This window comes from Silanimonas sp., assembly GCF_044377035.1.
Classification (GTDB): domain Bacteria; phylum Pseudomonadota; class Gammaproteobacteria; order Xanthomonadales; family Xanthomonadaceae; genus Silanimonas.
The window spans coordinates 56612-114282 of sequence record NZ_JBILJW010000004.1; the positions used below are offsets into that span (position 1 = coordinate 56612).

Annotated in this window: 42 protein-coding genes and 1 riboswitch (2 of these 43 running past the window's edge); of the genes, 20 read left to right on the forward strand and 22 right to left on the reverse strand. The window is 69.6% G+C overall.

Annotated features, from left to right (window positions below):
- Together ACIQ6S_RS03195 and ACIQ6S_RS03200 are read left to right on the forward strand one after the other, a co-directional pair.
- Nucleotides 1-523, forward strand: partial view of an O-antigen ligase family protein gene (locus ACIQ6S_RS03195; protein ID WP_397607096.1) — the final stretch only. 722 nt of this gene lie to the left of the window's left edge; 523 of the gene's 1245 nt are visible here — the last part of the coding sequence; the start codon falls outside the window, past its left edge; its stop codon occupies nt 521-523.
- Nucleotides 520-1416 carry a lysophospholipid acyltransferase family protein gene (locus ACIQ6S_RS03200; protein WP_397607097.1) on the forward strand — a complete coding sequence of 299 codons (897 nt, stop codon included), beginning with the start codon at nt 520-522 and terminating at the stop codon, nt 1414-1416. The genes ACIQ6S_RS03195 and ACIQ6S_RS03200 overlap by 4 nt, the downstream gene beginning before the upstream one ends.
- Here ACIQ6S_RS03200 and lpxL read toward each other — a convergent pair.
- The gene (lpxL, locus tag ACIQ6S_RS03205; RefSeq protein ID WP_397607098.1) at nt 1404-2342 is read right to left on the reverse strand and encodes an LpxL/LpxP family Kdo(2)-lipid IV(A) lauroyl/palmitoleoyl acyltransferase; all 939 of its coding nucleotides are present in this window, start codon (nt 2340-2342) and stop codon (nt 1404-1406) included. The genes ACIQ6S_RS03200 and lpxL overlap by 13 nt on opposite strands.
- A gap of 38 nt (nt 2343-2380) precedes the next feature.
- Here lpxL and waaA point away from each other — a divergent pair, with 38 nt between their 5' ends.
- A complete protein-coding gene (gene waaA / locus ACIQ6S_RS03210) occupies nt 2381-3685 on the forward strand; it encodes a lipid IV(A) 3-deoxy-D-manno-octulosonic acid transferase (protein WP_397607099.1) in 1305 nt (434 codons plus the stop codon).
- A gap of 56 nt (nt 3686-3741) precedes the next feature.
- Here waaA and ACIQ6S_RS03215 read toward each other — a convergent pair whose 3' ends face one another.
- The 3 genes from ACIQ6S_RS03215 to ACIQ6S_RS03225 all read right to left on the reverse strand — a co-directional run bounded on the left by ACIQ6S_RS03215 (nt 3742) and on the right by ACIQ6S_RS03225 (nt 6612).
- Complete coding sequence (locus tag ACIQ6S_RS03215) at nt 3742-5169, reverse strand: TolC family outer membrane protein (RefSeq protein ID WP_397607100.1); 1428 nt, start codon at nt 5167-5169, stop codon at nt 3742-3744.
- 22 nt (nt 5170-5191) lie between these two features.
- A complete protein-coding gene (locus ACIQ6S_RS03220; RefSeq protein ID WP_397607101.1) occupies nt 5192-5845 on the reverse strand; it encodes a protein-L-isoaspartate O-methyltransferase in 654 nt (217 codons plus the stop codon).
- 116 nt (nt 5846-5961) lie between these two features.
- The gene (locus ACIQ6S_RS03225) at nt 5962-6612 is read right to left on the reverse strand and encodes a TetR/AcrR family transcriptional regulator (protein ID WP_397607102.1); all 651 of its coding nucleotides are present in this window, start codon (nt 6610-6612) and stop codon (nt 5962-5964) included.
- A gap of 122 nt (nt 6613-6734) precedes the next feature.
- Between ACIQ6S_RS03225 and ACIQ6S_RS03230 the strand changes: the two genes are divergently transcribed.
- From ACIQ6S_RS03230 to ACIQ6S_RS03255, 6 genes are all read left to right on the forward strand, one after another.
- Entirely contained in the window at nt 6735-7892 is a 1158-nt protein-coding gene (locus ACIQ6S_RS03230) for an efflux RND transporter periplasmic adaptor subunit (protein ID WP_397607103.1), read from the forward strand.
- A gap of 6 nt (nt 7893-7898) precedes the next feature.
- Nucleotides 7899-11060: an efflux RND transporter permease subunit gene (locus ACIQ6S_RS03235; protein WP_397607104.1), complete on the forward strand. Its 3162-nt coding sequence runs from the start codon at nt 7899-7901 to the stop codon at nt 11058-11060.
- Nucleotides 11061-11202: 142 nt separating this feature from the next.
- Nucleotides 11203-11296, forward strand: a riboswitch (TPP riboswitch).
- Nucleotides 11297-11367: 71 nt separating this feature from the next.
- Nucleotides 11368-13248: a phosphomethylpyrimidine synthase ThiC gene (gene thiC, locus ACIQ6S_RS03240; RefSeq protein ID WP_397607105.1), complete on the forward strand. Its 1881-nt coding sequence runs from the start codon at nt 11368-11370 to the stop codon at nt 13246-13248.
- Nucleotides 13249-13250: 2 nt separating this feature from the next.
- Nucleotides 13251-13700 carry a DUF1810 domain-containing protein gene (locus tag ACIQ6S_RS03245; protein ID WP_397607106.1) on the forward strand — a complete coding sequence of 150 codons (450 nt, stop codon included), beginning with the start codon at nt 13251-13253 and terminating at the stop codon, nt 13698-13700.
- A 127-nt stretch (nt 13701-13827) separates the two neighbouring features.
- On the forward strand, nt 13828-14433 hold the full coding sequence (locus tag ACIQ6S_RS03250) for a DUF4136 domain-containing protein (RefSeq protein ID WP_397607107.1): 606 nt from the start codon (nt 13828-13830) through the stop codon (nt 14431-14433).
- A gap of 22 nt (nt 14434-14455) precedes the next feature.
- On the forward strand, nt 14456-15040 hold the full coding sequence (locus ACIQ6S_RS03255) for a DUF4136 domain-containing protein (RefSeq protein WP_397607108.1): 585 nt from the start codon (nt 14456-14458) through the stop codon (nt 15038-15040).
- 3 nt (nt 15041-15043) lie between these two features.
- Here ACIQ6S_RS03255 and ACIQ6S_RS03260 read toward each other — a convergent pair whose 3' ends face one another.
- Both ACIQ6S_RS03260 and ACIQ6S_RS03265 read right to left on the reverse strand, forming a co-directional pair.
- Nucleotides 15044-16270 carry a saccharopine dehydrogenase family protein gene (locus ACIQ6S_RS03260; protein ID WP_397607109.1) on the reverse strand — a complete coding sequence of 409 codons (1227 nt, stop codon included), beginning with the start codon at nt 16268-16270 and terminating at the stop codon, nt 15044-15046.
- Entirely contained in the window at nt 16267-17031 is a 765-nt protein-coding gene (locus tag ACIQ6S_RS03265; RefSeq protein WP_397607110.1) for a helix-turn-helix domain-containing protein, read from the reverse strand. Before ACIQ6S_RS03265 ends, ACIQ6S_RS03260 begins: the two co-directional genes overlap by 4 nt.
- Nucleotides 17032-17126: 95 nt before the next feature.
- On the opposite strand from ACIQ6S_RS03265, the gene ACIQ6S_RS03270 reads away from it, so the two are divergent.
- A complete protein-coding gene (locus ACIQ6S_RS03270; protein ID WP_397607111.1) occupies nt 17127-17504 on the forward strand; it encodes a hypothetical protein in 378 nt (125 codons plus the stop codon).
- Between the two features lie 234 nt (nt 17505-17738).
- Nucleotides 17739-20870: an FG-GAP-like repeat-containing protein gene (locus tag ACIQ6S_RS03275; RefSeq protein WP_397607112.1), complete on the forward strand. Its 3132-nt coding sequence runs from the start codon at nt 17739-17741 to the stop codon at nt 20868-20870.
- Nucleotides 20871-20913: 43 nt separating this feature from the next.
- Here ACIQ6S_RS03275 and malQ read toward each other — a convergent pair whose 3' ends face one another.
- From malQ to pulA, 5 genes are all read right to left on the reverse strand, one after another.
- The gene (gene malQ, locus ACIQ6S_RS03280) at nt 20914-22434 is read right to left on the reverse strand and encodes a 4-alpha-glucanotransferase (RefSeq protein WP_397607113.1); all 1521 of its coding nucleotides are present in this window, start codon (nt 22432-22434) and stop codon (nt 20914-20916) included.
- Nucleotides 22434-24569: a glycogen debranching protein GlgX gene (gene glgX / locus ACIQ6S_RS03285; RefSeq protein ID WP_397607114.1), complete on the reverse strand. Its 2136-nt coding sequence runs from the start codon at nt 24567-24569 to the stop codon at nt 22434-22436. Before glgX ends, malQ begins: the two co-directional genes overlap by 1 nt.
- On the reverse strand, nt 24566-26800 hold the full coding sequence (glgB, locus tag ACIQ6S_RS03290; RefSeq protein ID WP_397607115.1) for a 1,4-alpha-glucan branching protein GlgB: 2235 nt from the start codon (nt 26798-26800) through the stop codon (nt 24566-24568). The genes glgX and glgB overlap by 4 nt, the downstream gene beginning before the upstream one ends.
- A complete protein-coding gene (locus ACIQ6S_RS03295; protein WP_397607116.1) occupies nt 26793-29288 on the reverse strand; it encodes a glycogen/starch/alpha-glucan phosphorylase in 2496 nt (831 codons plus the stop codon). Before ACIQ6S_RS03295 ends, glgB begins: the two co-directional genes overlap by 8 nt.
- Before the next feature lie 80 nt (nt 29289-29368).
- The gene (gene pulA, locus ACIQ6S_RS03300) at nt 29369-32098 is read right to left on the reverse strand and encodes a pullulanase-type alpha-1,6-glucosidase (RefSeq protein ID WP_397607117.1); all 2730 of its coding nucleotides are present in this window, start codon (nt 32096-32098) and stop codon (nt 29369-29371) included.
- A 144-nt stretch (nt 32099-32242) separates the two neighbouring features.
- On the opposite strand from pulA, the gene ACIQ6S_RS03305 reads away from it, so the two are divergent.
- The 3 genes from ACIQ6S_RS03305 (at nt 32243) to ACIQ6S_RS03315 (ending at nt 38260) form a co-directional block, all read left to right on the forward strand.
- Nucleotides 32243-34600 (forward strand): amylo-alpha-1,6-glucosidase, encoded by a 2358-nt coding sequence (locus ACIQ6S_RS03305; RefSeq protein WP_397607118.1) that lies wholly within the window; start codon nt 32243-32245, stop codon nt 34598-34600.
- The gene (locus ACIQ6S_RS03310) at nt 34597-36972 is read left to right on the forward strand and encodes a glycoside hydrolase family 31 protein (RefSeq protein ID WP_397607119.1); all 2376 of its coding nucleotides are present in this window, start codon (nt 34597-34599) and stop codon (nt 36970-36972) included. Before ACIQ6S_RS03305 ends, ACIQ6S_RS03310 begins: the two co-directional genes overlap by 4 nt.
- A gap of 121 nt (nt 36973-37093) precedes the next feature.
- Nucleotides 37094-38260, forward strand: a complete 1167-nt coding sequence (locus ACIQ6S_RS03315; protein ID WP_397607120.1) for an HD-GYP domain-containing protein — start codon at nt 37094-37096, stop codon at nt 38258-38260.
- Here ACIQ6S_RS03315 and ACIQ6S_RS03320 read toward each other — a convergent pair.
- Nucleotides 38241-39218, reverse strand: a complete 978-nt coding sequence (locus tag ACIQ6S_RS03320; RefSeq protein ID WP_397607121.1) for an alpha/beta hydrolase — start codon at nt 39216-39218, stop codon at nt 38241-38243. The genes ACIQ6S_RS03315 and ACIQ6S_RS03320 overlap by 20 nt on opposite strands.
- Nucleotides 39219-39357: 139 nt before the next feature.
- On the opposite strand from ACIQ6S_RS03320, the gene ACIQ6S_RS03325 reads away from it, so the two are divergent.
- Complete coding sequence (locus ACIQ6S_RS03325; RefSeq protein ID WP_397607122.1) at nt 39358-40872, forward strand: tryptophan halogenase family protein; 1515 nt, start codon at nt 39358-39360, stop codon at nt 40870-40872.
- Nucleotides 40872-41630, forward strand: a complete 759-nt coding sequence (locus ACIQ6S_RS03330) for a DUF6445 family protein (RefSeq protein WP_397607123.1) — start codon at nt 40872-40874, stop codon at nt 41628-41630. Before ACIQ6S_RS03325 ends, ACIQ6S_RS03330 begins: the two co-directional genes overlap by 1 nt.
- Here ACIQ6S_RS03330 and ACIQ6S_RS03335 read toward each other — a convergent pair.
- Entirely contained in the window at nt 41605-44262 is a 2658-nt protein-coding gene (locus tag ACIQ6S_RS03335) for an alpha-amylase family glycosyl hydrolase (RefSeq protein ID WP_397607124.1), read from the reverse strand. The genes ACIQ6S_RS03330 and ACIQ6S_RS03335 overlap by 26 nt on opposite strands.
- 197 nt (nt 44263-44459) lie before the next feature.
- On the opposite strand from ACIQ6S_RS03335, the gene ACIQ6S_RS03340 reads away from it, so the two are divergent.
- From ACIQ6S_RS03340 to ACIQ6S_RS03350, 3 genes are all read left to right on the forward strand, one after another.
- Nucleotides 44460-47108 carry a TonB-dependent receptor gene (locus ACIQ6S_RS03340; protein ID WP_397607125.1) on the forward strand — a complete coding sequence of 883 codons (2649 nt, stop codon included), beginning with the start codon at nt 44460-44462 and terminating at the stop codon, nt 47106-47108.
- A 257-nt stretch (nt 47109-47365) separates the two neighbouring features.
- Complete coding sequence (locus ACIQ6S_RS03345) at nt 47366-48706, forward strand: MFS transporter (RefSeq protein WP_397607126.1); 1341 nt, start codon at nt 47366-47368, stop codon at nt 48704-48706.
- Nucleotides 48699-50027, forward strand: a complete 1329-nt coding sequence (locus ACIQ6S_RS03350) for a serine hydrolase (protein ID WP_397607127.1) — start codon at nt 48699-48701, stop codon at nt 50025-50027. The genes ACIQ6S_RS03345 and ACIQ6S_RS03350 overlap by 8 nt, the downstream gene beginning before the upstream one ends.
- 34 nt (nt 50028-50061) lie before the next feature.
- Here the strand turns inward: ACIQ6S_RS03350 and ACIQ6S_RS03355 are convergent, their stop codons facing one another.
- Nucleotides 50062-50664, reverse strand: a complete 603-nt coding sequence (locus ACIQ6S_RS03355; RefSeq protein ID WP_397573780.1) for a thioredoxin family protein — start codon at nt 50662-50664, stop codon at nt 50062-50064.
- 31 nt (nt 50665-50695) lie between these two features.
- Nucleotides 50696-51568, reverse strand: coding sequence for a protein-disulfide reductase DsbD domain-containing protein (locus ACIQ6S_RS03360; protein ID WP_397607128.1), 873 nt, complete (start codon nt 51566-51568; stop codon nt 50696-50698).
- Nucleotides 51569-51749: 181 nt separating this feature from the next.
- On the opposite strand from ACIQ6S_RS03360, the gene ACIQ6S_RS03365 reads away from it, so the two are divergent.
- A complete protein-coding gene (locus ACIQ6S_RS03365) occupies nt 51750-52253 on the forward strand; it encodes a fasciclin domain-containing protein (protein ID WP_397607129.1) in 504 nt (167 codons plus the stop codon).
- A gap of 7 nt (nt 52254-52260) precedes the next feature.
- On the opposite strand, the gene ACIQ6S_RS03370 is transcribed toward ACIQ6S_RS03365, so the two are convergent.
- From ACIQ6S_RS03370 to arsS, 7 genes are all read right to left on the reverse strand, one after another.
- The gene (locus tag ACIQ6S_RS03370; protein ID WP_397607130.1) at nt 52261-53376 is read right to left on the reverse strand and encodes an HDOD domain-containing protein; all 1116 of its coding nucleotides are present in this window, start codon (nt 53374-53376) and stop codon (nt 52261-52263) included.
- Nucleotides 53373-54449 carry an HDOD domain-containing protein gene (locus tag ACIQ6S_RS03375; RefSeq protein WP_397607131.1) on the reverse strand — a complete coding sequence of 359 codons (1077 nt, stop codon included), beginning with the start codon at nt 54447-54449 and terminating at the stop codon, nt 53373-53375. The genes ACIQ6S_RS03370 and ACIQ6S_RS03375 overlap by 4 nt, the downstream gene beginning before the upstream one ends.
- A 154-nt stretch (nt 54450-54603) precedes the next feature.
- On the reverse strand, nt 54604-55158 hold the full coding sequence (ppa, locus tag ACIQ6S_RS03380; RefSeq protein ID WP_397607132.1) for an inorganic diphosphatase: 555 nt from the start codon (nt 55156-55158) through the stop codon (nt 54604-54606).
- A 74-nt stretch (nt 55159-55232) separates the two neighbouring features.
- Nucleotides 55233-55604 carry a hypothetical protein gene (locus ACIQ6S_RS03385; protein WP_397607133.1) on the reverse strand — a complete coding sequence of 124 codons (372 nt, stop codon included), beginning with the start codon at nt 55602-55604 and terminating at the stop codon, nt 55233-55235.
- Complete coding sequence (locus ACIQ6S_RS03390; RefSeq protein WP_297866055.1) at nt 55597-56109, reverse strand: RNA polymerase sigma factor; 513 nt, start codon at nt 56107-56109, stop codon at nt 55597-55599. Before ACIQ6S_RS03390 ends, ACIQ6S_RS03385 begins: the two co-directional genes overlap by 8 nt.
- Nucleotides 56110-56116: 7 nt before the next feature.
- Nucleotides 56117-56815, reverse strand: coding sequence for a hypothetical protein (locus ACIQ6S_RS03395; RefSeq protein WP_397607134.1), 699 nt, complete (start codon nt 56813-56815; stop codon nt 56117-56119).
- 97 nt (nt 56816-56912) lie between these two features.
- Nucleotides 56913-57671 carry the 3' portion of an arsenosugar biosynthesis radical SAM (seleno)protein ArsS gene (arsS, locus tag ACIQ6S_RS03400; protein ID WP_397607135.1) on the reverse strand. It continues 198 nt past the right edge of the window, so the window shows 759 of its 957 coding nt (coding positions 199-957); its start codon lies off the right edge, out of view; the stop codon is at nt 56913-56915.

Sequence of the window (57671 nt, forward strand, 5' to 3'; positions counted from 1 at the left end):
CGCCAGCACCAGCGATTTCCTCGGGCCGCGCGTCGAGCGCACGCTCGAAGCGCTGGAGATGAAGGAGGAGGGCGTCGATTTCGCGCTGTCGGGCCGCCTGGTGCTGTGGCAGACGACGGGACGGATCATCCTCGACCACCCGCTCACCGGCGTCGGCACCGACAATTTCCAGCGGGCCTACAAGGCGTACGCGGCACCCGACGACCAGTTCGTGGAATGGGGTCGCGCCGGCGCCTTCCACGCCCACCAGATCGTGCTGGAAGTGCTGGCGGAAACCGGCATCGTCGGCCTGATGCTGTGGTTGGCGGCCGTGGCGATCGCCCTGCGCGCCTGGCGTTTCGCCGAGCCCGCAGTGCGCGAGCGTGCGTCGGCACCCGCACTCGCGCTGTTGGTGACGGTCTTCCCGCTCAACACGCACCTCGCGTTCTATTCGACCTTCTGGGGCGGCGTCACCCTGCTGCTCGCCGCGCTCTATGCCGGTGCGCTGATGCGCCGCGACGCCGGCGACCCCGCCGCGGCATGAGTGCGCCGCGCTGCTTCGGCTGGCGCGCGATCGGTGCCGTCGCCGCCCTCCTCGCGCGCCTACCGCAGCGGACCACGCTGCTGCTCGGCCGCGCGCTGTCGTGGCTGCTGCGTCCGCTGCTGGGGCGGCGCTGGCGCGTGGCCCGGGTGAACCTTGCGCTGTGCTTCGCCGCCGAGTCCGCCGCCGAACGCGAACAGCGTTTGCGTGCCCACCAGCGCTCCCTCGCCGTGGCCCTGCTCGAACTGCTGCGGGCGTGGTTCGCGCCCTCGCCCACGCTGGCGGGCTTGGCGGACGTCGAGGGCCTGCAGCCGCTGCGCGACGCGGCGGCGAAGGGGCAGGGCGTCCTGCTGCTGACCGGCCACCTGATGCACACCGAGCTGGCCACGCGCTTCGTCGCCGAAGCCCTGGGCGCACCGGTGGGCGGCGTGGTGCGGCGCTACCGCCGCCACCCCTGCCTCGAACGCCTGCTCGACGCGGCGCGCACCCGGCGCCTCGGACCGACGGTCGGCAAGTTCGACGCGCGCGGCATGGCCCGGCACCTGCGCAACGGCGGCCGACTGGTGTATTCCGCCGACCAGGATTTCCGCGAGGGCCACGCCTTCGTGCCGTTCTTCGGCGTGCCGGCCGCCACCTTCGTCGGCACGCCGCAGCTGGCGCGCGCCGGGCGCGCCGTCGTGCGTTTCCTGTCGATGGTGCGTGGTCCCGACGGCCGCTACCGCGTGCGCATTTCCGACCCTGGCCTCGATGATCGACTCGACGATCCGGCGGGCTTCGCGGCGCAGTACATGGCGGTCTTGGAAGCGGCGGTTCGCCAGGCCCCGGACCAATACCTGTGGGTCCATCGCCGTTTCAAGACGCGCCCACCGGGCGAGGGTTCGCCCTACGCGCGGTAGGCGTCGCCGCGGTCGCCTTCGGGCTGGGTCTTGAAGCGCTGGTGCAGCCACAGGTATTGCGACGGCGCGCGTCGAATCATCGCCTCGAGGGCCGCCATCACCCGCGCGGTGTCGGCGGTGGCGTCCTTCGACGGGAAATCGGCCAGCGGTGCCTGCACTTCCAGGCGGTAACTGCCGTCGGCGAGGCGTTCGTGGAAGAACGGGCACACGGCCGCGCCCGAGAGTCGCGCGAGCTGGTGCGTCGAGGTGAGGCTCCAGGCCGGCCGTCCGAAGAAGGGCACGAACACGCTGTCGCCGCGGCGGCTCTCCTGATCGGGCGCGAACCACAGGATGCCGCCGCTCTTCAGGTGCTTCAGCGCCGGGCGCAGTTCGTCGCGCGCGAACATCGCGCAGGCGTAGCGCAGCCGACCCGCTTTCACCGCCCACTCCATCGCCGCGTCGCCGTGCGGCCGGTACATGCCTGCCACCGGCACGTGCCGGCAGAGCAGCCGGGCGCAGAGTTCGAGGTGCACGAAGTGCGCCGACACCAGCAGCACCCCGCGGCCCTGCGCGCGCAGCGCCTCGAGGTGCTCGAGGCCCTCCACGGTGTAGCGCGGCGAGCCCTCGGAAACGCGGCCCCACCACGCGCGCAGGAATTCGAACAGGCCGAGCCCCGTCTGCGCGAGGTTCTCGTGCGCCAGCGCCTCGCGCGCGGCGGCATCGAGGCCGGGGAAACACAGGGCGAGATTGGCTTCGACCACGCGCCGGCGCGCCGGCAGGAGGCGCCACAGCACGGGGCCGAGCGCGCGGCCCACGCGGCGTTGGAACCACGTCGGCGTCCGTGCCGCGCACCATCCGAGCGCGACGCCCAGCCACGGCCCCCAATGGCGCGGATGACCGAGGCGCAGCGTCCGGGGTGTCGGCGGGGAAGGGGCGGGATCACTCATGCGCAGATTGTAAGCGCGCCCCTGCTACCCTTCCGCGCATGTCCATGAGCCTTGGCCGGCGCCTGCTGCTGGCGTTCTATTCCGCCCTGCTGTGGCTGCTGGTGCCGGTCACGCTCTACCACCTCGTGTGGCGGGGTCTGCGCCAGCGCGAGTACCTGCTGCGCTGGAGCGAGCGCTATGCGCAGCTCGACGCGTTGCCCGACCTGCCGCCGGGCGCCCTGTGGGTGCACGCGGTCTCGGTGGGCGAGGTGAACGCGGCGATTCCCCTCATCAACGCGCTCCGCGAGCGGCATCCCGGGCGCCCGCTGCTCATCACGACGATCACGCCCACCGGCTCGGCGCGCGTGCGCTCGCTGTGGGGCGACGACGTGCACCACGTCTACCTGCCCTACGACCTGCGCGGCATGGTGCGTCGCTTCCTCGATCGGGTGCGCCCCGCGCTCGCCGTCGTCATCGAGACCGAACTCTGGCCCAACCTGTTCGTCGCCTGTGCGCGGGCCGAAGTGCCCGTGGTGATCGCCAATGCGCGCCTGTCGGAGCGCTCCTTGCGCGGCTACCGCTGGATGGCCCCCCTGATCCGCCTCGCGTTGTCCGGCGTGCGCCGCGTCGCCGCGCAGTCGGAGGCCGACGCCGCGCGTTTCCGCGTGCTGGCCGGCGATGGCGCCCGCATCGAGGTGACCGGCAACCTGAAGTTCGACCAGCCCCTGCCGAGGGCTTCGCTCGACGAGGCGGTCGGTTGGCGCAAGGCCGGAGGCGGGCGCCCCATCTGGGTGGCGGCCAGCACCCACGCCGACGAAGAGGCGGCGGTGCTCGACGCCCACCAGCGTCTCCGCGAAACGCATCCGGACGCGTTGCTGCTGTGGGCGCCCCGGCACCCCGAGCGCTTCGACGCCGTCGCGAACCGCGTGCGCGGCGCCGGGCTCGACCTGCGTCGGCGCAGCGTCGAGCGCGCCCCGGACGCCCGATGCGCGGTCTTCCTGATCGACAGCCTCGGCGAACTGCCGGGTTTCCTCGCGGCCGGCGACGTCGCCTTCGTGGGCGGCAGCCTCTGCGACATCGGTGGCCACAACCTGCTTGAACCGGCGGCGCTCGGCGTGCCGGTCTTGAGCGGCCCGCACACCTTCAACTTCGCGGAGATCACCGCGTTGCTGAAGGAGGTCGGTGCGCTGGAGATCGTCGGCGATGCGGCGCAGCTCGCCGCGGCGGTCCAGTGGCTGGTCGAGCATCCGGAGAAGGCGCGGGCCCGCGGTCGCGCGGGCCGGCAGCGCATCGATCGCGAGCGCGGCGCCCTGCAGCGCACCCTGGCGGTCATCGACGAGGTCGCGGGCTTCCCGCAGCCCTGAACGCACGAAGGCGGCCTTGCGGCCGCCTCCGTCGATCCCGAATCGGGCCCGGGCGTTTACTTCGTCGCGTCGAGCGAAGCCTCGGCGTCGGTGTTGAGCAGGCGGTTGACCGCCTCGATGTCGTCCGGCGTCAGGCTGCCCGCGGCCTGCTTCAGCGACAGCTCGTTGACGAGGAAGTTGTGCCGCGCCTGGGCGAACTGCGTCTGCGCGGCGAACAGGGTCTGCTGCGCCAGCAGCACGTCGACGACGGTGCGGGTGCCGACCTCGAGGCCGGCTTCGCCGGCTTCCAGCGCGGCCTTGGCCGAGACCACCGCCAGGCGGCGGGCTTCGACTTCGGCGGCACCGGCCGCGAGCGAGCGGTAGGCGTTGCGCGTCTGGCGGGTGATGCCACGGCGCTCCTGCTCGAGCTGCTCGGCGACCGCGTCGCGGTTGGCGAGGGCCGAGCGCACGCCGGCGTGCACGGCGCCACCGCTGTAGATCGGCACGGTCAGGGTGATGCCGACGTTGTGGCCGTCGCTGAGGTTGTCCGAGGGGAAAGTCACGCTGCTCGCCGGGGTAGTCGTGGTGTTCCTGCCCCAGGTGGCCGAATCGCTATAGCCGCTCGAGAGAGTCAGCGTCGGCAGGTGGCCGGCGCGCGCGGTCGAGACGTTGGCTTCGGCGGCGTCGAGGGCCAGCGCCGCGGCCTGAAGCGCCGGGTTTTCGGCCATGGCCTTGTCCACCCAGGCCTGCAGGCCCTCGGTGTCGTCGAGCTTCGGCTGGTAATCGGTGCCGAGGCCCATCAGCGAGCCCGTCGGCTCGCCGGTGATCTCGGCCAGCGCTTCGCGGGCGTCGTCGAGGCGCGTTGCCGCGCTGATGGCGTTGGCGCGGGCGCCGTCGTAGCTGGCGCGGGCCTCGTGCACGTCGGTGATCGGCGCGAGGCCGACCTCGAGGCGCGTCTCGGCCTGGTCGAGCTGGCGCTTCGCCGCGGCTTCCTGCGCGCGGGCCGACGCCAGCGACTCGATGGCCGTCAGCACGTCGAAGTAAGCGCGGGCCACGCGGACGCCGAGCGCCTGCTCGGCGGCAACGCGCTGTGCCTCGGCCTGCGCGGCCTGGGCCCTGGCGGCCTTCAGGCGGGTGTAGTCGGCGCGGTCGTAGATCGACTGGCTGAGGTTTAGTCCGTAGCGACGATCGCGCGTGTCGGACGCGCTGACGTTCGGGCCGAAACCGACCGCGTCCGGATCAGTCTGCGTTGGTGCTGGGAACGCGCCGAATGAGGTGTTCTCGCTATCGCTGTCCGTCAGGCTGGCCGAGGCACTGATCTGCGGCAGCAGCGCAGCGCGGGACTGCGAGACACCGGCCTGGGCGGCGGCGGCGCGCGCCTCCGCGGCGGCCAGCTGCGGGTCGCTCTTGCGCGCCAACTCGTAGGCCTGCAACAGGTCGGCGGCGCTGGCCGGCACGGCGAGGCCGGCGGCGAGCAGGGCAAGGGCGAGGGGACGCAGGCGCATGGGGCTTCCTTCGGTCAAACGATCAGAGGGTGAAGCGCGCTTCCGGTGCGAAGCCGCGCAGATAAGGGATATCGGTTTCGAACAGGCTTTCGATGCGCGGGCCGGCATCGTCATTGCGGAGGCAGATCGCCTCCTGCACCGGCGAAGCGCCGCGCACGAGGACGAGGCGGCCGCCCGGCTTCAGCCAGCGCGCGAAACGCTCGGGCACCTCGGCCACGGCGCCGCCCACGAGGATCGCGTCGAAGCGGAGCGCGGTGTCCCAGGTGCTGGCGTCGCCCTGCTCGAGGCGCACGTTCGCCACCTCGAGGGCCTGCAGGCGACGCTGCGCCTCGGCGACGAAATCGGCGTGTTGTTCGATCGCCTGCACCGAGCGCGCGAGGCGGGCAAGGCAGGCGGTGAGGAAGCCGCTGCCGGCACCGATCTCGAGCACTTCGTCGGTGGGCGCGATGTCCAGCGCCTGCAGCAGGCGGCCTTCGATCACCGGCTTGAGCATGAACTCGCCGTGGCCGAGCGGCAGGGCGAGGTCGGCGAAAGCCAGCTTGCGGTGCGTGGCCGGCACGAAGTCCTCGCGCTTCACGTCGCCGAGCACGTCGAGCACGCGGCGGTCCAGCACCTCCCAGGGGCGGACCTGCTGCTCGACCATCGCGTGGCGGGCCTGATTGAAGTCGATGGGCATGGTGGGACGTCCTTGGGAGCAGGGCCGCATAGTGTAAGGGCGTGGCCCCGCTGACGACGGCTACAGTGCCGGAGCGGGGCGTGCCAGGGCAGTGACGAAGGTCACCGCGACGGAGGTCATGGTCGGTCCGCCCCGGCGGGGGCGTGGGCGCGCAGAAACAGCGCGACGCACTGGTCGACGTGGGCGGTCCGGGCCGCGGCCTCCGGCGGCGGCTCGATGCCGAGCAGGCAGCGGAAGTGGTGGATGCCCTTCAGCAGCACGAAGAACTGGCTGGCGGCGACCTTCGGGTCGTCGAGCCGCAGCTGGCCGCGCTGCTTGGCCAGCGCGAGGAAGCCCTCCATCTCCTCCAGCGCGCGCTTCGGGCCGGCCTTGAAGTAGAGCTGGGCGAGGGTCGTCGACTGGCTGGCTTGGGCCGCCATCATCCGCATCAGTTGCACCGCGTCCTCGGCGAAGACGAGGTCGACGAAGCCGGTGCCGATCTGCCGCAGGGCCTCGCCCACGGGCAGGTCCTCGGGCCATTCGAACAGGCCGTGGGGCAGCTGGTCGGCGCAGCGCACCTCGACGGCGGCCGTGAACAGGCCTTCCTTGTCGCCGAAGTGGCTGTAGATCGTCAGCTTGGACACGCCGGCGGCCTGCGCGATGGCTTCGAGGCTCACCGCTTCGAAGCCGTGCTGGCAGAACAGCTGCCCGGCGGCCTCCACCAGGGCGGCGCGCTTCTCGGGGTCTTTGGGGCGCCCGGGGGTGCCGGGGCGGGCCTTCGTCGTCACAAGAAATTTATTGAACTCTGGAGTATGCGAAATATACCATACCGACGAGTTCATGAATCGTGGTCACCCTGATGCCCGCCCGTCGCCGCTTCCCCCTGACGTCCCGCGCTGCCCTGCGGCTGATGCCCCTGCTCCTTGCTGCCGGCCTGCTGAGCGCCTGCGGCAATGGCGACACCGGCGCACCGCCGGCCCGCCCCGTGCTGGTGCAGCAGCCGACGCCGGCTGCCGGCGCCGTGCAGGCCTTCGCCGGTGAAATCCGTGCCCGCCACGAGACGCCCCTGGCCTTCCGGGTCGGCGGCAAGGTCGCGAAGCGGCTGGTCGATGTCGGGGATCGCGTGGTCGCCGGCCAGCCCTTGGCCGAGCTGGACGCGCAGGACCTCCGCCTCAGCCGCGACGCGGCGCAGGCCCAGTTGACCGCCGCCGAGGCCGATGCCCGGCTCGCGGCGGCCGAATTCGAGCGCATCGACGTGATGTTCCAGCGCCAGCTGGTGAGCCGCTCCCTGTTCGACGCCCGCAAGAACGGCGTCGAGGCCGCCAACTCGCGCGTCGCCCAAGCGCGTGCCCAGTTGGACGTCGCCGGCAACCAGGCGGCCTACGGCGTGCTCCGCGCCAACGCGTCGGGCGTGATCGCCGTGCGCAACATCGAGGCCGGGCAGGTGGTCGCGGCCGGGCAGACCGCCTTCGGTATTGCCGAGGACGGTGAGCGTGAAGTCGCCATCGCCCTGCCGGAAGCCGACGTGGCGCGCTTCAAGGACGGGCAGGGCGTGCTGGTCGAGCTGTGGGCGGCACCGGGGCAGCGCGTGCCCGGCACCATCCGCGAGATCGCCCCCGCCGCCGACCCGCAGGCCCGCACCTATGCCACCCGCGTCGCACTGGCCTTGCCCGAGGGCGTTCGCGTCGAACTCGGCCAGAGCGCCCGCGTCTATGCGGCCAATGCCGCGGCCCCGGCCCTGAGCGTGCCGCTCTCGGCGCTGGTGCAGGCCGATGGGCAGGCGGCGGTTTGGGTGCTCGACGCCAACGGCCAGCGCGTGAAGCGCGTGCCCGTGCAGGCCGGTGCCTACACCGAGACCGATGTGCCCGTCTCCGGTGGCCTCGAGCCCGATGACTGGGTGGTGATCACCGGCGTGCACCTGCTGCGCGAGAACGATGCCGTGAAGCCGGTGGATCGCGAGAACCGCCCGGTGCGCGTCGAAGCGCAGGAGGCGCCCGCCGTCGCCGAGGACGCCAGCGCCGCGCTCGACGCCGGTGCCGATCGCCTCAACGCCGAAATCGCCGGATAAGCCGCGATGTCGTCGTCCTTCAACCTCTCCGCCTGGGCGCTGAAGAACCGCGTCCTCGTGCTCTACGCGATGATCGTGCTCGCGATCGTCGGCGTCTTCAGCTACCAGCGCCTGGGGCAATCCGAGGATCCGCCGTTCACCTTCAAGGTGATGGTCGTCCGCACGATGTGGCCGGGCGCCACGGCGGAGGAGGTGGCCGCACAGGTCACCGACCGCATCGAGAAGAAGCTGATGGAGACCGGGCAGTACGAGCGCATCACCTCGTACTCGCGCGCCGGTGAATCTCTGGTGCTGTTCATGGCCAAGGATTCGATGCTGTCGGCCGAATTGCCGCAGCTCTGGTACACGGCGCGCAAGAAGGTCGGCGACATCCGCCACACGCTGCCGGCCGGCGTCGTTGGCCCCTTCTTCAACGACGAGTTCGGCGACACCTTCGGCAACATCTATGCGCTGCAGGCCGACGGCCTCGACTACGCGACGCTGAAGGACTACGCCGAGCGCATCGAGCTGGAACTGCACCGCGTGCCGGACGTCGCCAAGGTCGAGCTGATCGGCTTGCAGGACGAGCGCATCTGGATCGAGCTCTCGAACACCAAGCTGGCCACCCTCGGCGTGCCGCTCGATGCCGTCCAGCGTGCGATCGACGAGCAGAACGCCATGGTCGGCGCCAGCTTCTTCGAGACCCCGAGCGACCGCGTGAAGCTGCGTGTGTCCGGCGCCTTCGATTCCGTAGAGGCGATCCGCCAGTTCCCGATCCGGGTGGGCGACCGAACCTTCCGCCTGCAGGACGTGGCCGACGTGAAGCGCGGTTTCGTCGATCCGGCGGCGCCGCGCATGCGCTTCATGGGCCAGGACGCGATCGGCATCGGCGTGTCGATGCGCAAGGGTGGCGACATCATCCAGCTGGGCGAGCAGCTCGAAACGGAGTTCGCGCGCATCCAGCAGACCCTGCCCGCCGGAATGACGCTCTCGAAGGTGAGCGACCAGCCCGCCGCGGTGCGCGATTCGGTCGGCGAGTTCGTGCGCGTGCTGGCCGAGGCCGTGCTGATCGTGCTGCTGGTCAGCTTCCTCAGCCTCGGCTGGCGCTCGGGCCTGGTCGTGGCGCTGTCGATCCCGCTGGTGCTGGCGATGACCTTCGCCGCGATGTACTTCCTCGGCATCGGCCTGCACAAGATCTCGCTGGGCGCGCTGATCCTCGCACTCGGCCTGCTGGTCGACGACGCGATCATCGCGATCGAGATGATGCAGGTGAAGATGGAGCAGGGCTTCGGGCGCCTCGAGGCCGCGGCCTACGCTTGGCAGAGCACGGCCTTCCCGATGCTCACCGGCACGCTGATCACGGCCGCCGGCTTCCTGCCGATCGCCACGGCTGCTTCGAGCACCGGCGAGTACACCCGCTCGATCTTCCAGGTGGTCGTGCTGGCCCTGATCCTGAGCTGGATCGTCGCGGTGGTTTTCATCCCCTACCTCGGCGACAAGCTGCTTCCCCACCGCGAGCAGATGCTCGCCAGCCACGGCGGCGGCTTCATCGGCGCCTTGCGCACCTCGCTGGCGAAGCGCCTTCCGCCGTCGATTGCCACCTGGGTCGCGCCGGACACCGCGCACCACGAAAACCCCTACGACACGCCGTTCTACTCGCGTTTCCGCGCGCTGGTGGCATGGTGCGTCCGCCATCGCAAGACGGTGATCCTCGTCACCGTGCTGGCCTTCGTGGGCTCGCTGGCGATGTTCCGCTTCATCCCGCAGCAGTTCTTCCCGTCGTCGACGCGGTTGGAGCTGATGGTCGACCTCGAGCTCGCCGAGGGTAGCTCGCTGGCGGCGACGGAAGCGGTCGCCAAACGCCTCGAGGCGAAGCTCGACGGCCACCCGGACATCGTCAACTACGTGGCTTACGTCGGCACCGGCTCGCCGCGCTTCTATCTCCCGCTCGACCAGAAGCTGCCGCAGGCGAACTTCGCGCAGTTCGTGCTGATCACGCCGGACATCGAAAAGCGCGAGACGGTGAAAGCCTGGTTGCAGGGCGTGCTCGACACCGAGTTCGCCGACCTGCAAGGCCGCGTGACGCGCCTCGAGAACGGCCCGCCGGTCGGTTTCCCGGTGCAGTTCCGCGTGTCGGGCGAGCACCCGGACGAGGTTCTGCGCATCGCCAACGCGGTCAAGGCGCAGGTGCTCGCGAACCCGCACTCGCGCAACGTCAACCTCGACTGGGACGAGCCGAGCAAGGTCGTTCGGCTCGAGATCGACCAGGACCGCGCGCGCGCCCTCGGCGTGAGTTCGGCGCAGGTCGCGGCCTTCCTGCAGGGATCGCTCTCCGGCACCCCGGTGAGCACGTACCGCGAGGGCAACGAGCTGATCGAGATCCTGCTCCGTGGCCCCGAGGAGGAGCGCTCGCGCCTCTCGTTGCTCGGTTCGCTGGCGGTGCCGACGTCCAGTGGCAAGTCCGTGCCGCTCTCGCAGATCGCGCGCATCGACTACGGCTTTGAGCCCGGCATCGTCTGGCGCCGCAACCGCTTGCCGACCGTGACCATCCGTGCGGACGTCGAAGGCGGGGTCACGCCGCCGACGGTGACGAACCAGATCCTCCCGGCGCTCGAGCCGATCCGTGCCGAGCTTCCGCCCGGCTATCGCTTGGAAACCGGGGGCGCGGTCGAGGAATCGGCGCGCGGTGGCGCGTCGGTGGCCGCGGGCATGCCGCTGTTCCTGTTCGCCGTGATCACCCTGCTGATGCTGCAGCTGCGCAGCTTCTCGCGCATGGCGATGGTGCTGATGACCGCGCCGCTGGGGTTGATCGGCGTTGTCTGGTTCCTGCTGATCCCGCAGGTGCCGTTCGGCTTCGTGGCCATGCTCGGCACGATCGCGCTCTCGGGAATGATCATGCGCAACTCGGTGATCCTCGTGGACCAGATCGAGCACGACATCGCCGAAGGCCACGCGCCCTTCCAGGCGGTCGTCGACGCGACGGTGCGGCGCTTCCGCCCCATCGTGCTGACGGCGCTCGCCGCCGTGCTGGCGATGATCCCGCTGTCGCGCAGCGTGTTCTTCGGGCCGATGGCCGTCGCGATCATGGGCGGCCTGATCGTCGCCACGGCACTCACCCTGCTGTTCCTGCCGGCCCTCTACGCGGCGTGGTTCCGCATCAAGGCGCCGGAGACGGCGCCGCGTTACTGAGTTCGGCCGGGGCGTTCGCCCGGGCCCCCGATTCGCCGCCGGGTCGTCCGCGAACCGGCTCCCTCCCCCGCCTCTTGCGGCGGCCCGGCGGCGATCCCTCCTGGTCTTCATGGCGCCCGCGCCGCATTCGCGGTCTAATGCGCGCCGGAAGCAGGGGTGCCCGTGTTCGGGCTGAGAAAGACCCTTCGAACCTGATGCGGGTGACGCCGCCGTAGGGAGACTTCGACCGCGCACCGAGCGCTCCTGCCTGCATTTTCTGCCCGCACGTTTCGAGTGGGCATTCGCATTCGCACGCAGGATCATCGCCATGAACGCCGTCGCCAAAGAGCTGCTCGACAAGACCCAGCAACTGTCTTCCGAAGTCACGCGCCCCATTCCCGGCTCGACCAAGATCTACATCGAAGGCTCGCGCCCCGACTTGCGTGTGCCGATGCGCGAGATCGCGCTGAGCCCCACGCCGCGCACGGTGGGCTTCGAGAAGAACGCACCGTTGGCCGTGTACGACACCTCGGGGCCGTACACCGACCCGGGCGCGAACATCGATTTGGCTCGCGGGCTTGAGGCGCTGCGCGCGCGCTGGATCGAAGAGCGGGGCGACACCGAGGTGCTTTCCGGGCTCTCTTCGGCCTTTGGTCGCGTGCGCGAGGGCGATGCGAAGCTGGACGCGCTGCGCTTCCCGAACCGCGCGCTGCCGCGCCGCGCGAAGAACGGCGCCAATGTCACGCAGATGCACTACGCCCGCCGCGGCATCATCACGCCGGAGATGGAGTACATCGCCATCCGCGAGAACCAGAAGCTGGAGTCGATCCGCGAGGCGCACCTGCTGAAGCAGCACCCGGGCGAGAGCTTCGGCGCGAACTTGCCGAAGCTGATGACGCCGGAATTCGTGCGCGAGGAAGTGGCCCGCGGCCGCGCCATCATCCCGGCCAACATCAACCACCCGGAACTCGAGCCGATGATCATCGGCCGCAACTTCCTGGTGAAGATCAACGCAAACATTGGTAACTCGGCGGTGAGTTCCGGTATCGCTGAGGAAGTGGAAAAGCTGGTGTGGTCGATCCGCTGGGGTGGCGACACGGTGATGGACCTCAGCACCGGCAAGCACATCCACGAAACGCGCGAGTGGATCCTTCGCAACAGCCCGGTGCCGATCGGCACGGTGCCGATCTACCAGGCGCTGGAGAAGGTCGATGGCAAGGCCGAGGAGCTCACGTGGGAGCTGTTCCGCGACACGCTGATCGAGCAGGCCGAGCAGGGCGTGGACTACTTCACCATCCACGCCGGCGTGCTTCTGCGCTACGTGCCGCTCACTGCGAAGCGCGTTACCGGCATCGTCTCGCGTGGCGGCTCGATCATGGCCAAGTGGTGCCTGGCGCACCACAAGGAGAATTTCCTCTACACGCACTTCGAGGAAATCTGCGAAATCATGAAGGCCTACGACGTGAGCTTCTCGCTCGGCGACGGCCTGCGCCCCGGCTCGATCGCCGACGCGAATGACGCTGCGCAGTTCGGCGAGCTGGAGACGCTGGGCGAGCTGACGAAGATCGCGTGGAAGCACGACGTCCAGACCATGATCGAAGGCCCCGGCCACGTGCCGATGCAGCTGATCAAGGAGAACATGGACAAGCAGCTTCGCGAGTGCGGCGAGGCGCCGTTCTACACGCTGGGCCCGCTGACCACCGACATCGCGCCGGGCTACGACCACATCACGAGTGCCATCGGTGCGGCGATGATCGGCTGGTACGGCACGGCCATGCTCTGCTACGTGACGCCGAAGGAGCACCTCGGCCTGCCGAACCGCGAGGACGTGCGCGAAGGCATCATGGCCTACAAGATCGCGGCGCATGCGGCCGACCTCGCCAAGGGCCATCCCGGTGCGCAGGCGCGCGACAACGCGCTATCGAAGGCGCGCTTCGAGTTCCGCTGGGAAGACCAGTTCAACCTCGGCCTCGATCCGGAGAAGGCGCGCTCGTACCACGACGAGACCCTGCCGAAGGACGCGCACAAGGTGGCGCACTTCTGCTCGATGTGCGGCCCGCATTTCTGCTCGATGAAGATCACCCAGGACGTGCGCGACTACGCCGCTGAGAAGGGTGTGGCGGAGGAAACCGAAGCCCTCGAGAAAGGTATGGCCGAGAAGTCGGCCGAGTTCCGTGCGCAGGGCGCGCAGGTGTACCGCAAGGATTGAGCGTGGCCACGGCCGCGGACCCGTTCGACCTCGCTCGCTTCATCGCGGCGCAGGCACCGGTGTGGTTGGATGTGGTCGACGAGTTGAGGTCGGGGCGCAAGACGGGCCACTGGATGTGGTTCGTCTTTCCCCAGTTGCGCGGATTGGGTTCTAGCGCGATGGCTGAACGCTTTGGGCTCTCGGGTCTGGACGAGGCTGAGGCGTACCTCGCCCATGCCGTGCTGGGGCCGCGCCTTCGCGAGGCCGTCGCCCTCGTGGCCGCGCATCGCGACGATGCCCCGGACCTCATCTTCGGCGAGACGGACGCGATGAAGCTGTGCTCCTGCCTCACGCTGTTTGCTGCGGCGGCGCCGGGTGAGCCGTGTTTCATGGGCCTGCTCCGCAGGGCATTCGCAGGACGGCCCGATCCGCGGACACTGGATCGTCTCGCCGCGGACGACGACGCGCCCTGAGCTCTCGACTTGCCTGAACCGTTGACGACGGCCGGATCGTCCTGTGGCTGTCAGAGGCCTCGGCGACAGTCCATCGACCGGCGGCGGGGGTAGGATCGGGCCATCGCGTCCCGCTCCGAGGCCTGCCATGTTCCGCTTCCGCACGCTGTTCCGCACTGCCGCGCTGGCACTCGCCGCGCTCTGGCTCGTCGCCTGTGCCACCGGCCCCCGCGTGACCACCGAAGCAGATCCCGAAGCCGATTTCTCGCGCTACCGCAGTTTCGCCTTCTATGAGCCCCTGGCGATCGAAACCCGCGGCTACACGACGCTGCTGAGCGCGCGCCTGAAGGACGAGGCGCGTCGGCAGATGGAGTCGCGCGGCTACGTCTACGACGAGGCCGCGCCCGACCTGCGCGTGAACATCAACGCCTTCGTCGAGGAGAAAACCGACGTCGTGTCGGTGCCGACGACCGGCTATGCCACCTACTACAGCTATCGCGCCCGCGCCTTCGTCACGGTGCCGGTGTGGCACGAGCGCGCGCAGGTGATGCAGTACACCGAAGGCACCGTCAACGTCGATCTCGTCGACGCGCGGGCGAAGCAGCTGGTGTGGGAGGGCGTGGCCGTGGGCAGCGCGGCCGGCCCCACCCCGGCCGAGCGTCGCGAGCGTGCCGTGTTGTCGATCGCGAAGATTTTCGAAGCCTTCCCGCATCGCGCGGGCGGCGCGCCCGCCACGCCGGCGACGACCCCCTAAACGCCTTCCACCGGAGCCCCCCATGCGCCTGCGTCCTTCGATCTTCGCCGCCCCACTGCTTGCGGCCGTCGTCGCCGTGTCGCTGCCCGGTTGCGCGTCGACCCCCATCGCCATGGCCGAGCAGGCCCCGGGCGCCGACGTGCGCCAGTACGCGACATTCGCGTTCTTCGAACCACTAGCGATGGAGCGGGAGGGCTACGGCACGATGGCCGGCGAACGTGCCCGGGCGGTGCTTCGTCGCGAGATGGAGTCGCGGGGCTATCGCCTTGATCCCGACCAGCCGGCGCTGCGCATCAACGTGATCGCCGCAGCGCGTGAGGGGGACGGCGGATCGTCGTTCAGCCTCGGGCTGGGTGTCGGCGTCGGGGGCGGCAACACGCGAGGCGGCCTCGGCGTGGGTATTCCGCTCGGCGGCAGCGGATCGCGCGAGCGTTCGCGTCTTCCCGGGGCGATCGCGGTCGACATCGTCGATGCCGAAGCGAAACGCGTGGTCTGGACCGGCAGCGTGGACCTGCCGCGCGTCGGCCGCGATGGCGAACGCGAGGCCCTCGAAGCCTCGCTGGTCCGCGTGATGGCGGCGCTGCCGTCGCGATCGTCGACGCCCTGAGCCTCAGCGTCCCTCGACGGGCGCGAAGGTGAGGCCAGCGCGCTGGCGCAGGCGTTCAACAAGGCGCATCCCCATCGCCGCCGCCGGCGTCCACGCGCCGCCCGGCGTCGCCTGGCGGTCGACGTCCTGCACCAGGCACAGCGCGGCCTCGCTGATCATCTTGCAGGTCGAGCCGTAACCGGGATCGCGGTCGCCGGTGACCTTCGTGGTGAGCTTGCGGCCATCGGCGGTTTCGCCGAAGAACAGCACCTCGTAGCGGCCTTTTTCGCGCTGCTGTTTGTTCGGGCCCTCACCCGGCTTGGGCAGCGCGAAGCGCCGCAGCAGGGCGCGCGTGGGCGCGAAGGCCAGCAGCATGGTTTGAAGTTTGGAATTGCGTGCCATCGACTTGGCGCGCTTCTCGCCCGCTTTTCCTTCGCCAGTGAGCATGCGTTCGCTGTACACGAAGGCCTCGCCCCACGGATGGCCCAGCAGGGCGTGGCTGCGATGCACGTTCTTGGTGTTGATCGGCGCCATCACGAACGGTGCGGTCCATGCATTGGCCAGGTCGTCGAAGGCCGCGATGTTGTCGTTCGGCTGGCGCGGGCCCTTGAAGCCCGGCACCAATGCGAAGGGATCGCCCAAGGTGCGAATCAAGCTGCGGTCGCGGCCGATGGCTTCCATCGTGGCCAACATGCTGGCCACGGTGCCGCCCGAGAACGTGCCCTTCATGACGCTGACCCGGCCGTGCACGCGCGTGAGCGACATGCCGAATTTCTGCTTCGCCTCGTGCTGGGCATGCAGCACGCCGAGGTCGAACGGGATCGAATCGAAGCCACATGAGAACACGATGCGCGCGCCGCTGGCTTTGGCGGGTGACTCCAGCTCGGGAATCATCTTGGCCATCCAGCCCGGCTCGCCACACAGATCGACGTAATCGGTGCCGGCATGGGCGCAGGCGCGGATCAGCGGTTCACCGAATTGCTGGTAAGGCCCGACGGTGGTGATGACCACCTTCGTGCGCTTGACGAGTGCCGCGAGCGCGGCTTCGTCAGCGGCGTCGGCGACCAGCAAGGGCAGATCGCCCGGCAGGCCCAGCTCATCGCGAACCTGCGCGAGCTTGGCCGCGCTGCGACCCGCCATGGCCCAGCGCACCGACGCCGTGGCGCCGTAGGTGTTGTGCAGATACTCCGCCACCAGGCGGCCAGTGAAGCCGGTGGCACCAAAAACGATGAGGTCGAATTCTCTGTTCATGGGCTGGATGGTCGCACGTCGATGACCGTCCACGTGAGGTCGATCGCGCTGAGGTTGGAGGGCGGCATGCCAAACATCGCCTTGAAGGTGTCGCTGAAATGCGCGCCACTGGAAAAGCCCGCGGTGTGGGCGGCGTCGGTGAGCGAGGCGCCGGCAACGATCTCGCGAACCGCAGAACCCACGCGTTGCCAAAGGCGCCAGCGACGCCACGGCAGGCCGGTGCTCTCGGTGAAGAGGCGTTGGAATTGCGAGACCGACAGCCCGGCTTGCGCCGCATGCTCGCTGACGCGATGCGTGAGGCCGGGGTCTGAGCGCAGACGGGCCAGCGAGGCTTCGATCCTCCGATCCATGCGGGGCGCTTCGATTCCCAAGCACGCCCTCAGGGCGATGAAGTCGGCGCGTTGTGCACGGGGCTGTGCATGCAGGCGGCGAAGCACATTCAGCGCCTTTTCCTCATCAGCGATGCCGATGGCACAGGCTCTGGGTCCCGGCGTGCCCGAGGCGGCAAGCTTTTTCCACGATTGATCGCCGGCATCGAGGTAAAGAAAGGCCAGGGTCGAGGCGGGCGTGTGCAGGCGATGCCATTGGCCGGCCGGAATCACCGCACTGCGCACACGTCGTCCGGTTCCCGGAGGACCATCCAAGTGTTCCGCCACTTCGAATTCATCGTCGAGCCCGAAGGCCAGGACCGTCACGCTGTTGCGGTGTGCCGCAATGGGAAAGGCCGGGCCGATGTAGAGGATGACGTGCCCCCCGTCCACCAACTGGCCTCGAGGTGAAGCGCACGTTTCTGGAAGCGCCGTTGATCTTTGCGGCCTAGGATTCGCCATCGTCGATCCCTCAGGAGTTCTTCACCATGAAAGCATTCTCCGCGGCGCTATGGCTGCTCGTTGGGCTGGTTCACCTGTTGCCGGTGACCGGCGTTCTCGGCGCGGCCTCGCTGCAGCGCCTTTACGGCCTGCCCATCACCGACCCGAACCTGCTCATCCTGATGCAACACCGCGCCGTGCTGTTTGGTCTGGTGGGAGGGGTGATGGTGGCGGCGGCCTTCGTGCCCGCATGGCGATCGGTCGCGGCCGTCGTCGGCTTCATCAGCATCGGCAGCTTTCTGCTCATTGCCTGGAGCGTTGGTGGTTACAACGCACTGATCGCGAGGGTGGTTTGGATTGATGTGGCGGCGCTGGTGCTGCTGATCCTTGCGAGCCTACTGGCGATGCGCGCCCGCAGCGCCTGAGTTGGACGCGGCCGTCGCGGGCCGATCTGCGAGCCGATTCTCGCGCGACCGCCTCTCGTCCTCCCCGCAATCACGATCCGTTCGGCTCGGATTCCTGAGTCGATGCATGGTGTTGGCTCGGGATTGCCTCGCTTCAGAAACTGTGATTCGCTTCTGGTGGGAGAAGTCAATGAACCTCGGTGCCCGTCGTGCGGCGCCGCACCATCCACCGAATATCTGGACACGGAGGTCGACATGTCACCTGCGTTTCGTTCGCTTGCCCTGTGTTTTTCGCTCTTGATGGCCACCCCCGCATGGTCGGGGACTCCGCCGTTCGATGCTGAGGAATACCTCCGGTTCTCCGCTTCGGAGAGTTCCATCGCCATGGAATCAGGCGCAGGGCAGTTGAATTGGCCAGAGAACTTCACGCTCGAGGCTTGGGTTTACCCCACGGCGGCTTCGCCCTTCGGTGTGATCGCCGGGCGTGTGGCCGCGAATCGTGGCGCCGACCCGTTCTACAACGTGGTGCTCGCCTTCGAAGGGCAGGACGGCCTGACGCCGGCCTTCATCCAGACCACGGGGCAGGCCGGTACCTATCGCGACGTGCGCGCCTCGCAACCCCTCCCGTTGTATCAATGGACGCATCTCGCGGCGACGCGGCAAGGCACCGAGCTGCGGCTGTTCGTCGATGGCGTTCAGGTGGCCACCGGTTCCAGTGCTGGGCCGAGTCATCCTTCGCCCGGGGTCCCTTTCGCCATAGGCGCGGGAGCGCGAGGGGACGGCACGGGCCCGCAGTGCTGCGGGTCGTCGATCGTTGTGCGCAACGTGAAGATCTGGAACCGCGCGCTGAATGGTGCCGAAGTGCAGGGCAGTGCTGCGGCCGACAGCTATGTCACCCAGCCGGCAGATCTAGTGCGCTTTTGGCCGATCAACGAGGGCACAGGCACTACGCTTACCAGCGCGATTACGGGTGCGCCGGCGCTGGTGGCCGGTGCCTCGGACGGCCGATCCGTTCCCCGTTGGTCGGAAGCCGCCTTCCTTCGGCCGCTCTTCCGCGCATCCAGCGAGACGATCACCGCGCGTTCCTCCGCGATTACCGACCTGTGGCCGGTACGCATTGGTCAGGACACCCATTTCCTCGGCACGAACCTCATTTGGCCACCTACTTTCCCGGAAACGACGGCTGCGGTGTCGATGCTGTCGCCGAGTGGCACGCGTTTGCTTGGAAGCAGTGAGCAGCGTCTGATCGGTTCGCCTTTGACGGTGCATGTCCGCGACTCCGTCGCTTTCGATGCCAATGGCGACGGCCGGCAGGACATCGTGCTGGCGGACCATGGCACCGACACCGCGCCGTTTCCCGGTGGCGTCGCGCGCCTGTTCATGCAGCAGGCCGACGGCCGCTTCGCCGACGAAACGACGACGCGCCTCCCTGGGCCTGTGCGTTTCCATCACGGTGTCGCGGCGGGGGACTTCGATCGCGACGGGGACGAGGACATTTTTTTCTGTTCCTTCACCCAGCTCGATCCCGCCAAATCGTCCGCGGTGATGCGCAATGACGGCCAAGGCAATTTCCAGCAGACCTCGGCAGGCACGCTGCCGAACGACATCGAGCGCGGATACCTCCGGTGCCTTATCGCTCGGACGATCGATGTAGACCGGGACGGTGACCTCGACATCGTCGCGTCGCTTTACCGTCCTGCGGGGCCCAATGACCCCCAGGAACGTCACGATCGCATCCTCGTGAACAACGGAGCAGGCCGCTTCAGCTTTGCTCCGGAGGACACCCTGCCGCGTCGTCGCCCTTCCGAGGGCGCACAGACCGCAGCAATCACCGTCGCCGACATGGACGGAGATGGCATCGATGACATCGTGGCAGGTGCCACGCCCGACTACCGCGATGTCTCGGTTCTCCACTACTACCGCGGTCGTGGCGACGGCACTTTCGAAGACCGCACCGCCGACCTGCCGAACAAATGGCCGTTGGAGACGTGGATCTACGACGTCAATGCGCTGGATTTCGATGGAGACGGCCGACGGGATCTCTTCGTACGGATGTCGTCGATCGACGGCAATAACCCGGGGCCCTATGTAGAACTGCTGTTGAATCGTGGCCGTGATTGGATCCCGATGGGCGTGCGCGCTGGATTGGACGCGGTACGCCTCGAAGGGCGCACGGCGGTTCCCGTCGACGTCGACAGGGACGGCGATGTGGACGTCGCGTTCGCTGCCGGATTGACGGCGGGCTACCTGCTTCGCGAGCGTCCGTTCCCGACCAATTTCCGTCGGCCTGCGCACGCCCTTTCCAGCGGGACGGTGAAACCGCTCGTCTTGAACGCTGGAGAAACCCACGAGCACCTCTACATCGACGTGCCGCCGACCGCGCGCGAGGTGCGTTTCGAGACCACGAGTGCACAGAACGTCGACCTTTACCTGTCGCGACGTCCTTTCAGTTCATCGCCGAATGTTCTCGCGGCACCGCGGCGTACGGAGACGCTGGCCAGCGGCACGACCCCCTCAGGCAACGAAGTGCTGGTGGTGTCGGGCTCGAATCTCTCGGCAGGCCGCTGGTATTTGACGCCGGTGAACCCGGGGGGCACGGCCGCCGACCTCACCGTCAAGGCGACGATCACCAATTCGACGACGGTTCCCGCCGTCGCTGCTGGGCACTTCTACAACCCGTCGCGGGGCGGGCACGGCGTGTCCTACGAGTACGTGTCCGGCCAGCGCGTTCTGATCTGGTACACCTATCTCGAAGACGGTACGCCTGTCTGGTACTACGCGCAGGACTTCGCGCCTAGCCCGAACCTCGGGACATGGTCGGCGCCGCTGCTGCGCTTCCAGTGGTACAACGGATCAAACTTGAGCCGCACCGTGGGATCGGTGCGAGTTACCGAGTTGGGTAAGCAAGGGGGCTCGGATCGCATCGTCTTCAGCTGGAACCTCAACGGCGAGTCGGGTTCGGAGACGATGGAGCGTCTAGGCGGCGTGGGCTGCCCTGCAGGATACGAAGGCAACAACGGCTTGTGGTTCGCGCCGACGCTTTCGGGCTACGGCTACACCGTCACCTTCTTCCCGGATTACGAGTTCATTCCGGTCTATCTCTACGACGGGCGCGGCAATCCTCGTTGGCTGACTGGGGAGAAGGCAGGCTTCACTTCGACCGACACCGCGATCCCGCTCGGGCAAGCGCGGGGGTTCTGCCCGCTGTGTGACCGAACCGGGAATCCTGTGCGATCGAGTGCAGGCACGATGACGCGGCGGTTCAATGGCAGCAGAATCTCGGGACTCGCGTTGAACGCCCAGTTGGCATCGCCCTTGAGCGGAACCTGGGTGCAGGATCGGCCGGTGAGTCTGCTTACCGATCCCTCGCCCTGCGTTGTCCCCTGAGGACGAGGGCGCGACGGCTTCGGCCGCCGTGCCCCTCGTCGGTTCAGCGGATCCCGCTCAAACCCCACGGCCCGCGGCCGCTCGTCGCGGTGATCAGGCCGAGCACGCGCTTCGCCTCGTCGTCGACCATCGGCCAGGTGAAGCGCCAGCTCCAGTTGTGGTCACCCATCGTGCCCGGGATGTTCATGCGGTGCGCAGCGTCGAGGCCGAGCACGTCCTGCAGCGGGAACACGGCGAAGTTCGCGACCGAATTCGCGCAGGCGCGCACCATCGCCCAGTGCACGTCGTGCTCGGAAGCGGGCAGGTAGCTGCCGGCGAACTGGCGCTCGCGCGGCGTCGCGCTGTTCCACCAGCCGCGCACGGTGTCGTTGTCGTGCGTGCCGGTGTAGGCCACGCGCGCCCTTTCGCTGTTGTGCGGCAGGAAGGGGTCCGTGGCGTCGCCGCCGAAGGCGAACTGCAGGATCGTCATGCCGGGGAAGCCGCAGCCGTCGCGAAGTTCGATGACGTCGGGCGTGATCAGGCCGAGGTCTTCAGCAACGATGGGCAGCGGGCCAAGCGCTTTCTCGATGGCATCGAACAGCGCCTTGCCGGGGCCGGGTACCCACTGGCCTTCTTCAGCCGTGGGGCAGCTCGCGGGGATCTCGTAGTAGCCAGCGAAACCGCGGAAGTGGTCGATGCGGAACACGTCGGCAAGGCCGAGCGCGCGGCGCACGCGGTCACTCCACCACGCGAAGTCTTCCTTCGCCATGCGGTCCCAGCGGTACAGCGGGTTGCCCCAGCGCTGGCCGGTCGGCGCCATCGCATCGGGCGGGCAGCCGGCGACGGCGGTGGGCTGGCCGTCGCTGTCGAGTTGATACAAATCCGGGCGCGCCCAGCAGTCGGCGCTGTGGTGCGCGATGTAGATCGGCAGGTCGCCCATCACCGCGATGCCTTGCGTGTTGGCGTAGCCCTTCAGCGCCGCGGCCTGCGTGTCGAAGCACCACTGCACCCACGTCCAGTAGCCGATCTCGGCGGCGTGCTCGATGCGCGCGGCGGCCAAGGCCTTCGGGTCGCGGTCGCGCAGCGCCGGCGCCCAGGTCCACCACGGCATGCCGCCGTGCGCGGTCTCCAGCGCCATGAACAGCGCGTAGTCGTCGAGCCAGTAAGCCTCCTGCTGCGCCCACGCGACCTTGGCGGCGCGCTCAGCCGGCGCGTTCTTCGCGACATAGCCGGCATAGGCCGCGCGCAGTTGCGCGTTGCGCCAATCGACGACCTTGCCGAAGTCGACCTGGCGTGCATCGAAGCCGCCTTCGGGCAGCGTCGGCGCCTTGAGCCAGCCGTTCGCGACCAGGCCTTCGAGGGCGATCATCAGCGGGCTGCCGGCGAAGGCCGACACGCTCTGGTAGGGCGAGTTGCCCGGGCCGATGGGGTTCACCGGCAGCCACTGCCAGATCGTCTGGCCGGCGTCTTTCAGCCAATCGACGAACCGGAACGCGTCCGGGCCGAAGTCGCCGATGCCGTGCGGGCCGGGCAGGGAAGTGACATGCAGGAGCACGCCGGCGGCGCGCTGGTCGAGGTTGAACATCAGGTCGGCTCCGGAGCGGAGGTGAGGCGGCGAAGGACGAGCAGGCTGTGGGCCGGGACGAGCACGGCCGGGGACGCGAGTGTGGTGGTGAGCGCTTGGTCCGGGAAGGTGCCGGAGGTTTCCAGCAGCACATGCCACGGGCCGTCGGGCAGTTCGAAGGGCCGATCGCTCCCACCCGGGTTGAAGGCGATGCAGCCGCGCGGCGCGGACGAGCCGGCGGCGCGGAGCTGGCAGGCGAAGGCGCCGTCGTTGGCGTCGTGCCAATCGTCCACGCGCATGTCGCTGCCGTCGGGGCGCAGCCAGCGGATGGTCGGGTCGTCGTCGCCAGGCTCGGGCAGGAACCACGTGGGCCAGCGCAGGTAGGCCTCGCTGGCGCGCAACGCGACGAGCGCTGCGACCAGCGCGCGCGCATCGTCATCGGTGCCGAGGCCGGCCCAGTCGATCCAACCCGTGGGGTTGTCCTGGCAGTAGGCGTTGTTGTTGCCGGCCTGCGAGTTCCCCGCTTCGTCGCCGGCCAGCAGCATCGGCGTGCCTTGCGCCAGCAGCGTGGTCGCCAGCAGCGCGCGGCGGACCCGGCGACGGCGTTCGAGGACAGCCGCTTCATCGGTCGCGCCTTCGACACCGAAGTTCGTGCACACCTCGTGCGCGTGGCCGTCGCGGTTGTGCTCGCCGTTCGCTTCGTTGTGCCGTCGCGCGTAGCCGACGACGTCGGCGAGCGTCCGGCCGTCATGCGCGCTCACGTAGTTGATGCTGGCCTGCGGCCGGCGCTGGCCGTGCTGGAACAGGTCGCTCGACGCGGTGAAGCGTTTGGCGAACTCACTGCGCGGCACGGCGCTGAGCGGGTGGCCGTCGGCCGTGGCTGCCGCGCCCAGCCAGTAGCCGCGGACGGCATCGCGGAAGCGGTCGTTCCACTCGGCGAAGCGGCCCGGGAAGCGGCCGAGCTGGTAGCCCTCGAAGCCGGCATCCCACGGCTCGGCGATCAGGTGCACCTGCGCCAGCGTCGGGTCCTGCCGCAGCGCGACGAAGAACGGCGCGGACGGATCGAAGCCGTGGCGCGTGCGCCCGAGCGCGGCGCCGAGGTCGAAGCGGAAGCCGTCGACGCCCATCGTCTCGACCCAGTAGCGCAGCACGTCGAGCGCGAACTGGGTGGTGCGCGGGTGGATCAGGCGCAGGGTGTTGCCGCAGCCGCTGACGTTCTCGTAGCGGCTGCGGTCGTCGCCGACGAGGCGGTACCAGCTGGCGTTGTCGAGGCCGCGGAAGCTGAGGGTCGGGCCGTGCTTGTCGCCTTCCGCCGTGTGGTTCAAAACCACGTCGAGCACGACATCGAAGCCTTCGCGCTGCAGGGTGGCGACCATGCGACGGAATTCATTGATCCCATCGTGCGGATGTCGGCAGAGCCGCCGCGCCGGGCAGAAGAACGCGAGCGTGTTGTAGCCCCAGTAGTTGCGCAGGCCACGCTCGACCAGCGGCGCTTCGTCGAGCCACTCCATCACCGGCATCAGCGACAGCGTGGTGACGCCCAGCGACTTCAGGTGCGCGATCGATGCCGGATGGGCGAGGCCTTCGAAGGTGCCGCGCAGCGCCTCGGGAACGCCCGGCAGCTGCATGGTGAAGCCGCGCACGTTCAATTCGTATAGCACGCTGTCGCGCAGCGGGCGGCGCGGGCGCGAGGTGGCTCGCACGGCGAGACCATCGGCGATCGCGCTGGGCACGTCGACCACGCGCGCCTTCAACGCCAGCGCGGCGTTGTCGCGGGTGTCGGGTTGGCGGCCCTGCGGGTGGCTCGCGGCCCAGCCGTGGTGCTCGGGGCGCCACTGGAATTCACCGGCCAGCGCGCGGGCGTAGGGATCGAGCAGCAGCTTGGAAGGGTTGAAGCGGTAGCCGGACTCCGGCTGGTAGCGGCCGTGCGCGCGGAAGCCGTAGACCAACCCGGGGCCGGCGCCTTCGAGGCGTCCGTGGAACACGCCGTCCTCGCCCGAGTGCAGCGGCAGGCGTTCGAGTTCGCGCGTGCCGTCGTCGCTGAACACGCAGAGCTCGATGCGCTTCGCGCGCTGCGAGGCCACGGCGACGTCCACGCCGCCGTCGCGCACGTGCGCGCCCAGCGGCGCATGCGGGCCGGGCAGCAGCATGCTCATGCCGGGCGCAGCACCACGGTGGCCAGTGGCGGCAAGGTCAGGGTGAGCCCGCCGTCCTTCGCCTTCAGCACGCCGCCGCCGTTGCCAGCGTCGCTGCCGCCGTAGTGGCGCGAATCGGTGTTCAGCGCTTCGCGCCAGGCCTTCGGTGCGCCCTTCGGCAGCGGCAGGCGATAGCCCTCGCGCGGCACCGGGGTGAAGTTGCAGACGACGAGGGCGATGTCGCCGGCACCGTCATGCCGCGCCCACGCGAACACGCTCTGCTCGCGGTCGTCGCCGACCAGCCACTCGAAACCGGCGGCTTCGCCATCGAGCGCATGCAGGGCCGGGGCTTCGCGATACAGGGCATTGAGGTCGCGCACGAGGTCGCGCACGCCGGCGTGGTGCGGGTACTGCAACAGGTGCCAGGGCAGCGGTTCGGCATCGCGCCATTCGTCGCCTTGAGCGAACTCCTGGCCCATGAACAGCAGCTTCTTGCCCGGGTGGCCCCACATGAAGCCGTAGTAGGCGCGCAGGTTGGCGAAGCGCTGCCAATCGTCGCCGGGGCAGCGGCCGAGGATCGAGCCCTTGCCGTGCACCACTTCGTCGTGGGACAGCGGCAGCATGAAGTTCTCGCTGAAGGCGTACACGAGGCCGAAGCTCATCCGGTCGTGGTGCCAGCGCCGATGCACGGGCTCTTCCTGCAGGTAGCGCAGCGTGTCGTTCATCCACCCCATGTTCCATTTGAAGTGGAAGCCGAGCCCCCCGGCGTGCACCGGCGCCGATACCCCGGGGAAGCTCGTGGACTCTTCGGCCAGCGTGATGGCGCCGGGGCATTCGCGGCCGATCGTGGTGTTGATGTGCTTCAGCAGCGCGATGGCTTCGAGGTTCTCCCGGCCACCGTGCGCGTTGGGTATCCAGTTCCCCGCCTCGCGGGAATAGTCGCGGTAGAGCATCGAGGCCACCGCATCCACGCGCAGGCCGTCGACGCCCCAGTGCTCCAGCCAGTGCAGCGCGCTGCCGGTGAGGAAGCTCACCACCTCGTTGCGGCCGAAGTTCGGGATCAGCGTGCCCCAGTCGCGGTGCTCGCCTTCGCGCGGGTCGGCGTATTCGTAGAGCGCCGTGCCGTCGAAGCGGCCGAGGCCGTGGGCGTCGCGCGGGAAATGCGCCGGTACCCAATCAAGGATCACGCCGAGGCCAGCCGCATGGCAGGCGGCGACGAAACGACCGAAGCCTTCCGGTTCGCCGAAGCGCGCGGTGGGCGCGAACAGTCCGAGCGTCTGGTAGCCCCAGCTGCCGTCGAAGGGATGCTCGGTGATCGGCAGCAGTTCGACGTGGGTGAAGCCGAGCGCCGCCGCGTAGCCGGGCAGCACCGCGGCCAGCGCATCCCAGTGCGGGAAGCCGGTGCGTGCGCTGTGCTCGGCGCAGGCAGGGCGTTCGGCGGTCGCCGTGGCGAGGTCGGGGTGCGCCCAGGAGGCGAGGTGCACCTCGTAGGTGCTGATCGGCACGCCACGATGGTTGCGTGCGGCGCGGTTGGCCGGCAGGGGCGTGTCGGCGCGCGGCGCGGCCACGCGGCTGGCATTGCCGGGGCGCAGCTCGCTGGCGAACGCGTAGGGGTCGGCCTTGGCCGGCAACAGGCTGCCGTTGGCATCGACCAGCTCGTACTTGTAGAGGTCGCCCGGCGCGGCATGCGGCACGAACAGCTCCCACACGCCCGCGGTGTGGCGCAGGCGCATCGGATGCCGGCGGCCGTCCCAGCCGTTGAAATCGCCGACCACGGAAACGCGCCGCGCATTCGGCGCCCAGACGGCGAAGCGGACGCCCTGAATGCCGCTGATCGTAGTGGCGTGCGCGCCGAGGAAGCGCTGAGGGCGGGTGTGGTGGCCTTCGTGGAAGGCGCGCAGTTCGTCGTCGCTGATCTGCGGGCCGAACGCATAGGCGTCCGCGTAGGTGCCGTCGTCGCCATTGGCCCAGCGCACCCGCAGGAGGTAGTCGAAACGCTGCTTTCGGCGAGGGATGCGGCCTTCGAACAGCGGCGTGACCAGGCTCTCGCCCGCCGACAGCCCGAGGGCGCGCGGCGCCAGCGTCGCGACGGCCTTGCCCGTCGCGGCATCGAGCACGTCGACGGCGTCGGCGCCGGGCAGCAGGGCGCGCAGCCACAGCGCGCCGGCCGCGTCGGCGTGGAGGCCGAGCACGGCGAAGGGATCGGCGTGGCGCGCCGCGAGCAGGGCCGCGACGGCGCCCGGATCAAGCATTCGTTTTCGCGGCCTTCGCGGCGCCGGGCACGGACCAGACCTTGGCGGCGTACTCGGCCACCGTGCGGTCGGCCGAGAAGTAGCTCATGCCGGCGATGTTGCGGATCACGGCGGCATTCCACGCTTTCGGATCGCGGTAGAGCACATCCACGCGCGCCTGCGTGGCGACGTAGTCGGCGAAGTCGGCGAGCAGCAGGTAGGTGTCGCGGTTCAGCAGGCCGTCGACGAGGGCGCGATAGCGCTGCGGTTCGCCGGGGCTGAAGGCGCCGCTGCCGATGGCGTCGAGCACGGCTTTGAGAGAAGCGTTCTGCGCGGCGATCCAGCGCGGGTCGTAGCCCACGGCCTTCAGGTTCGCCACCGCATCGGCGCGCAAGCCGAACACGAACACGTCGTCCTCGCCGATGTGCTGTGCCATCTCGATGTTGGCGCCGTCCCAGGTGCCGATGGTCAGCGCGCCGTTCATGGCGAACTTCATGTTGCCGGTGCCGCTGGCTTCCGTGCCCGCGGTGCTGATCTGCTCGGAGAGGTCGGCGGCCGGGATGATCGACTCGGCCAGCGACACGCCGTAGTTCGGCAGGAAGACCAGCTTCAGCTTGCCGCCGAGGCGCGGGTCGCTGTTGACCACGCGGCCGATGTCCGTAGCGAGGCGGACGATCTGCTTCGCCGCCACGTAGGCGCTGGCGGCCTTGCCGGCGATCACGACGGTGCGCGGCGTCCAGCCCTGGCCCTCGGGGCCGGCCGGGTTCGCCAGCATGGCCTGATAGCGGGCGACGACGTGCAGCAGGTTGAGCAGCTGGCGCTTGTACTCGTGGATGCGCTTGATCTGCACGTCGAACAGCGAATCGACATCGACCACCACGCCGAGTTCGCGGCGGATGCGCTCGGCCAGCTTTTCCTTGTTGGCGCGCTTCACCGCGGCGAGGCGCCGGCCCAGTGCGGCGTCGCCTGCCTGCGCACGCAGGGCCGAGAGCTGGCCGAGGTCGCGGCGCCAGCCGGTGCCGATGCTGTCGTCCAGCAGGTTCGACAGGCCCGGGTTGCACTGCTGCAGCCAGCGCCGCGGCGTGACGCCGTTGGTGACGTTGGTGAAGCGCTCCGGATAGAGGCGCGCGTAGTCGGAGAAGATCGTTTCGACCATCAGGTCGGAATGCAGCTTCGCCACACCGTTGACCTGGTGCGACGCGACGACGGCGAGCGCGGCCATGCGCACGCGGCGGCCGTGCAGCTCGTCGATGATCGACACGCGCTGCACCAAGTCGTCGTCGCCCGGCGATTTGGTTCGCACCTCAGACAGAAATTCGTGGTTGATGCGGTAGATGATCTCGAGGTGGCGCGGCAGCAGGCGCTCGACCATCGCGACCGGCCAGGTCTCCAGCGCTTCCGGCATTAGGGTGTGGTTGGTGTAGGCCACGGCCTGGCGGGTGATCGCCCAGGCCTCGCCCCACTCCAAGCCATGCTCATCGACAAGAATCCGCATGAGTTCGGCCGGGGCCAGCGCGGGATGCGTGTCGTTGAGATGGATGGCGTTGCCGCGACCGAGCTCGGCCAGCGGCCGGCCTTCGGCGAGATGGCGCGCGATCAGGTCCTGCAGCGAGGCGGAAACGAGGAAGGCCTCCTGCTTCAGGCGAAGCGTGCGGCCGGCCTCGGTGCTGTCGTCGGGGTAGAGCACCCAGTTCAGCGTGTCGGCGGCAAGTTGCGCGGCGCCCGCTGCGGCGTAATCCCCGCGGCAGAAAGCGGCGAAATCGATCGGCTGCTCGGCGCTGGCCTCCCACTGGCGCAGCGTGGCGACGTGGCCATGGGCATGTGCCGGCACCACGAAGTCGAAAGCGCGGGCGCGGACGCGTTCGGCCGGCACCCAGCGACGCGTGCCACCGGCGTCCGACTCGACATGGCCGCCGAAGCCCACCACGAAGGCGACGTCGGCGCGTTCGAAATCCCAGTGCGTGCCGTCGCGCTGCCAGTCGTCCGGGCGCTCGACCTGTGCGCCGTCCTGCAGGCCCTGCGCGAACATGCCGTAGCGGTAGCGCAGGCCGTAGCCGAAGGAGGGCAGGCCGAGCTCCGCGAAGGAATCGAGGAAGCAGGCGGCCAGGCGGCCGAGGCCGCCGTTGCCCAGCGCGGCATCCGGCTCGGATTCGAGCACGTCGGCGAGCGAAACGCCGCGTGCGGCGAGTTCATCGCGCAGCGCGGGCTCGAGCTGCAGGGCGGCGAGGGCGTTGCGCATCGCGCGGCCCATCAGGAATTCCATCGACAGGTAATGCACGCGGCGCTGGTCCTTGCCGCGCGCGGCGTCCTTGGCCTGTGTGGCGGCCCAGCGCTCGGCCAGCGGGCCGCGGCAGGCCTCGGCGGCGGCACGCAGCGCGGCGCGGGCAGCGGGGGCCTCGCGGCCGTCGGTGGTCGTCATGGCAAGCGCTCGACGGAAGGCCGCGACGAGGTCGGCGGCGGGCGGGGCGGCCGGCGTCGTGGCCGGAACGGTAGCGGGCTGGGTCGTCATCCGCGGGAGCTTAAGACCCACGTCCGCGCTGGGGCGGGCGTGAAAACGTATTCATGGGCGCGGGCACGACGGCGTGTCGATCAACGCACGAAAACCGCGACGCTGCGGCCCGGCACCGAGACCCGTCCGTCGGCGCCAAGCGTGCCCTCGGCGAGACCGTCGAGGGCGGGGTGCAGCGTCCAGCTGCCGCCGCCTGTCGCCGCCACCGTTGCCGTGCGCGGGCGCGGGTCGGTGTTGAGCACATAGACAAGCTGTCGGCCGTGCGCCAGATGCGTGGCCGGCAGCGCGCGGCCGTCGAGATGCCCGATGACGAGACCGGGTTCGCCGTCCACCGGGACGAAGCGCAGCGCGGCCTGCACGGCATCGGTCGTCGCCAGCCGCAGCAGGGGCTCGTCGCGGCGCAGGCGCAGCAGGGCCTGCGTCCAGGTGTTCACGAAGGCGGCGTCCTCGGCGCGGGGTGCGATCTCTCCGGCGCGCCCGAGCACGACGCGCATCTGCGGCCAGCTGTCCTCGTTGTCCCAGGCCGGCGGCAGGCCGATGCCGAAGGTGCTGCGTTCACCGGTCCAATCGACGACGTTGAACGCATCGCCGGAGTTGTAGCTGTTGCGGTCCAGCGACTTGCTGCGCATCACCTCTTGCCCGGCGTGCAGGTAGGCCACGCCTTGCGCAAGCAACACCAGCGCGTTGCCCAGCACCTGCACGCGTGCCCGGTCATGGCGCGTGGTCTCAAGCGGCAGGCGCAGGGCGTTGCTGTCGAACAGCGTGAGGTTGTCGTGGTTCTCGGTGTAGTTGACGACCTCGTCCGGCTGGCTGGCATAGCCGGCCGGGCCGCTGCCGTAGCGGATGTCGCGCAGCGGCTTCACCACGCCGTCGGCGTCGAAGGTCTCGACATCGACGAGCGTGCCCGCGAGGCCGACACGGATCAGCGCCTCGGCACGGCGCAGTTCCGCTTCGGTCTCCGCCTTCGGGCGTGCGGCGTTCGCCGCGTTCGGCGCGTGGTGGAGGCCGGAGAGCCAGCCCTGCGCGTTCAGCGCCTCGCCTCGGTCACCGGCGCGGCCGCCGCGGGCCGCGTCGCGCATCCGGTCGCTGAAGGTGGCGATGCCGGTGCCGTTCAACACGCCCTGCGTGGCTTGCGGGAAGCGGGCCCCGTCGGCGACTTCGCCGAAGTTCCAGCCCTCGCCCAGCAGGTGGATGCGGCGACCGGTGGCTGCGTCGACCGCGCGCTGCAGCTCGAGCATCGCCGCCTTGGGCTGGTGGCCCATCAGGTCGAAGCGGAAGGAATCGATGCGGTAGTCGCGCGCCCAGATCACCGCCGATTCGATCATCAGCTTGGCCATCATCGTGGCCTCGGTGGCGGTGTTCGGGCAGCAGGTCGAGGTCTCCACCAAGCCTTGCGCGTTCAAGCGGTGGTAGTAGCCCGGCACGACGCGGTCGAGCACCGACTGCCGGTCCTGCCCGCTCGCCATCGTGTGGTTGTAGACGACATCGAGGCCCACGCGCAGGCCGGCTTGGTGCAGCGCCTGAACCATCGTGCGGAACTCGCGTACCCGCGTCGCGGCCTCGTCGGGCGCCGTGCTGTAGCTGCCCTCGGGCACGTTGAAGTGCCACGGGTCATAGCCCCAGTTGTAGCAGTCACGCTCGCGCACGGCGCCGATCGCCGCCTGCACGCCTTCGCCGGCCGGGCCTTCACCGGCAGGAAGCTCGGGCCGCGCGCAATCGCGTTCTGGCACGGAAGCGAGGTCGTAGGTGGGCAGCAGGTGCACGTCGGTGAGGCCGGCGGCGGCCAGCGCTCGCAGATGCCTCATGCCCGCCGTGTCGTCATGGGTGAAAGCGAGGTAGGTGCCGCGATGCGCGGCGGGCACCGTGGCGTCGTCGCGCGAGAAGTCGCGGACGTGTAGCTCGTAGACCACGAGATCGGTGTTGCCTTGCACGGTGTCGGGGCGGCGGTCGTCGGCCCAGCCCTCCGGCTTCGTCGCCGGGTCGTCGAGATCGAGCACGACAGACGCCTGCGAATCCGCATTCAAGCCGAGCGCATACGGATCGGTAACGCGGTTGCGCACGAGACCGACGCCCGGCACCAGAACGTCGACGAGGAAGGCATAGCGTCGACCGCGAAGGTCGGCGGGGACGGTGTGCGTCCACACGCCGCTCGCGGACTCGATATGCATCAGCTGAGCATCAACGGTCGGTGCAACGCCGGCGGTCGACGCCTCGGTGGCGCCGAACAAGCAGAGCGACACGTTCGTGGCCGTCGGGGCCCACAGCGCGAAGCGTGTCGCGCCCGCGTCGATCGTCGCGCCGAGCGTGGCGTCCTTCGCCTTGGGCGCGAACACGGCATCCAACGCGCCGGCGTTCTGCAGGCCGGTGGCATCGAGCACGCGGCCGTCGGCGTCGAGCGCCGCGACGACCAGCGTTTCGCGCCAAGCGTCCGTCGGCAGCGGGTCGGCGAGTTCGAAGGTGCCGCCGCCCACATGGCTGAAACGGGAATCGCTGCTGCGAAGACGGATCGGCGCCAGTGCATGCCGGATCGCGTGGCCTTCCGGCGCGGCGCCGGGAACGAGCCGAAGCTGCGGGCTCGGCGCGCGCAGCAGCACGACCGAGGCGGCCTCCGCTGGCGCGGCCCAGCGCAGTGTCGTGGCATCGAGCCACGCCGCGCGTTGGTGCGCGGGCAGGGCGTCGGACCATGGATGGATCACCGTCGTTCCGGCATGCACGGCGCACTCCGCCGGTCGCGTGTCGGGCGGCGGCATCGCGTGGGCCGGGCTCGCGGCGACGGCGAGGGCGACGAAGGCGGTGGTGCGAAGCAGCATGGAAAGTCCGTCGGGCGGGCGGCTTCGCATCCTAGGCCGTGCGCGCGCGGTAGGCGGCTCGATCGCGATGCATACGTATGCGTGCGCCGCCCGGGTTCGGGACAGCCGCTACGCTCACTGCCAATTCGATGGAACGGTTTTCGCATGCTGCGATGCATCACGCTGTTGGCGGTTTTGGGTTGTGTTGGTCTCGCCAATGCGACGTCGCCCTATTGCGCGCCGCAGGGCGACGCGCCGTCTCTCCGTTTGCATTCGACGGGTGGCCCCGAAGGCCGCGGCCAACGCATCGTCGCCAGCGACCAGCATCGTGGCGACCTCGACGCGCGGGCCTTCGAGTGGCTGGGCGGCACGGGCTATCGGATGCACGCGTGGTCCGGGCCGGGGGATCTCGCCCTGCTGCGTGGATTCGCGATCCTGGTCGATGGCCAGCTTCTCGATCGTCGCGACGCCGAAAGCGACACGCTGCGCCCCTGGGGCCACGAAGTGCAGCATGCGGACGGCAGCATCGAGGCCCTGCAACTGCAGGCCGGACATCCTGCGCTGTCGATCTGCGCGGAAGGGCGCGACGACCGACGCGTTGCCCTCCTGCTGATGCTGGGGCCGGATGCCGAAGGGCACGCGTTCTCCGCCAACGTGCCGGTGCGGCGCGTCGAGGCCGATGACGCGCTGCGGCGGGCCGTGGGTGCGCCTGCGGAGATCGCGTTGGTCCTCGTCGAGCCCGAGGTGCCGACCTCGAAGCTCGCGGTGCATCTGGCCTTCGGCCGAACCCAGGACGACGCGAACGCGACGATGGTCGCGCTGCAGAGCGGGGCGGATCAGGGTTCCGGCGGGGATCTGTGGGCGGCCGGCATCGAACGCCGTCGCGCGGGCCTCGAATCGTTGCGCATACGCACGGGGGATGCGGCTTTCGATGACGCCTTCCGCTGGGCCATCGCCAGCAATGCCACTTTCCGCACCGACGAGTTCGGCCCGGGCCTCTGGGCCGGTCTGCCGTGGTTCCGCGACAACTGGGGCCGCGACACCTTCATCGCCCTGCCGGGCACCCACCTCGTCACCGGCGAGTTCGAGCGCGCGCAGGCCGTCATCGAGAACTTCACGCGATGGCAGAACCGCGCCGACGGCCCGGAAAAGGGGCGGGTGCCGAACCGCGTGGCCGCCGCGACCGACACGCTCTACAACACCGTCGACGGCACGCCTTGGCTGATCCGCGCGGCGTGGGAAACGGCGCATGCTAGCGGCGATGCGGCCGGATTGCCCGGGCTGCGGCGCCTCGTCCGCGACTACGTGGCCGGTGCCGAGCCGCACCTCGACGACGAGGGTCTGCTGCGCCACGCCGAAGCCGACACATGGATGGATGCGCGCATCCGCGGCGGTCGCGGCTGGTCGCCGCGCGGCGATCGCGCCATCGAGATCCAAGCGCTTTGGCATGCGGTGCTGGTGATCGGTGCGGATCTGGCGACGCGCGATGGCGACAGCGCCGAGGCCGAACGCTACGCCGCGATGGCGGCTCGCACGCGCGCCGCGGTGTTGGCGCGCTTCTGGCGTGACGGCCGCTTGGCCGACCGCCTGCTTGCCGATGGCCGCGTCGATACCAGCGTGCGGCCGAACGCCTGGATGGCGGTCTCGGTGCCGCCGCTGCCGGAGCGCGCCCCCTTCCTGCCTCGCGACGTCGAGCAGGCCGTGGCGCGGGACACGACCGCCGCGTTGCTGCTGACCCGTGGGCCGCTGTCGCTCGCCCCCGACGACCCGCGCTTCCACCCGCGGCATGTCGATGAGGCGCACCACCACAAGGACGCCGCGTACCACAACGGCACGGTCTGGCAGTGGACGGCGGGCCCGGCGATCACGGCCCTGGCGCGCTTCCAGCAGCAGGAAACGGCGTATCGCGTCACCCGCGAGCTGTCCCGGCAGATCCTCGAGGACGACGCGCCGGGGCATCTCGCGGAACTCGCCGACGCCACGCTCGACGACGCGGGGCGCGTGCGCCCCTCCGGCACCTACGCGCAGAGTTGGAGCACCGCGGAGTTCGTGCGCAATGCCGTGCAGGATTACCTCGGCGTGCGCCCGCGGCTGCTCGAAGGCGTGGTCGACGTGGTGCCCGCGCTCCCCGCTGCATGGACCGACATCGAGGCCGTGCTGCCGCTGGGCGATGGCGAACCACTGCGCTTCACCGTGACCCAGAGCGACGGCCGCCAACGTTGGACCTTCGCGGCGCGCGCCACGCCCTTGCGACTCGCGCTGGGCGGCTCGCTGCGGGCACACGGCAGCGGCGGGTTGACCCTGGGCGAGCGCCCGGTCGTCGTCGACGTCGCCATGCCCGCAGCCCCGGCGCCGTGGCCGCTCGCCGCCGAGCCCACGCCGCCCTCGGGCGGTTGGCCGGTGCGGCAGGGCCGCGATGTGCTCGAACGCTTCATCGAATCCGGCGGCCTCGACCGCCATCCGCAACCGACGCGCGCGCAACTGCTCGCGCCGACCGACACCGAGCGCAAGGACACCCCATGACCTCGAAACCTTCCCGACTGCTCCCCGCGGCCCTGGCGGGCGTGATCGCGCTGCTGCCGGCGTGGGCCGCGGCCCAGTGGCGCCATCTGGACTCGCTGCCGCAGGTGCAGCGCGACGGCAACACGGTGACGTTCGCGGCCGCCGCTGACAGTGGGCGCACCGAGCACGTGGCCATCAGCGTGTTGTCGCCCGAGGTCGTGCGCGTGCGGTTTTCTCCCGTGGCCTTCGGCAGGGACCACAGCGATGCCGTCGTGGATCGGCAGCTCGGCGTGCAGGACTTCCGCTTCGAATCAACCGCTTTCGGCAGCCTGATCGCCACCGACGCCCTGCGCGTCGAAGTTCAGGCCGCTCCGTTCCGCCTCACCATCAAGGACGCCGACGGCAACGTCATCGACGCCGATGACGCCGGTCGCGGCATCGCGCACGACGGCTCGGCTGTGCGGGTGTGGAAGCAGCTGCGCGACACCGACAACGTCTACGGCTTCGGCGAGAAGAACGGCGCCTTCAACAAGCGCGGTTGGGCACTGGGCGGCTACCACTACGTGATGTGGAACAGCGACACCTACGGCTACGACAACTCCACCGACCCGATCTATGCCTCGGTGCCGTTCTACCTCGTGCTGCGCGAGGGCCGCGCGCATGGCGTGTTCCTCGACAACACCCACCGCAGCAGCTTCGACGTTGGCCGCGAGCGCCGTGGACTGCTGAGCTTCGGCGCCGACGGCGGCGAGCTCGACTACACGGTGATCGCCGGTCCGCACCCGCGCGACGTCGTGCGCCGCTACGCGCAGCTCACCGGCCGCGCGCCGCTTCCTCCGCGCTGGGCGCTGGGCTACCACCAGAGCCGCTGGAGCTACTACCCGGAGGCGCGCGTGCGCCGCCTGGCCGACACCTTCCGACAGGAGCAGGTGCCGGCCGACACGCTGTGGCTGGACATCGACTACCAGGACGAGTTCAAGCCCTTCACGTGGAGCGCCGAGCGCTTTCCCGCCCCGGCCAAACTCGTCGCCGATCTGCGCGAGCAGGGCTTCCGCACGGTCGTGATCCTCGATCCGCATCCGACGAAAGAGCCGGGTTACCGGATCTTCGACGAGGGCGTGGCCGGCGACCATTTCGTCAAGAACCCGGACGGCACGCTGTTCGAAGGCCCGGTCTGGCCGATCAATGCGCCGAACAAGCCGGGCAACAGCGTGTTCCCCGACTTCACCCGTCCCGCTACGCGCGCGTGGTGGGGTCGGCAGCACAAGATGTTCACCGACGTCGGCATCGCCGGCATCTGGAACGACATGAACGAGCCGGCCGTGTGGGTGCCGCCGGCCAACACCATGCCCGACGATGTCCGCTTCGACCACGAAGGCCAGCCCACCAACCATGCCGAGGTGCACAACCTCTACGGCATGCAGATGACGCGCTCGACCTTCGAAGGCCTCACCGCCCTGAAGCCCGAGGAGCGGCCCTTCGTGCTGACGCGCGCCACCTTCGCGGGCGGCCAGCGCTACGCCTGGGTGTGGACCGGCGACAACCGCGCCGAATGGTCCTCGCTGCAGCAGTCGATCCCGATGCTGCTGAACTTCGGGCTCTCGGGCTTCCCCTTCATCGGCGGCGATGTTGGCGGCTTCTCGGGCTACCCGTCGGGCGAGCTGTTCACCCGCTGGCTGCAGGCGGCGCTGTTCTCGCCGTTCTTCCGCGGGCACACCGAACAGGCCACGCCGGACCAGGAGCCGTGGTCCTTCGGCCAGCCGTGGACGCGCATCAACAAGGCCACCATCGAGCTGCGCTACCGCCTGTTGCCCACCCTGTACACGGCGGTGGAGGAGTCCAGCCGAACGGGCCTGCCGGTGATGCGCCCGCTGATGCTCGAGTACCCCGAGGACCCGCAGACCCACGGCCGTGGCGACCAGTTCCTCGTCGGCACCGACTTGCTCGTGGCACCCGTTCTCGTCGAGTCCGCGACCTCGCGCGACGTGTACTTCCCCAAGGGCGAATGGATCGACTTCCACACCGGCACGCGCCTCGAGGGCGGAAAGACCCACAAGGTCGACGCGCCGGTCGAGCGCCTGCCGGTTTTTGTTCGGGCTGGAAGCATGGTGGCCATGCAGCCGGTGGTGCAGCACACCGGCGAGATGGCCGCGCAGCCGATCGTCTTCCGTGCCTTCCCCGATTCGCAAGGCCGTGCCACGGGCGTGCTCTACGACGACGACGGCGAGTCGATGGCCTACCGCGACGGCGCTTTCCTGCGCCAGCGGGCCACGCTGCGCACGGTCCGGGGCAAGGCCTGCGTCGCGTTGGAGACGGTCGAGGGCCGGGCCGAGGCCTCGTCGCGTGAGCGCCGCTTCGAGGGCCCGGAGGGAGCGCCGTTGCCGGCCTGTTGAGTGGCCGATGTCACGGAATCACCGGGCCTGACGTTTCGAGGCCCGCCGGCCGCTTGACCGTCGCGTGGTCGAGGCGTATTCCCGGGGCTACGCATGTGCGTGGCCCCGGGGAGGGACGTGCATGGAGCTCGTAGCTGCCTCCGGACTGGGGCTCAAAATCGGTGACCGCCTCGAGGTGGCCATCGTCGATCGCAGCGGCCAGGTCCTGCTGCAGAAGGGCAAGGTCATCGGCACCGAGGCCGTGCTCGATCGATTGAACGAGCGCGGCTTCTTCCAGCGCCAGACCGCCGAGGAAGAAGAACTCTCCGACCTCGATCGGCTCGAAGAGCAACTGCATCGCGAGTCGTCCACCGAAGGCCGACTCGCCCTTCTGGTCGAGCAGATCGAAAAGCTGCTGCGCAGCCTCGTTCGCCCGCCCTCGGGAACCACCTGGGCCGACCTCGAATCCGTCGTGCGCTGGCTCGACGAACTGTTCATCCGCGACCAGGACCAGTTCATTGGCGTGCAGCAGCTGCTCGCCCACAGCCACACGCTGTCGGAGCGGGCCCTGCACGCGGCGGCGGTGGCCAAGCTGCTGGCCGTGGCCGAGGGCCTGCCTCGCGAGGCCCAGACCAGCCTCGTGGCGGCCGCGCTCACCGTCGACGTGGCCGTGGTCGAGGACCACGACGATCTCGCACTCCACCCCGGCGACCTGCTCGACCACCACAAGCAGATGGTGGCCGACCACCCCGTGCGTGCGGTGGAACTGCTCGAGCACATCGGCGTCCATGACCCGGTGTGGATGCAGGCCGTGGAAATGCACCACGAACGGCTGGATGGCTCGGGCTACCCGCGAGGCTTGGCCGGTGCGCAGATCCCCGTCGGTCCGCGCATCGTCGCGCTCGCCGACGCCTTCACCGCGATGATGCGGCCGCGCGCCGACCGTCCGGCCTACCTCGCCAAGGACGCGCTGCGCGAACTGTTCGTGGGTGGCGCGGCCAAGTTCGACCCCCGGCTGGTGCAGCTGTTGGTGAAGCAGCTGGGCGTCTATCCGCCGGGCACCGTGGTGAAGCTGGCGAATGGCGAGGTCGGCGTCTGCGTGCGCCGCACCAACGATGCGCGCAAGCCCGTCCTCCGTGCCGTCATCGACCCGAGCGGCCAGCTGTACGCCACGCCGAAACGCCGCGACGTGGACGAGACGGCCTCGAAGATCGTCGAGGTGATTCCCGCGGACCGCCACCGCAACATCCGCAGCCTGATCGTGCAGCTGTGGAAGAAGGACCTCGAGCTCACCGAAAGCGGGGGTTGAGCTCGTCCTCGCGTGGCGGCAGCAGGAAGGTGAACACGCCATCCAAGCGCGCGGCCCAGGCGTTTTCCGAGTGATCGGCACCGGGGAAGGCCAAGCTGCGATAGGCCGGGAACGCCCAGCCTTTCGCCAGCGCGATGCGATCCACTTCGGCCTGCAGCGGCGGGTAGAACGCGTCCAGCGTCGCGTCACCGTGGTCGAAGTAGAGGCGGTGCCGCCCCGGCGTCGGCAGCTGCGCGCGGAGGTAGTCGAAGAAGGCGGGGGGCACCGGGTTGTCCGTGCCCGGGAAGATGCCGGGCCAGTGCGTCGACATCGCCCCGAAGCCGCCGAAAGCCGCAGGACGCTCGGACAGGGCGTAGGTCGAGATCAGGCCGCCCATGCTGGCGCCGATCAGCACGCGGTCGTCGGCGTCGGGCGAGACGGCATAGCGCGATGCCACCTCGGGCAGCACGCGATCCGTCAGCCAGCCGACGAAGGCATCGCTGTAGAGATCCGTGGTGAAGAGCGGGGCCTCGCCGCGTTTCGCCCCATGCCGCAGCCCTTCGCGCACGGCCGCGGGTAGCGCTTCGAAGGGGCGCTGGGGGAAGTACTCCGCATGCCGCGCGGGGCCGGCGTTCCAGACCCCGACGACGATGAAGGGCCGCGTGCGTCCAGCCGCCTGAAGCGCACTGGCGGTCTCGTCGACGCGCCACTCCTGGCGGTTCCAGGTGATGCCGGCATCGAACAGCATCTGTCCGTCGAACATCATAGCCACGGCGTAGGGTGCGTCCTCTGGGTAGCCCGGCGGCAGCCAGACGTCGATCGGCCGGGCGGCCACCGGGCCCTCGGCCGGTAGGGCCAGGCGCTCGATGCGGCCCGCGGCGACGGTGGGCAGGGGCGGCGCGTCGGCGGGCGGCTCCGCGGCATCGAGCGGCAGGGCCAGTCCGAGCAGCAGGGCAAGGGCGGGAAGGGCGCGGGGCATCGGGGTCTCCGTCCGGTAAGGGTTCTTCACGGCGCCGCAACCGAATTCACATGGACAGGTCCGGCGCGCTCGGTTAAACGTTAGCGCCTCACGGAGCGGCGCGGGGGCGCCGCCGTGTTTCCACAGGATCCGCGCCACCATGAGCGACACCCGCGTCAAGTCCATCGTCATCGTCGGCGGTGGCACCTCCGGCTGGATGAGTGCTTCGGCCCTCGCCAAGGTGCTGGGCCCCACGTATTCGATCACCCTCGTCGAGAGCGAGGAGATCGGCACCGTCGGCGTCGGCGAAGCGACGATCCCGATGATCAAGCTGTTCAACCAGGCCCTCGAGCTCGACGAAGCGGATTTCATCCGCAACACCAAGGGTTCCTTCAAGCTCGGCATCGAGTTCGTGAACTGGGGCCAGGTGGGCGACAGCTATATCCACGGCTTCGGCAAGATCGGCCAGGACCTCGGCACGGTGGCCTTCCACCACTACTGGCTGAAGGCGCGCCAGCTCGGCAAGGCCGGGCACATGGACGACTACTCCATCTGCACGGCCGCCGGCCGCGCCAACAAGTTCATGCCGGCGCTGCGCGATCGCCCGAACTCGCCATTGGCCGACCTCGGCTACGCCTACCACTTCGACGCCGGCCTCTACGCCAAGTACCTGCGGGCGTATTCCGAGAAGCGCGGCGTCAAGCGCATCGAGGGCAAGGTGAAGACCGTGCACCAGCGGCCCGAGGACGGCTTCATCAGCGCCATCGAGCTGGAAAGCGGGCAGCAGATCGCCGGCGACCTGTTCGTCGATTGCACCGGCTTCCGTGGCCTGCTGATCGAGCAGACGCTGAAGGCCGGCTACGAAGACTGGACCCACTGGCTGCCGGCCAACCGCGCCGCCGCGCTGCAGTGCGAGACCGCCGGCCCGCTCACGCCATACACGCGTTCGACCGCGCAGGAGGCCGGTTGGCAGTGGCGCATCCCGCTGCAGCATCGCGTCGGCAACGGCTATGTGTTCTCGAACGAGCACATCAGCGAGGACGAGGCCTGTGCCAAGCTGCTGACGCGCCTCGAAGGCAAGCCGCTGATGGACCCCAAGATCCTGCGCTTCACCACCGGCATGCGGAAGAAGTTCTGGGACAAGAACGTCGTCGCGGTCGGTCTGTCGAGCGGTTTCATGGAGCCGCTGGAGTCGACGTCGATCCACCTCATCCAGTCGGCCATCGCGCGCCTCACGGCGTTCTTCCCGCATGCCGGCTTCGACGCGACCGACATCGCCGAGTTCAACCGCCATTCCGCCGACGAGTTCATCTCGATCCGCGACTTCCTGATCGCCCACTACCACGCCACCGAACGCACCGACACGCCGTTCTGGAACCACGTGCGCACGATGGACGTGCCGGAATCGCTGAAGCGCAAGATGGACCTGTTCCGGTCGAACGGCCGCATCTTCCGCCAGAACGACGAACTGTTCGCCGAGCCCTCGTGGATCCAGGTGATGATCGGCCAGCGCTGGATGCCGAGCGGCTACCACGCCCTCGTCGACGCGATCCCCGCCGAAGAGGCCGTGCGCCACGTGGACGCGGTGCGTGGGGTCATCGCGAACTGCGTGCAGGCCATGCCCACCCACGAGGAATTCGTCGCGCGCCACTGCGCCGCCCCGATGGCGGCGTGATGGGATCCGGCGTCGACGGCGGTACGGGCTTGCCGCCGTGGCCGGCCCTGCGCTTCTCCCCGAAGGCCGAAGCGCGACTGCTGGCCATCGACGGCGTGCCGGTCTGCCACGTCGTCGACGGTGCGCTCGAGAACCCGGAGGCGTGGCGGGCGTTCGCCGTCGCGGCGCGCGGGACCTTCCGCGACGCGCCGCACAACGCCTTCCCCGGGCCCGAACTGCGCCTGCCCGAACCCGTCGTGGCCGGGCTCGGAACCTACTTCGACGAGCGCTTCCGCGCGAGCTTCGATGGCCGCCGCACCGAGCGCTTCTACGCGCGGCTTTCGATGGTGACGCGTGCGCCGGAACAGCTGATGCCTTGGCAGTGGCAGCCGCATGTCGACCAGCTCGCCACATCGCCGGAGCAGTCGATCGCGGCCTCGGTGCTCTACCTGTTCGATGATCCGTCGCTCGGCGGCACCGCGTTCTACCGGCCGAAGCGGCCGGTCGCCGAGCTGCTGCCGATGATCGAGGATTCGTCGCGCCTGCCGCCGGCCGAGTTCAGCGCGAAGCACGGCGTCGCGCCCGGCTACCTCACCGGCAGCAACGACTGGTTCGAGAAGGTCGCCAGCGTGCCGGCGGCGTACAACCGCCTGATCGTCTACTCGGGCACCGTGTTCCACAGCGGCGAGATCGCGCACCCGGAGCGGCTCAGCGACGATCCCGCCATCGGGCGACTCACGCTCAACGGCTTCTTCACTTGCCGTCGCCGGGCGCGCTGAGCGTCATCGCATCCATCCAGCGCGGGTCACGCCCGCCATCGCCGCCGCCCATCGTGTGCCCGCCACCGGCAGGCGTCATCGCGCGCCAGCCGCCGTCCCAGTCCCAGGTGGTGGCGTGCACGACGAGTCCGGAGAGCTCGGCCGGGTGGCCGAGCGCTGCGGCCGGGAATTCGAAGCGCACCACCTTGCGGGCCTTGTCCACGGCGATGCGCGCGCCCGGCACCAGCGGCGTGCCGTCGCGGTCTGCATCGGCACCTTCGGGGGTGAACGCGGCATTGCTCCAACCGTGCGTGCGCAGACGGACCTGCCAGCGTCGGCCATCGGGCAGCGTCGCGTTCTGGCCCGGCATGGCCGTCGCGCCGTCGGTGCGGCCCGACAGCGACAGGAACACGGAAAAGGCCACGTGGTCGAAGCCGTTCGCCGGGTTCCAGCTGTCGAGCACCTGGCCCATCGTGAGTTCGATGGCCAGTGCGCCGCCGGAGCAGAACACCCGCAGTCCGCGCAGGTCCATGCTGGCCTCGCCGGCGTAGCTGGGGTCGGTGGGGTAGCGGTAGCGGCCCTCGGGGCCGGCGTCGTCGCCTTCCGGGTCGGCGCCTTCGGCGAGCAGGGCCCAGTCGCGCTCCACGCGGAAGCTGCGGCCGGGTGAGGCGAGGCCGTCGCCGGCCAGCACCACCACGCGGTGGGTCGCCTTCGGGTCGATGAAGTCATCGGTCGGGACCGTCTCGCGCCAGCGCCCGTCGGCATCGGCGATCAGGCGCTGCGCGCGCCGAAGGTCGCCGTCCACGACCAGCGTGCCGTCGCGGCCCGGCGGCAGGGTCCCGGTGAGGACGAGGGTGTCGCGCACGACCTCGGGCACCGCGTCGAGCGTCGGCACCGCGGTCGAGTCCACGGGCGTCGATGCGCCGGCCGCCGTTCGCGGTGCGGGCTCGACGCGCCAGACCCCGCCGGCACGGGCCGGCAGCTCGCCGAGTACGCGGCCGTCGGCATTGGCCTGCAGCACCGGGCCGTCGCCGTCGAGGGCGAGCAGGGGCAAGAGGCGTGCGCCCGGGGGCAGCCCCTCGACGTCGAGCAGGCGGCGGTCCTCGGCGGTGTTGAGCATCACCACCAGCCGGTCGCCGTCGCTGCGGCCGGCTTCGGCATCGCCCTGCATCGCCCACGCCACCACGCCCGGACCGGCGCCGTCGGCGGCGAAGATCTCGGGCCGCGCGCGCGACAGCGCCGGATGCGCGCGGCGCAGCTGCACCATGGCGGCGATCTGCCGGTACAGCGGGTGCGCGGTGTCGAAATGGTCGCGCCCGCCGCTGCCGAAGCCCGTGGCGAACATCGCGTCGCGCTGGTTTCGGAAACCCTGCTCGGTGCCCTGCCAGAGCACCGGGATGCCGGGCAGGGTCAGCATCGCCAGCAGGGCCTGCTTCAGCGCCGGCTCTCCGGCCCCGGCGAGGAAGCGGTCCACGTCGTGGTTGTCGATGAAGGTGGGCATGCGCCACGGGTCGGCGTGCACCGCCAGCGTGCGCTCGATGCGCCAGGCCAGTTCGGCCGGAGCGTGGCCGCGGGCGAAGACATCGCCGAAGGTCCCGTACATCGGGAACTGGATCATCGCCGGGATGCCGCCCTCGAGGCGCTGGTAGGCGTCGATCTTGCGCATCTGCACGTCCTCGAAGGGCTTGTCGATGCCGAAGCCCTCGCCGAACAGATGGAAACGCGGGTTGCCCTGCGCGGCGGCGACGCCCATCACGCCGGGGGCCTCCGGGTCCTCGGCATACAGGAAGTCTGGGAAGAAGTCCGCCGGCACGTAGAAAGCGGTATCCACGCGGAAACCGTCCACGCCAACCTTCGTGATCCAGTCGCCGAAGCTCTTTCGCAGCGCACGCCGCACCACCGGGGTCTCGGTATCCAGGTCGTCCAGCCCGGCCATCTGGAAGGTGAGTTCCTGCACCGTGTTCGTGTAATCGCGGATCGGCGGGGTCCAGTGGTAGGCCGACAGCGCGCGCTGCGCCGGGTCGTTCGGGTCGTTCTGCGAGAACGGCCACTGCGTGGGCCGGTTCATGGGCCGGCTGCCGCGCGTCCGACGCCAGGAATGCGCCGGCTCGCCGTCGCGCCAGTCATCAAAGGCGAAGAAGTTGCCCATGTGGTTGACCACGATGTCCTGCACCAGGGTCATGCCGCGGCGGTCCAAGCCCCGGCCGAGCGCCACGTAGTCGTCGAGGCTGCCGTAGTGCGCGTCCACCGCCGAGAAATCGCTGGCCCAGTAGCCGTGGTAGCCGGAGAAGCGGGCCTCCTCGTCCCACCACTGGTTGGCCACGGGCGGGGTGATCCAGAGCCCGGTCACGCCCAGGCCTTCGAGGTAGTCGAGCCGCTGGGTGATGCCGCGCAGGTCGCCGCCGCTGTACTTGCTGCCATCCGCCGGGTCGAACACCCCGGCCCCTTGGTCATTGTTGGCCGGGTCACCGTCGGCGAAGCGGTCGATCATCGCGAAGTAGAGGACCTGGTCGCGCCAGTCCACGGCCTGGCTGGCGGGGGGCGGGGCCGAGGCCAGAGCGGCCGGGTCCGCTGCGGCGGCGGCCGGTCCGATCAGGGCGAGGGCCAGCAAAGCCGCTGGAAGGCGCCGCTGCCGTGGGGTCGTCGGGGTCATCGCCGCGCTCCGCTGGATGTGAAGGCCGATTGTGTCTTGCAGGACAATCGTTAAAAGTCCATGAATACGTATGCAGCCAAGCGCTCGTTTTGAGTCGTAGCACTAACATGAATAAACCGTGACGCGTGCCCTTGCGTGCCGCCACGATCGACCGCGCCGAAAGGCGTCAGATCCAGCCCGAGTTTCAGGAGATGGGAATGTTGAACCTCAAGCGCGACATGCTGAGCGTGGCGCTCGCCTCGGCCCTCATGGCCATGGCGGCGAACGCCCAAGCGCAGGCCCAAGCGGCCGCGGAAGAAGACGAGAAGGCCGACGAGGCCGACGTCAAGGAACTGGACGCGGTGGAAGTCCGCTCCGGCATCGTCGCCGGCATCGAGAACGCCATCGACTCGAAGCGCGACGCGCGCTCGATCGTCGAGGCGGTTTCCGCCGAAGACATCGGCAAGCTCCCCGACTTCTCCATCGCCGACTCGCTGGCGCGCCTGCCGGGCGTCACCGCCCAGCGCGTGCGTGGCCGCGCCACGGACATCAACGTCCGCGGCCTGTCGGGTGACTTCTCGGCCACCACGCTGAACGGCCGCGAGCAGACCAGCATGGGCATCAACCGCGGCGTCGAGTTCGACCAGTACCCGGCCGAACTGATGAAGCAGGTGCTCGTCTACAAGACCCCGCAGGCCGGCCTCGTCGGCCAGGGCCTCTCGGCGACGATCGACCTGCAGACGATCCGTCCGCTCGACTTCGACAAGCGCACCGTCGCCGTCAACCTGCGCGCCGACCGCAACCAGCTCGAGAGCTCCGACATCTTCGGCGAGCGCGGCAGCGTCACCTACATCGACCAGAACGACGCCCGCACGCTCGGCCTCGTGCTCGGTTACGCCTACCTCAACACGCCCGGCCAGTCGAACAGCTGGCGCGCGTGGGGCTACGACGGCACCGGCCTGCTCGAAGGCGCCACCATCCAGTCGCGTCTCTCCGACCAGGTGCGCGAAGGCTTCAACGCCACCCTCGAGTACCGCCCCAACGACGCCCACCGCGGCGCGCTCGACGTCTTCTACTCGCAGTTCGATTCCAGCACCACGCAGCGCGGCATCGAGATCGGCCTCGGCAACGGCGGCTACCTGACCAACTCGGGCGTCGTCCGCGGCCAGAACAGCTTCACCTGGACGGGCGCCAGCCCGGTGTTCCGCACCGACAAGTACGACAGCGAAGACGAAATGCTGTCGGTCGGCTGGAACCACGAGTGGACCGTCAACGAAGACTGGAAGGTCACCGCCGACCTCAGCATGTCGAAGTCCGAGCGCAACGGCCGCAACTTCGAGAGCAACGCCGGCCTGCCGCCGGGCTCGCCGGGCACGACGCTCACCGCCACGTTCAACCCGGGCGGCTGGTACGACATGCGCTACGGCATGGACTTCAACAACCCGTCACAGCTCCGCCTGTGGGACCGCGGCGGCTGGGGTGGTGACGGCTTCGACAAGCCCTACTCCATCAACGACGAGATCCAGCAGGCGCGCATCGACTTCGAGCGCAGCTTCGATTCGGGCTTCATCAGCTCGCTGGAGTTCGGCGCCAACCTGACGATGCGCGAGAAGGACCGCTTCGCCACGGAAGACCGCCTCTGCATCAACTCGTGCTCGCTGTCGAACCAGACGGCGCCGTACCCGGCGGGCGGCAACTTCGCCTTCGGCTTCTTCGGCATTCCGTTCATGCCGAGCTTCGATCCGTCGACCGTCAACTACGCCCGCCAGAGCCGCTTCGCCGACTTCGGCGGCGCGCGCAAGAGCTTCGGCGTCGAGGAAGACATCACCACGGCGTACATCCAGGCCAACCTCGACACCGAGTACGGCTCGATCCCGGTCTCCGGCAACATCGGCGTCCAGGTGCAGCGCGTCGACCAGACCGGCTTCGGCCGCATCACCTACAACGGCAATGCCATCGGCACGCCGTTCGAGGCGGGCGACACCTACACCAACGTGCTGCCGTCGTTGAACCTGATCGCCGACCTGCCGTGGGAACAGAAGCTGCGCTTCGGCGCCGCGCGCCAGGTGGCCCGTCCGCGCATCGACGACCTCTCGGCCGGCTTCGGCTATGGCGTCAACCAGACCGCCCCGGGCGGCCCGCGCTGGGAAGCCGGCGGTGGCAACCCGACCCTGCGTCCGTGGAAGGCCGACGCCCTCGACCTCTCGTGGGAGAAGTACTTCGGTGGCCGCGGCTACGTGTCGATCGCGTTCTTCCACAAGGACCTGCTGAACTACGTCGCGAACCAGTCGGTCCGCTACGACTTCACCGGCCTGCCGATCCCGGCCGGCGTGACCGCGCTGCCGGCCTCGCGCATCGGCGTGTACACCCGTCCGGTCAACGCGGAAGGCGGCACGATCAAGGGCTTCGAGTACGCCGTGTCGCTGCCCTTCGACCTGATGTGGCAGCCGCTCGAGGGCTTCGGCCTCCAGGCGAGCTACACCGACACGAGCACCAGCATCGATCCGCGCGTCCTCGGCGTGCCGCAGCTGCCGGGCTTCTCGAAGTACACGTCCAACGTGACGCTGTACTGGGAGCGCTTCGGTTGGGGCGTCCGCGCCACCCGTCGCACGCGTTCCTCGTACGTGGGTGAAGGCGTGAACGTGTTCCTCGACAGCGAGCGTTCGCTGATCGGTTCGGAAGAGATCGTCGACCTGCAGATCAGCTACACGGTGCAGGAAGGCCCGGTCAAGGACCTCGGCTTCATCTTCCAGATCAGCAACCTGACGGACGAGCCGTTCACCCGCAACTTCGGCGCGGCCACCCGCCCGCAGGAGTACGTGGAATACGGCAACAACGCGCTGCTCGGCGTCAGCTACAAGTTCTAAGCCTTCTGGCTTCCCGCCCCCGGCCGGTCCTGCACCGCCGGGGGTTTTTTTCGCCCTCGTTCCGGGCTGGGCGCTGCCCTGCTGCGGTCGCACATCGACGCTGGCGAGTGTTTTCGGTGTAGTACCTTTCGGCCACTGCCAACGCACGTTGCGCGGGCCACCAATCATCAAGGGGCGGTAGCAGCATGGCGCATGGGGCCAACATCGCATCGGGGTCGGCACGCCGGCCCGTCCTGTCGTTCTGGCAGATCTGGAACATGTCGTTCGGGTTCCTCGGCATCCAGTTCGGCTTCGCACTGCAAGGGGGCTTCGTCTCCCGCATCTTCCAGACCCTGGGCGCCGAGAAGGACGCGCTGCCGCTGCTGTGGATCGCCGCGCCGCTCACCGGCCTGCTGGTGCAGCCGATCATCGGCTACCTCAGTGACCGCACCTGGCATCCGATCCTCGGGCGACGACGCCCTTACTTCGTGCTCGGCGCGATCCTCAGCTCGATCGCGTTGCTGTTCATGCCGCACTCGCCGGCCCTTTGGATCGCCGTCGGCACGCTCTGGGTGCTCGATGCGTCGATCAACGTCAGCATGGAGCCGTTCCGCGCGCTGGTGGCCGACAAGCTGCCGGAGGAGCAGCGCAGCTACGGCTTCGTGGTGCAGACGCTGATCATCGGCATCGGCACCTGGGTGGCCAGCAACCTGCCGTGGTTCGTCACGCAGATGGGCGTCAGCAACGAGGCGGCGCCCGGCGTCGTGCCGCCCTCGGTGCAGGTGGCCTTCGCGATCGGCGCCTTCGTGTTCCTGGCGTCGATCCTCGTCACCGTGTTCACGACGAAGGAGTACCCGCCGGATGATCTCGCCGCCTTCGAGGCCGAGAAGCAGCAGGGAAGCTTCTTCCGCGACATCGTCCACAACATCGTGCACATGCCGAAGCAGATGCGCCGCATCGGCATCGTGCAGTTCTTCAGCTGGTTCGCCTTCTTCGCGATGTGGAGCATGGCGACGCCAGGCCTGACGGAGCATGTGTTCAACGCACCGGCGCCAGTCGCCAGCGCCTACGACATGGCAGTCCCGGAGCAGGCCGCGACGTTCGCGGCGGTGAACAAGGCCTACCAGGACGCCGCCGACCTCGTCGGCGTGGCCATGGGCTGGTACGGCCTGTCGTCGATGGTCGTCGCGCTCCTGCTCGCGTTCTACGCCGCGCGCTTCGTGCTCAATCGCCGGGCGATACATGCCGCTTCGTTGGTGATCGGTGGCCTCGGTTTCCTTTCGATGTACGTGGCGCCGTCGCCGGAGTGGCTGAAGTTCGGCTTCGTCCTCGTCGGCGTGGCGTGGGCCAGCATCCTGTCGATGCCCTATGCGCTGCTCGCCGGCTGCCTTGAAGAGAAGCGGATGGGCGTGTTCATGGGCCTGTTCAACATGTTCATCGTGCTGCCGCAGATCACCGCGGCGTTGGTGCTGGGCCCGCTGGTGAAGCAGGTGTTCGACAACCACGCGATCTACGCGCTCGTGCTCAGTGGCTGCAGCTTGCTGCTGGCCGCCACCTTCCTCTTGCGCGTGAACGAGCGCCCGGTCCTCGAGCCCGTGCCGGAACCCGCGCATGGATGAAGCGCGTCGGCGCGTGGTGGCGGCGATGTCGGCGCTGGGCCTGCTCAGCGCCGCGGGGCCGGCATTGGCGCAGTCGGCGCCGGCCGCCGCCGCTGGTGCGCGGCGCCATCGCCGCCTGCAGGGTGCGGAAGCGCAGGCGCTGTTCGACGCCGTCTTCGCCCACCTGCCTGCAGCGCAGCGTGAGGTGCTCCGTGACCCGCGCCGCGAGGTGCAGATCGCGCTGACACGCATCGAGCGCGAGGCGGATGGCAGTGCGCGCTTCGCGACTGCGACGTTCGGCGTGCAGCGGCAGCGCTGGTTCCCGGCGGCAAGCGTGGTGAAGCTCCCGATCGCGCTGCTGGTGGCCGAAGTGCTGGAAGCCGCGAACCTCGGCTTCAATGCCCGCACGGTGCTTTCGGGGGCGCCGCGCAGCGGCAACTGGGAGGCGGCGGAGCCCTCAGTCGAACCGCTCTGGCAGACGCTGTGGCGCCTGCTGGTGGTCAGCGAGAACGTGCCGTTCAACCGGCTCTACGACGTGCTCGGCCCCGACCGCATCCACGCGCGCCTCGCCGAGCTGGGCTTTGACGACGTGCGCTTGATCTCCCGGCTCGGTTCCCCGGACGCACGATTGAACCGGCAGACCGTGGCCTCGCGCATCGAGGCGCCGGAAACGGGGCCAGACGGCGAGCTCGCCTGGGTGCCGCGGTGGAACGCGGACGCGCGCCGTGGGGCGGCGCGTCGCTTCCCGTTCGGCAGCGCGCTGAAGGGCGCGGCTTGGCAGGACGACCGCGGCCGCATCGAGCAGGGCCCGCGCGATTTCAGCACGGCGAATTTCCTGCCGCTCGAGGACGCGCACGCGATGCTGCTGCGGCTGGCTTTCCCGGAAGCGACACGGCGTTCGCAGCGCTGGGCGCTGAGCGCGACGACGCGGCTTTCGCTGCTGCGCATCACCGGCCTGTTTCCGCGCGAATCGCCGCTTCTTGCCACCGGCACGCATGCGCCGGCGGCGTTCGGCGACGGCTACGCGAAGTTCTTCGTCGTCGGTGATCGCGATGCCGCGCCGCGCGGGTTCCGCAGCTTCGGCAAGACCGGCGAGGCCTTCGGCCACCAGGGCGAAACCGCGCTGCTCACCGAGGCCGATGGGCAGTGCGAAGTGCTGCTGAGCGCGAACCTCTACGCCAATGATGATGGCGTGCTCAACGACGACCGCTACGAGTACGACACGGTGAGCCGGCCCTTCCTCGCGGCGCTCGGCCGTGCCGCCCTGGCGGCGGAAAAGGAAAGGCCGCGCCCGCATCGCGCCGGCGCGGCCTTCCTGCCCTCGGTGCTCGGGCTGGGCTGATCGCCGCGCTGCGGCGATCGCCCGCATCGATCGATCAGTACTTCACCGAGCAGCCGTAGGGCTGCGTCGTTCCGCGAGCGACCGCGCGATTCGCGGCGAGATCGCCCAGCGCAGCTTCCACGTACTGCGTGGCACCCGGGATGTCGGCGGGGTCGGCGCTCGGGTTCGAATCGATCGCGCCGTTGTAGCGCAGCACGCCCGTGCCATCGATGACATACATGTGCGGCGTGGTCTTCGCGCCGTAGGCCTGGCCGACCGTGCCGTCGTGGTCGAGCAGGAAGGCGGTGGGGCTGGCCTTCCACTCGCCGAGGATGGCGTTGGCCTGTTCGGCATTGACGTGGCCCTGCTTGCCCGCCGCCGAGGAGTTGATGGTCAGCCAGACCACGCCCTTGCCGGTCGCGGCGGCCTGCTGGCGCTGCATGTTGCCGGCGCCGTAGTGCTTTTTCACGAACGGGCATTCGTGGTTGAACCACTCCAGCACCACGGTCTTGCCGGCGAAGTCCGCGAGCGAATGCGCGGTGCCCTTCGTGTCGGTGAGCGTGAAGGCCGGCGCGGGCTGGCCCACGGTGGCGGCGGCGTGGAGGCTGCCGGCGAAGGCGAGGGCGGTGCCGAGCGCGGCGGCGAGGAGGGTCTTCATGGCAGTGCTCCGTGGCGGTGGATGAATCGGGTCAGGGGGTGCGCGCGTCGTCCGCCGGCAGCGAGATCTGCAGCGCGCGCCAGCGGCCGTCTTCGCCCTGCGCGCCGATCACCCAGTCGATGCGGGCGGGCATGCGGTCGAAGTACTCGCTGGCGGGGTGGCGGAAGCGCAGCGCGCCGTCGGGGCCCAAGCGGGCCTCGATGCGCGTGGAGGTGACGATCTGCGGCGTGAGCGGAAACACCTCGATGCGCGTCGCGCCGCGCAGCATCGCGTCCGCGTCATCGATCTGCGTGGCGACGTGGGTCGCATCGCGCCAGCTGTGGCCGCTCGGCGCATGGGGCGCCACCGGCACGCGCGCGGCGGTCGCTTCGAAGTCCGCCGCATCAACGGACGCGCGCGGCGCGGCTTCGATAGGCAGGTCGAGCGTCAGCGTGGCCTCGTCGGGAATGCATGCTTCCTCGCAGATCAGCCAGCGTGCGCGCAGCGTGGCGCGGAAGCGCGACCCGGCAGCGGCGCTCGCCGGCACGCGCAGCGTGGCGGGCAACAGCAGCGCATCGCTGTAGCCGAAGTTGGTGAGCCCGCTGGCCAGCAGGCGCTCGGGCAGGGGCCATTCGATCGCGCCAGCGCTCGCGCCTGCGGGCAGTGTCCAGTCGAATCGCGTGGGCAGGCCGGAATCGCCGGGGTTCGCCCAGTACGTGTGCCACCCCTTGTCATGGACGATGCGAAGGCCGGCCTTGAACGGCTGCCCGGGTGCGACGGCCGCGTGGTCGGCGACGAGCGCGACGCGAGCGTTGAGCGTCGGCGTCATCGCGTTGGCGGGCGATGACAGCGACGCGACGGCGAAGGTTGCGACGAAGCCCATCAATGAGGCGAAAGTAAGGCGCAGCACGGTGGCGGTCAGCATGGGTCGATGCATCGGAGCGCACAGCGTCGCCATTCGCGGTGAAGCGCGCGTGCACGCCCGTCACTCCGCCGCCACCGGACCGCGACAACACCTGCACGCGAAACGCACGCCAGCCCGACGGACCCTTCGTCATGGTGTGTGTCGTGCATTTCGCACGTCCCCCAATCCCCAGGAGTCGCCCATGCTCTCGTTCGCGCACCGTTCGCTGCTCACCCTCGCCGTGGCCGCCGCCGTCGCCACGCCCGCCGTCGCCCACAACCATGGCGACAAGGCGCCGGGCACCATCGTCGACGTCGCTGCCGCCAATGCCGATTTCGAAACCCTCGTCGCCGCGGTGAAGGCCGCCGGCCTCGTCGAGACCCTCAGCGGCCCGGGCCCGTTCACCGTGTTCGCCCCGACCGACGAAGCCTTCGCCAAGCTGCCGGCCGGCACGCTCGAAGACCTGCTGAAGCCGGAGAACAAGGCGAAGCTCGCCGCGATCCTCACTTACCACGTGGTGGCGGGTAAGGTGCTCGCCGCCGACGCGGTGAAGCTCGACAAGGCCACGACGGTGAATGGTGCCGATGCCGACATCAACGTCAGCGGCAGCACCGTCACCATCGACGGCGCGACGATCACCGCCACCGACGTGGCCGCCAGCAATGGCGTGATCCACGTGATCGACACGGTGATGCTGCCGGAGTAAGCGCCTCTCAGGCCGCTTCGGCCATCAGGCGATCCGCCAACTCGCGCCATGCCGCCATGCGTGGCGCGAGCCCGGCGGATTCCACCCAAGCCTCGTCGAGCGGGATGTCGCCGACGAGTGCGCGGGCGAGATGCGTCGTGCCCACCACATCGAGACCGCGTCCGGCGAGCCGTCCCGGCGCGTGGTGGAAGGCGACGGCTTCCACCATTTCCATCGGCAGGCCCCAAAGCGCCATCAGGCCCGCGCCCAGCAAGGTCACTCGCGGCGCTGCTTGCCAGAGTTCGCTCGGATGGGGCGGTGCGTTCAACAGCGAACCGGGCAGCTGCCGCCCGAGATCGGCGAGCAGTGCCGCGCTGCCGGCGAGCCCCGCGTCGCGCGGCGTCGCCGCGATGCGCATGGCCAAGGTCGACGCCAGCAGCGCGCGCGTCTGCGCCGCTTGACCATCGCCGTCGCCGAGACGGCTGAACACTTCGCTGGCCAGCACGAGCTGCACGAGGGTTTGCAGGCCGAGGCGCTGGGTCGCCACGGTGAGATCGAGGATCGGTCGGCCGCGCGAGTAAAGTGCCGAGTTCGCCACGCGCAGCACCCGGACCGCGAGCACCGGATCACGCCGCAGCACCTGCACGGCCTCGTCGGTCCCGGCGTTGTCGTCCGCCACGACCATGCGCAGGCTCAGGTAGGCGCTTGGCGAGGCGGGCAGGCGCTCCACCTGGCCGAGCTCGGACCGCAGGTCCGGATCGCGCAGCAGGCTCCGCACGGTGAGCACGCGACGCATCGCGGCGCGCACCGTGCTGGCTTCGAAGGGCGCCGACACCACCTGTTGAACGGCCGGTTCAGCGGCGAGGCGCTCGCTTCGCCGCGGATCGAAGCCTGTGGGAAGCACCAGCACGCGCAGCGCTTCCGGGCAGACCCGCTGCAGGCGTTGGAGCAGGGTGGCGCCATCGATCGCGCCGGGGTCGGCGCTGGTGAAAACCGCATCGATGCCGCCCAAGGCGGCATCTTCCAGCAGCTGCTCGGGGCGCAGGCCGTCGATGACGACCCACTCGCGCGGCAGTTCGGCGGCGAGGCGGCGCAGGTCGCCGTGCTGGTCGGGATGGTCGACCAGCGCGACCCGCAGGCTCATGCGCTTTCGGCGTCCGCCAGCTTCTGGTGGACGCGCTGCCACTCGGGCAGCTTGTCGCGCAGGCCGCTGGCGTCGAGCCAGGCCTCGTCGAGCGGGATGCTGCCCACGAGGGCGTGCGCCACGTGGACGGCGCCGGGAATCCAGAAGCCGCGCTGGCGGCTGCGCGTCGGTTCGAGGTGGAAGGCCACGCCTTCGACGATCGGCATCGGCAGGCCCCAGAGCCCCAGCAGCCAAGCGCCGGCGTCGGCATAGCTGGCGTTGCCGTCCTTGCCGTAGGCGTCCTTGAAGCCCGGCAGCAGTCGGCCGAGTTCGGCGAGCATCGCGGCCGTGGCGGCCATTTCCGCGCTCGGGCCCGGCAGCAGGCGCGCGGCCAGCTGCGAAGCGAAGAAGGCCCGGCGACGCACCGTCTCGGCGTCGGGGCCGTTGTTCGCCGACAGCGCCTCGGCGGCGAGCACCACGCGGCGCAGCGTCTCAAGACCCAGGCGGACGACCGCAGCCTTCAGGTCGGCCACCGGCCGGCCGCCGGAGAAGAACGCCGAGTTACAGACGCGCAGCACCTTGGCGACCAGCGCCGGGTCCTTGGTCAGCATCGACACCACCTGCGCGGCACCGACATTCGGATCGGACAGTGCCTTCGAGACGGCGAGGTAGGTTTCCGGCGACGGCGGCAGCTGCGCGATGGCGCCGACCTTCGACTTCAGGTCGGGGTTGTCGAGCACTTCGAACAATTCGCCGATGCCCTCGACGGCGTCGACCATCGCGTTCGCCTGCAGCGGCAGGCCGAGGTGGCGGTGCGCGATGTCGATCGCGGCGGCGCTGGGTTCGGCGCCCGGCGGCAGCAGCAGCAGGCGCACGGCCGTGGGGTTCTTCTCGCGGGCGCGGCGCAGCACGTCGATGCCGCGGGCCTCGCCACCGTCAACGGCGACGACGTCGACGCCGCGGCCTTCCAGCAGGGCCTGCGCCTCGGCGGCTTCGCCCACCCACTGCACGGTCCAGTCGAGGCCGAGGGCCGTCAGCGTGGCGGAAAGGTCCGCGCTGCGCTCGAGATCACGGCCGACGATCAGGACGAACATGGACGGGCTCCTTCCGGGATGCGGCCCGCGACGGCGCGGGCCTGATTCGATGGAGGATACGCCCGGCCGCCCCCGCCGTCGCTGCGCTCGGCCACAAAACGCGAACCCCGGCACGGGGCCGGGGTCCGGGGAGGGAGCGAAGGCGGTCGGCCGATCAGAAAGCCGGCTTCTCGTCGTCCGGAACGGCGTTGAAGCGAGCGATGCCGTCGAGGATCTCCTTGATCGCGGCGTCCTTGCCTTCCCAGCCCTCGAGCTTGACCCACTTGCCCTTCTCGAGGTCCTTGTAGTGCTCGAAGAAGTGGCCGATGCGCTCCAGCCAGTGCTGCGAGACCTGGGCGATGTCGGTGATGTGCTCGTAGCCCTTGAAGACCTTCGGCACCGGCACGGCGACGAGCTTGGTGTCCTCGCCGGCCTCGTCGGTCATCTTCAGCATGCCGACCGGGCGGCAGCGGATCACCGAGCCCGGCACCAGCGCGAGCGGCAGGATCACCAGCACGTCGACCGGGTCGCCGTCGCCGCAGAGCGTGTGCGGCACGTAGCCGTAGTTGCAGGGGTAGCGCATCGGGGTCGAAAGGATGCGGTCGACGAAGATCGCGCCGGTCTCCTTGTCGACCTCGTACTTCACCGGCTCGGCGTCCTTCGGGATCTCGATGATGACGTTGATTTCGTTCGGCACGTCGCGGCCGGTCGGGACGAGGGAAAGGCCCATGGCGGTTCCTGAGGGGGTCGGTAGAGGGCGCGGAGGATACCGCAAGGGCATCGAATCGGGGCTCGGGACCGCTCTCAGGGACCTTGCGGTTCGACGCGGTAGACCCGGACACCAGGCACCCTGCTGGGCAGCCGCTGCACGCTTGCGCCGTGGATGCGGACCTCGGGGCCGAGGCGGCCGGCCTCGGCGACGGCGGCGGCGAGGCGCACCTCCATCTGCTGCCGGACGTCGTGGCGCTCGACGGCGGTGCGCAGTGGCAGGGCCATGACCGCGACCATCGCGAGCGCCGCGGCGGCCGTCAGAGCAGGACGGAGCCGAGAAGCGCGTGGTGCGTTCGTGGCCGCGGCGAGGGTTTGGGCCAGCCGCGCGCTGCCGCCGGGGGGCGGAACGAGGCTGCGGCGAAGCGTCGATCGTAGCGCGGGCAGGGGCGTCGGCGAATCATGCATCTCGGGCGGCTCCGATGGCAGGTGCGTAGCGCTGCGCCAGCTTCTTCACGGCATGGTGGCGACGCGAGCCGACCGTGCCGGGCGGGATATCCAGCGCTTCCGCGATCTCAGCGGTGGAAAGGCCCATGAACTCGGCCAGCACCAGCACTTCGCGCTCGCGCTCGGGCAGGGCGGCGAGGGCGGCACGCAGCTCGGTGGCTTCGGCTTTCGACAGAGCGCTGTCCTCGCCGAGCGGTTCCGGTAAGGATTCGTCTCGCCACGGCAGCCAGTGCCGCAGCGACTGCCAGCGCCGCTCGTTGCGCGCCAGATTCAGCGCCGCCGCGGTGACCAGCGCGTCGACGCGCGCCGCATCGACCGTTGCGCGCTTCGCCCACACCGCGAGACAGGCGTCGTGCATCACGTCCATGCAGGCCTGCGGCTCCCAAAGGAGCCGGTAAAGCGCGTTGTATAGCGGCCTTTCCAGACGCCGGTAGCAGGCGGCAAGCTGCGCATCATCGAGCGCCATCCGAGCCTCAGTTGGTGAGCCGCAGCACGAGCGATTCGCTGCCGCCGCTGCCGTCCGGTCGCGAGGTCAGCACGGTGAATTCGCCGGGGACCACGCGCACCTCGCCCTCGTAGCGAATTGGTCCTCCAGCGCGGGCGACCTCCACACGCGTTTGGGTAATGTGTAGTTCAAGCACGAAGGTATCTCCCTCCGGCGCCGCTCGAACGTTCATCAGCATCGCGTCGCCGTTCGCGTTGGCCAAACGCCCGCTGGCCGCGACGCCGAGTCGGACATGGTCGCGGACGCGCAGGGCGCTCGCATCGCTGCCGAGGGCCTTGGCCACGTCGGCGAGCTCGGCGGGCAGCGGGGCGGCCTCCGGGTTCTTGCCGATCCACCACGCTTCGACCTGCACTTGCACAGGCTCGGCCGCCTCGACGCCCTGCAGCGCGGCGATGGTCGAGGCGATCGAGGCCTGCATCCCGGACGGCGCGCGCACCACGAGGGTGCCGGGCGAAGCCACTTCGGCGCGGCCGAGCGGGGGCGCGTCGCCCTGCATCAGCGTCGTGTTGATGGCCTCGGCGATCGCCTGCGCGCGCACCGGAGGCACGGCGTGCGTACTCAGTGTTGGCGCCTCGGCGGCCGGCTGGCAGCCGGCCAGTAGCGCGGCGGACAGTGCGAGGACGAGGAGAGCGCTGGCGGAGCGGGGGGCGGGAACAGGGTAGGCCATGGGTGTGCTCGCGTGGGGATGTCTTCCCTTCTACACGCGAGCGGGGGATTTCTTCACTGTCCTCGCCGACCGACCCGAAGCCGTCCGGTGAACGCCCTCAGGCAAGCGCGCCGCCGCAGCTCGAGCCCTGCCCGGCCGTGCAGCCGTAGCAGTGCCCCGCGACGGCGATGCGCTCGGGCAGGGGGCCGGCCAGCAGCTCATCAAGGTGGCGTGGGGCGCTGCCGCCGCCCAGCGGCATCTTCAGCATCTGGTTGAAGTCGCAGTCGAACAGCTCGCCGTTGTAGTCGACGCTGACGAGCGAACGGCACATCACCGCGTCGAGGTTCTCGTCGCGGTGCGCGGCGCGGAGCTTGCCCATGTAGGCCTCGAACTGGCCCTTCGACTGCAGCCACGAGCCGAAGCGCTGGATCGGCATGTTGGCCAGCGCGTACAGGTGGTTGAACGCGATGCCGAAGTTTTCGCCGAGCAGGCGCTTGTAGTCGGCCTCGAGTTTTTCCTGCTGCGGCGGCAGGAAGGCGCCGTTCGGGTTGTAGACGAGGTTGAGCATCAGGCCGCTGCCGGGCTGGCCGTAGCCGAGCGCGTTGAGCGACTGCAGGGCGCGGATGGAGGCTTCGAACACGCCATCGCCGCGCTGTTCGTCGACGTTGGCCTGGCTGTAGCAGGGCAGGGAGGCCACGGCCTCGACGCGGTGCTCGGCGAGGAAGGGGCCGACCCAGTCGTAGCCGGGCTCTTCCATGATCGTGGGGTTCAGACGGTCCATCACATGCAGCCCGCGTGCGCGGGCTTCGGCGACCAGCCAGCGGAACTCGGGATTCATCTCGGGCGAGCCGCCGGTGAGGTCGAGGGTGGTCACGCC

What these genes read in the sequence shown, in the direction of transcription:
- ACIQ6S_RS03200 (WP_397607097.1), top strand. Translation starts at nt 520, where the DNA reads ATGAGTGCGCCGCGCTGCTTCGGCTGGCGCGCGATCGGTGCCGTCGCC.
- lpxL (WP_397607098.1), bottom strand. Translation starts at nt 2,342, where the DNA reads ATGAGTGATCCCGCCCCTTCCCCGCCGACACCCCGGACGCTGCGCCTC.
- waaA (WP_397607099.1), top strand. Translation starts at nt 2,381, where the DNA reads ATGTCCATGAGCCTTGGCCGGCGCCTGCTGCTGGCGTTCTATTCCGCC.
- ACIQ6S_RS03215 (WP_397607100.1), bottom strand. Translation starts at nt 5,169, where the DNA reads ATGCGCCTGCGTCCCCTCGCCCTTGCCCTGCTCGCCGCCGGCCTCGCC.
- ACIQ6S_RS03220 (WP_397607101.1), bottom strand. Translation starts at nt 5,845, where the DNA reads ATGCCCATCGACTTCAATCAGGCCCGCCACGCGATGGTCGAGCAGCAG.
- ACIQ6S_RS03230 (WP_397607103.1), top strand. Translation starts at nt 6,735, where the DNA reads ATGCCCCTGCTCCTTGCTGCCGGCCTGCTGAGCGCCTGCGGCAATGGC.
- ACIQ6S_RS03235 (WP_397607104.1), top strand. Translation starts at nt 7,899, where the DNA reads ATGTCGTCGTCCTTCAACCTCTCCGCCTGGGCGCTGAAGAACCGCGTC.
- thiC (WP_397607105.1), top strand. Translation starts at nt 11,368, where the DNA reads ATGAACGCCGTCGCCAAAGAGCTGCTCGACAAGACCCAGCAACTGTCT.
- ACIQ6S_RS03250 (WP_397607107.1), top strand. Translation starts at nt 13,828, where the DNA reads ATGTTCCGCTTCCGCACGCTGTTCCGCACTGCCGCGCTGGCACTCGCC.
- ACIQ6S_RS03255 (WP_397607108.1), top strand. Translation starts at nt 14,456, where the DNA reads ATGCGCCTGCGTCCTTCGATCTTCGCCGCCCCACTGCTTGCGGCCGTC.
- ACIQ6S_RS03260 (WP_397607109.1), bottom strand. Translation starts at nt 16,270, where the DNA reads ATGAACAGAGAATTCGACCTCATCGTTTTTGGTGCCACCGGCTTCACT.
- ACIQ6S_RS03270 (WP_397607111.1), top strand. Translation starts at nt 17,127, where the DNA reads ATGAAAGCATTCTCCGCGGCGCTATGGCTGCTCGTTGGGCTGGTTCAC.
- ACIQ6S_RS03275 (WP_397607112.1), top strand. Translation starts at nt 17,739, where the DNA reads ATGTCACCTGCGTTTCGTTCGCTTGCCCTGTGTTTTTCGCTCTTGATG.
- malQ (WP_397607113.1), bottom strand. Translation starts at nt 22,434, where the DNA reads ATGTTCAACCTCGACCAGCGCGCCGCCGGCGTGCTCCTGCATGTCACT.
- glgX (WP_397607114.1), bottom strand. Translation starts at nt 24,569, where the DNA reads ATGAGCATGCTGCTGCCCGGCCCGCATGCGCCGCTGGGCGCGCACGTG.
- glgB (WP_397607115.1), bottom strand. Translation starts at nt 26,800, where the DNA reads ATGCTTGATCCGGGCGCCGTCGCGGCCCTGCTCGCGGCGCGCCACGCC.
- ACIQ6S_RS03295 (WP_397607116.1), bottom strand. Translation starts at nt 29,288, where the DNA reads ATGACGACCCAGCCCGCTACCGTTCCGGCCACGACGCCGGCCGCCCCG.
- pulA (WP_397607117.1), bottom strand. Translation starts at nt 32,098, where the DNA reads ATGCTGCTTCGCACCACCGCCTTCGTCGCCCTCGCCGTCGCCGCGAGC.
- ACIQ6S_RS03305 (WP_397607118.1), top strand. Translation starts at nt 32,243, where the DNA reads ATGCTGCGATGCATCACGCTGTTGGCGGTTTTGGGTTGTGTTGGTCTC.
- ACIQ6S_RS03310 (WP_397607119.1), top strand. Translation starts at nt 34,597, where the DNA reads ATGACCTCGAAACCTTCCCGACTGCTCCCCGCGGCCCTGGCGGGCGTG.
- ACIQ6S_RS03315 (WP_397607120.1), top strand. Translation starts at nt 37,094, where the DNA reads ATGGAGCTCGTAGCTGCCTCCGGACTGGGGCTCAAAATCGGTGACCGC.
- ACIQ6S_RS03320 (WP_397607121.1), bottom strand. Translation starts at nt 39,218, where the DNA reads ATGCCCCGCGCCCTTCCCGCCCTTGCCCTGCTGCTCGGACTGGCCCTG.
- ACIQ6S_RS03325 (WP_397607122.1), top strand. Translation starts at nt 39,358, where the DNA reads ATGAGCGACACCCGCGTCAAGTCCATCGTCATCGTCGGCGGTGGCACC.
- ACIQ6S_RS03330 (WP_397607123.1), top strand. Translation starts at nt 40,872, where the DNA reads ATGGGATCCGGCGTCGACGGCGGTACGGGCTTGCCGCCGTGGCCGGCC.
- ACIQ6S_RS03335 (WP_397607124.1), bottom strand. Translation starts at nt 44,262, where the DNA reads ATGACCCCGACGACCCCACGGCAGCGGCGCCTTCCAGCGGCTTTGCTG.
- ACIQ6S_RS03340 (WP_397607125.1), top strand. Translation starts at nt 44,460, where the DNA reads ATGTTGAACCTCAAGCGCGACATGCTGAGCGTGGCGCTCGCCTCGGCC.
- ACIQ6S_RS03345 (WP_397607126.1), top strand. Translation starts at nt 47,366, where the DNA reads ATGTCGTTCGGGTTCCTCGGCATCCAGTTCGGCTTCGCACTGCAAGGG.
- ACIQ6S_RS03350 (WP_397607127.1), top strand. Translation starts at nt 48,699, where the DNA reads ATGGATGAAGCGCGTCGGCGCGTGGTGGCGGCGATGTCGGCGCTGGGC.
- ACIQ6S_RS03355 (WP_397573780.1), bottom strand. Translation starts at nt 50,664, where the DNA reads ATGAAGACCCTCCTCGCCGCCGCGCTCGGCACCGCCCTCGCCTTCGCC.
- ACIQ6S_RS03360 (WP_397607128.1), bottom strand. Translation starts at nt 51,568, where the DNA reads ATGCTGACCGCCACCGTGCTGCGCCTTACTTTCGCCTCATTGATGGGC.
- ACIQ6S_RS03365 (WP_397607129.1), top strand. Translation starts at nt 51,750, where the DNA reads ATGCTCTCGTTCGCGCACCGTTCGCTGCTCACCCTCGCCGTGGCCGCC.
- ACIQ6S_RS03370 (WP_397607130.1), bottom strand. Translation starts at nt 53,376, where the DNA reads ATGAGCCTGCGGGTCGCGCTGGTCGACCATCCCGACCAGCACGGCGAC.
- ACIQ6S_RS03375 (WP_397607131.1), bottom strand. Translation starts at nt 54,449, where the DNA reads ATGTTCGTCCTGATCGTCGGCCGTGATCTCGAGCGCAGCGCGGACCTT.
- ppa (WP_397607132.1), bottom strand. Translation starts at nt 55,158, where the DNA reads ATGGGCCTTTCCCTCGTCCCGACCGGCCGCGACGTGCCGAACGAAATC.
- ACIQ6S_RS03385 (WP_397607133.1), bottom strand. Translation starts at nt 55,604, where the DNA reads ATGCATGATTCGCCGACGCCCCTGCCCGCGCTACGATCGACGCTTCGC.
- ACIQ6S_RS03390 (WP_297866055.1), bottom strand. Translation starts at nt 56,109, where the DNA reads ATGGCGCTCGATGATGCGCAGCTTGCCGCCTGCTACCGGCGTCTGGAA.
- ACIQ6S_RS03395 (WP_397607134.1), bottom strand. Translation starts at nt 56,815, where the DNA reads ATGGCCTACCCTGTTCCCGCCCCCCGCTCCGCCAGCGCTCTCCTCGTC.